The following is a 57,671-nucleotide window of genomic DNA, read 5'->3' as shown; positions in this document are numbered from 1 at the left end:
GCCGAGGGGCTCGACGGGCGCTGGTCGCCCGACGCCGGTGCGGAGGCGGAGGCCGCCGGCGCGGCTGGCCTCCGGGTGCCCGTCGGCGCGGGGATCGTCGGCGCGGTGGCGGCGACCGGCCAGCCGCGCCGGGGACGGGCCGACCCGGTGGCGGAGGCCGCCGGGGAGCCGCGCTGCGAGACGTACGTCGCGGTGCCCTTCGCCGCCCCCGGCGGCCCGGCCGACCCGGGCATCCGGTCCGGCGTGGACCCGGGCACGCCCGGCGGCCCGGCGGCGGCGCTCGGCGTGCTGGTCCTCTACGACCGGCTCGGCGGGGACGAGTTCGACGACGCGGACCTGGAGACCCTGCGGACCTTCGCCGGGCACGCGGCGGTGGCGGTCGACAACGTGCGGGTGCACGAGGAGGCCCAGCGGTTGTCGCTGACCGACCCGCTCACCGGGTTGTGGAACTACCGCTACCTGCGCGAGTCGATCCGCCGCGAGGTGGAGCGGGCCAGCCGGTTCGGCCGGATGCTGAGCGTCCTCGCCCTGGACCTGGACCGGTTCAAGGAGGTCAACGACACCTGGGGGCACGCCGCCGGGGACGCCGTGCTCGTCGAGTTCGCCCGCCGGGTGCGGGGCGAGATCCGCGAGGTGGACCTGGCCTTCCGCCAGGGCGGGGAGGAGTTCGTGGTGCTGCTGCCGGAGACCGACGCGCGGGGCGCGGCGATCGTCGCCGAACGGCTCGGCGCGGCGACCCGGGACACCCCCGTCCCGGTGGACTCGGGCGGCGGGGCGCGGATCCGGGTGACCGTCTCCGTCGGCATCGCCGTCTACCCGGACCACGCCTCCACCGGCGAGCAGGTTCTCGACGCGGCCGACGACGCCCTGTACGCGGCGAAGGCGGCGGGCCGGGACACCTGGCGGCTGGCCGAGGCGCGGCCCTGGCCGCCGGTGGAGGAGCTGGCCGTGCCGGCCGGTTCGGTCAGCCCGGCCGACGGCCTGCCCCGGGCCGGCGGCGCGTCTTCCGGTCCTCACCCGTCGCAACACGGCCTTGGCCGATAGTCTCGCGACATGTCGGAGCACTCAGCGAACCCCTCAGCGGCCACCGCAACCGGTCGTTCCCGCGCGGTCAAGGCCGTCATCCCGGCCGCCGGCCTGGCCACCCGGTTCCTGCCGGCCACCAAGGCGGTGCCCAAGGAGCTGCTGCCGGTCGTCGACCGGCCGGTCCTGCAGTACATCGTCGAGGAGGCCACCCAGGCGGGCATCGGCGACGTGCTGCTGATCACCGGGCGCGGCAAGACATCGATGGTGGACCACTTCGACCGCCGGCCCGACCTGGAGGCCCGGCTGGAGTCCAAGGGCGACGCCGAGCGGCTGGCCGCGGTGCGCCGCCCCAGCGAGCTGGCCGAGATCTACACCTGCCGGCAGCCGGAGCAGCTCGGCCTCGGTCACGCCGTCGGCTACGCCGAGTCGCACGTCGGCGACCAGCCCTTCGCGGTGCTGCTCGGCGACGAGTTCGTCAAGCCGTCCGAGCCGCTGCTGCCGGCGATGCTGGAGCTGCAGGCCCGCACCGGCGGCATCGTGCTGGCCTTCTTCGAGGTCGACCCGGCCGAGACCAAGCGGTACGGCATCGCCTCCGTCGAGCCCGCCGAGCCGGAGCTGACCGACATCGGCGAGGTCGTGAAGGTCACCGGCATGGTCGAGAAGCCCAAGCCGGAGGACGCCCCCAGCAACCTCGCCGTCCTCGGCCGGTACGTGCTGCCGGGGCGGATCTTCGACGCGATCCGGCGCACCGAGCCGGGCAGCGGCGGCGAGATCCAGCTCACCGACGCGATGGAGCTGCTGCGCACCGAGGGCGTCCCGGTGCACGCGATCGTCTACCGGGGCACCCGCTACGACACGGGGATGCCGCTGGGCTACCTCCAGACGGTGGTGCAGCTCGCCTGCGAGCGCGAGGACCTCGGCGCGGAGTTCCGCAAGTGGCTCGCCGAGTTCGTCAACAACGGCGACGAGACCGTCACCGAGGCGATCCTCAACGGCATGCGCGAGGCGTCGGGCGGTCCTAATACATGACCGCGACGGCCGACGCCGAGGCGGCCGCGAACGAGTTGACGCCGCTCGCCGACTACCTGGGCAGCGTGCTGCGCAGGTTACGCGCGCTGCCTCCGCTCGACCTCGACCTCACCCAGGCGTACGGCAACGTCCTCGCCGAGGACGTCGTCGCGCCGCACTCCTACCCGGCCTTCGACCAGGCGGCCGTCGACGGGTACGCGGCGCGCTGGGACGACCTCTCCGGCGCGGGCCGGGCGGCGGGCGGATACGCCGGCCGCTCCGGCCCGTCCGGGTCCCGCACCGTACGGCTCAACGTGGTCGGCGACCTCGGCGCGGCGAGCTGGCGGCCGGTGCGGCTCACCCCGGGGGCCTGCTTCTCGGTGGCCGCCGGCGCCCCGCTGCCGATCGCCGCCGACGTGGTGGTGCCGGTGGAGTGGACCGACCAGGGCATGGCCGCCGTGGAGATCTTCCGCACCCCCAAGCGGGGGTACGGGGTGCGCCGCGCCGGTGAGGAACTGCCGGCCGGCACGCTGCTCGCCCGCGCCGGCACGTACGTCTCCCCGGCCCTGGTAGCCGTCTTCGCCGCCACCGGCATCGGGCACGTGGTGGTGCGGCCCAGCCCCCGGGTGGTCATCGTGGCCACCGGCGACGAGCTGGTCGACGTGGGCCGGGGCAGCCAGCCCGGCCAGGTGGTGGACGCGAACTCGCACGCCCTGACCGCCGCCGCCGCCGAGGTGGGCGCGCTGGCGTACCGGGTGGGGATCTGCGACGACGACCCGGAGGGGCTGCGCGGGCTGCTGGAGGACCAGACCCTGCGGGCCGACCTGATCATCACCACCGGCGGCACGGGCACCGGGCCGGGCGACATGGTGCGCCGCATCCTGTCCCGCCGGGAGGGCGGCCGGGCCGGGCCGGTCACCTTCACCGAGGTGGCCCTCTATCCCGGCACCGCTCTCGGGTTCGGTACGGTCGGCGCCGAGGAGGTGCCGGTGGTCTGTCTTCCTGGTGAACCCGGCGCGGCGCTGATCGGCTTCGAGGTGCTGGCCCGGCCCGCCATCAACCTGTTGGCCGGGGCCGAGCCCGTGTTCCGGCCGAGCGTGCGCGCGCACCTGCTGGAGACCATCACCTCGCCCGGCGGGCTGCGCGAGTTCCGCCCCGCGCACGTCGCCGAGCGGCGCGGCGGCGGCTACACCGTCCAGCCGCTGCCGGGCGGGAAGTTCACCCTGTCCGGCCTGGCCGAGGCCAACGGGCTGATGGTGCTCGGCGAGCGGGTCACCACGGCCGCCGCCGGCTCCACCGTGGACGTCCTCCTGCTGGACCGGCGCCGGTGAGCGCGAGGAGTGAGCTTGCGAGCCCCGCAGTCGCGAGCGGAAGGCTGGCCCGGTGAGTGGACTGTGGTCGGGGCGGTCGCCGGGGTGGCCGGTGGTGCTCGCGGACGGTCCGGTGCTGCTGCGACCCTACCGACGTTCGGACGCGGCGGCCTGGTCGGAGGTGCGCCGCACCAACCGGGCCTGGCTGGCCCCGTGGGAGTCTGCGCTGCCCGGCAACTGGGACGACCTGAACTCCCCGGCGGCGTTCCGCTGGGTCCACAAGGACCAGCGCCGCTCGGCGCGTACCGGCGAGGGGATGCCGTTCGCCGTCTGCCTGCGTGAGCACGGCGGGGAGCGGCTGGTCGGGCACCTCAACGTCGGCAGCATCGTCCGGCGGGCGTTCTGCTCGGCGTACGTCGGATACTGGGTGGACTCCCGGGTGGCCGGGCGGGGCGTCATCCCCACCGCGCTGGCGCTCGCCGTGGACCACGCGTTCGGCCCAGGCGGGCTGCACCGGATCGAGGTCAACATCCGGCCGGAGAACAAGCCGTCCCGCCGGGTGGTGGAGAAGCTCGGCTTCCGCGAGGAGTCGTACCACGTGCGTTACATGCATATCGACGGTGCGTGGCGCGACCACATCGGATACGCCATGACCAGCGAGGAAGTCGCGGCCGAGGGCGGCCTGCTGGCCCGCTGGCACCGGCTGCGCGCCACCGCGGGGTGAACCGTCCCACCCCCGCCTGATCGGCGCGGCGCACAATCAACGCGGTCGGCGGCCCGTAACCTCAAGTAACTGCAAGCTGCGGCAAGCGCTGCACGACCGCATGTTCGACCGCCCGGAACGGGGTCCGTCGAAGATCCTGCGGCCGTACGGCGGTTGCCCCGAACTTGGTGACGGGAGGGGTGAGGGTGCCGACCTCGGTGCTCCTCGCCGTCCTCGCCGCCGCCGGTCTGCTCGCCCTCGCGCCGGCGCTCGTTCGCCGGTACGACGCCACCGAGCGGCTGGTGGCGGAGCGGGCGCAGTCGACGGCGCGGGTGCTCCAGCGCCGCCGGCGGCGACGCACTGTCCCCGGGCGTCGGCCGGTCAACCCCTCCCGCTCCCTCGTTGTCACCCTCAGTGAGGATGCGAACACGGGCGGTCTCTCCGCCCCCGTCTCCGCTCCGCCCGCCCCGACGCGGCGGCGGGGCCGGCTGCGCGCCGTGCCCCCGGCCGCGAAGTCCCGTCGACGGGCCGCGCCCCGCCGCCGGCCGCACACCCCGGCGATCTACCGCAGGCGGCGGGTGCTCGCCGCCCTGCTGCTGCTCAACGTCGTCGAGCTGATCGGGGTCGCCGTCGTCGGCCCCGGCTTCTGGATCGGCTCCTCCGTCACGGCCACCCTCCTGGTGACGTACGTGGTGCACCTGCGCAAGCGGGCCCTCGCCGAGCGCCGCCGCCGACGCGCCCACGCCCGGGAAGCCGCCTGGCTGGCCGCCCGGCAGGCCGAGGTGCGCCGGGAGCAGGCCCGCCGGGCAGCGGCCCGCCGGGAGGCCCAGCGCCGCCTGGCGGCCCAGCGCGAGGCGGTACGCCGCACGGCGATGGGCCTGGACCGTCCCGCCGACCTGCCGCCGGCAGCCAGCGGCGGCGGCTCGGTGTCGTACCGGCGGGCGGGCGGGCTGCGGGGCCGCCCGTACCAGTCGGGCCGCACCTCCCACTCGGCCTGACCGCCTTGATCGGCTCCATGTCGGCGCGGCCTTGATCGATTCGCGCTTGATCGGCTTCATGTCGGCGACATGGCGGTATCCCGGCCCCTCGGACCTCGCCATGTCGCCGACATGGCGAGCGTCGACCGGGCCCGTGAGCAGGCATCGGCCGGGTCGGCGGGGTGGATTCGCATGGCGGGCGGGTGTGCTGTTAGTCTTGTCGCCGGCCCGCCTGGTGCAAGCCAGGTGGGACCAAAGCCGGTTCGCCGGCGGAGGGGCTGTGGCGCAGACCGGTAGCGCACCTCGTTCGCATCGAGGGGGTCAGGGGTTCAAATCCCCTCAGCTCCACCCAGTTGAAAGGCCGTCTCCGTAGTTCGGAGACGGCCTTTTTCGATCTTGTGCATCACGGCCGCCTCCGGCGGCGCCCAGGGTGCGTATTGCGGTCGAGCAACCTTCCCCGGCGGCGGTCGGGGTTTGACCGGTTTCGATCTGTGGGCTGGACGCCGCAGCTCCGGACCGGAAGCATGAACGCCGTCCGTGAGCAAAAGGGCATCGCTGCGTGAGGAGAGGCTCCGGTATGCGCGTTTCTGTCAGGATCTTCGGTGTCGGGGTGGCTTCGGCCGCGCTGCTGGTCGCCAGCCCGATGCCCGCCATGGCCGAGGACGGCCCCGTCTACACGCGGGTGTGGACGTACCCGTCCGGCGGCAGCGGCGAGGGCGGCGAGACGCGGGCGGACCTGAACTTCACCTCGGCACGTTCGGTGACGTACAACAACTGGACCATCAACGACATCTGCCCCGGTGACAACTACCGCGTCATCGCGCGGGCGCGCGCCCAGCTCCGGGACGGCTCGTGGGCCAACGGCACCTGGCACGAGGACGACGGCACGTGCGACAGCGACGCCTGGGGCCCGTACGACGGCAAGGAGCTGAACACCTCCCGCGACATCATGAAGGCCGGGCTGCAGGTCTGCGTCGACCTCGGCCCTTCGCTGAAGTGCGAGGCGGAGTACCGGGACAACGGCCACACCTCGTAGGTGGCGGACCGGATCGGCCCGCTGGCCGTAGCCGAGGCCCCCGGCTTCCCGACGACCCTCCCGTGAAGCCGGGTGGTCGACGGGAACCGGGGCCCGGGTGCCGGCGCTCGCTCAGCGGGTCAGCAACGCGCGGATCTCCCGGGCGACCAGGCCGGGAGCCTCCTCGGCCATGAAGTGGCCGCACGTGACCGGGACGTGGTGGAGGTCCGGGGCCCACGCCTTCCACAGCCCGGCGGCGTCGAAGCCGAGCATGGAACCCCAGTCCTGCTGCAGCACGGTGACCGGCATGGTCAGGGTGCGACCGGCGTCGCGGTCGGCCTGGTCGTGTTCGATGTCGATGCCGGCCGAGGCCCGGTAGTCGGCGACGATCGAACCGATGGCGGCGCGGGCGGCGTCGAGGTAGGCGCGGCGGACGTCGGCGGGGATGGCCTGCGGGTCGTTGGTCCACAGATCGAGGAAGTGGCCGAAGAAGTCGTCGGAGGCCCCGGCGATCATCTTCTCGGGTAGGCCGGGCGGCTGGGCCATCAGGTAGAGGTGGAAGCCGACCTGGGCGCTGACTCCGTGCATGACGTTCCACATGTCCAGCGTCGGCAGCACGTCCAGCGACGCCAGGTGCGTGACGTGCTCCGGGTGGTCGAGCCCGGTGCGGATCGCGACCAGCGCACCCCGGTCGTGCCCGGCCAGGGCGAACCGGTCGTGGCCCAGCGCCTTCGCGACGGCCACCACGTCGGCGCCCATGGTCCGCTTGGAGTAGGTGTCCGGCCCGTCCTCGGCCGGCTTGTCGCTGGCGCCGTACCCGCGCAGGTCGGGACAGATCACGGTGTGCTCCACGGCCAGCTCGGCGGCGACGTGCCGCCACATCAGGTGGGTCTGCGGGAAGCCGTGCAGCAGGACGATCGGGCTGCCCGAGCCGGCCACGGCGGTGTTGAGTTCCACGCCGTCGGCGACGGGGACGCGTACGTAGTCGAACTTCATGATTCGCACCTTTCGCTCGCGGGTCGACAACCACTGTCCGAGGTTCGGATGAGCAGGGGATGAGCGCCGGGATAGCGTGGCTCCGTGCGCCGTGGGCCTGTCACGTTCGGCGTTCTCGGCCCGGTGGTCGCCGAGGACGCACAGGGTCGCCCCGTCGCGTTGAAGGGCCCGATGCACCGCGCGGTGCTGGCCCGGCTGCTGGTGGCCCGCCGCCGGGTCGTACCCGTCAGTGATCTTGTCGATGATCTGTGGGTGTCGCCTCCGGATGGCGCGGTGTCCGCCGTGCGGACCTTCGTCGCGGCGCTGCGCAGGGCGGTCGAGCCGGACCGTCCGCCGCGGGCACCGGCCACACTGCTGGTCACCCAGGGCCTCGGGTACGCACTGCGCTGCGAGCCCGACCAGGTGGACGCCTGGCGGTTCGAGCGGGCCGTCACCGACGCCGGCACCATGGACGCGGCCACAGCGCTGGTCCGGCTGGACGAGGCGCTCGCCTGGTGGCGCGGTCCCGCGTACGCCGACTTCCCGGACGCCGCCTGGGCGCGGGCCGACCGCTCCCGACTCGCCGAACTGCGCCTGCAGGCCGTCGAGGGGCGGGCCCAGGCCCGGCTCGACCTGGGTCGGGCCGCCGAGGCCGTCCCCGACCTCGACGAGCATGTCATCGCGCATCCTTGGCGGGAGCAGGGGTGGCGGCTGTTGGCGCTGGCCCTGTATCGGTCGGGTCGGCAGGGCGATGCCCTGGCCGTCCTGCGTCGGGCCCGTGAGCTGCTCGCCGGCCACCTGGGCGTGGAGCCCGGACCGGCCCTGCGCGAGCTGGAGACCGACATCCTGCGGCAGGAGCCGCGCCTGGCCGGGCCCGCCCGACCCGATCCGGCCGGCGAGGTGTTGATGCGGGCCGTCGCCGCCTACGACCGGGTGCTCGCCGGTGGTGCCCGGGTGCGGCTGGAGTCGGCGGTCGGCCTGCTGCGCAACCTCGCGGTGACCGGAGCGGGTGGCCTGGTGGCGGCCCGGGAGCAGCGCGCGGCGACGATCGCCGCCGCCGAGCAGCTCGGCGACCCGGCGGTGACCGCGCGGGTGATCGGCGCGTACGACGTGCCGGCCATCTGGCCGCGCGCCGACGACCCCGGGCATTCCGCCGGCATCGTCGCCGCCGCTGAACGGGCCCTCGCGGTCCTCCCACCGGGCGGCCCCGACCCCGTCCGGGCCCGGCTGTTGGCCACCATCGCGATCGAGTCGCGCGGCACCCGTGACCTGCGGCCACGCGAGTACGCCCAGGAGGCCGAAGCAATCGCCCGCGAGTTGGACGACCCCGCGCTGCTCGCGTTCGCGTTGAACGGCGTGTTCATGCAGAGCTGCCACCACACCGGTGGCTCCGTGCATCGCGATCGGATCGGCGCCGAGCTGGTGCGCCTGGCGCACCGGCACGGCCTGGCCTCCGCGGAGGTACTCGGCCACCTGATTCGGCTGCAGTCCAGTTGCGCGACGGCCGCGTTCGACCGGGCCGACCGGCACGCGGAGGCCGCCGACGACCTGGCCGGTCGGCACGAGCGTCCCCTGGTCGGCGTGTTCACCCAGTGGTATCGGGCACTGCGTGCCGACGTCGCCGAGCGGGCGCCGGTCGCGCGGGCCGAGGCGCTGTACCGTGGTGCGGCGGCCCGGCTGGACGAGGCGGGCATGCCCGGCATGCGCGACGGCCTGCTGCCGCTGGCGCTGCTCGGCCTGCGCCTGCGCCGTGGCCTGCCGCTCGCCTCCGCGGACGACCAGTGGGGGCCCTACGAGCCGTGGGTGCGTCCCCTGCTCGAACCGGGTCGGACCGCGCTCGCCGACGTGCCGGACCCACCCGCGGACCTGCTCGCCGAGGCGCTGTGGTGCCTGTTCGGGCGGGCCGCGACCGCCGCAGCCGACCGGGCCGCCATGGTACGGGCCAGGCGGGCGCTCGCCCCGGCGGCGGTCGAGTGGGCCGGCGCGTCGAGCGGGGCACTGACGGTCGGCCCCGTCGCGGATCAGCTGGCGGCGCTGGACGCCGCGCTGCGACCCGGCTGACTCGTCAGAGGTAGGCGATCTCGCTGAAGGTGAGCGGGATGAAGCTGGTGGGACCGCCGTAGGTCCAGGTGATGTAGGCGTCCGCGCCGGTGCGGTATTCGCCGGACATCCGGGGGTATTCGGTGTCGGCGCTCGCGGTGGTGGTGCTGTAGCTCGTGTGGGTGTTGTACGTGACCTGGCTGCTGTAGCGGAACAGGGCGACCTCGACCTGGATCGCGTACACGGGCTGGGTGCACCGCACGGTCGCGATGCCCTCCTCGCCGCCGCCGTACGGGCCGCCGTAGTAGACGAAGGGCTTGGACGGGGTCAGCGTGCAGGTGATGTCCAACGCGCCCACCTTGGCCGTCGCGACGAGCGGACCGCGAGCGGTCGTGGCCTGCGCGGAATAGGTCGCGGTGCCGGCGGAAAGCGGGGAGCCCTGGTTCTTCGCCGCGCTGCCCGCGGCCTGGCTCGGCCCGGCCACCGCGAGCAGTGCGGCCGAGAGGGCGACGGTGGACAGTGCGGCGAAGGCCCGGAGGGTCCAGCCTGGACGTACTTTCGTCATTACGCGTCCTTCTGTGCGTCGTGATCGAGCGGGTCGGGGAGGTGCTGGAGCCAGTCGGGTTCGACGAATACGGTAGATCGGTCGCTCTTTTCCGCGGCGACTCTCCGCGGCGGCCGGAGTTGGGCACGCACATGCCCAGGAATGCTTCGGGGAAAAGGGCATAGTGGATGGTCGGCTGTCGTGCCGCTCGTCGAATCCGCCTGGTCAGAGTCTCGCAGTGGCCCCGACCGCCGCGCAAGAATGCGACCGCCGATCCGAGTGTCGCCATTCTGTCCGAGTTCATCGATTGGTTGTTTCGGATTGCACTTGCGGCGCGTGGGAAGAATGTCTTCGGTATTGCGGGAAGCGCAACTCCCATTGATTGACGCCGCGTCAGCCGAGGCCGAGCCGGTGCAGGGCGAGCGCCACGAACCCGCGTACCGACCGGTCCCAGCCGGGCACCTCGGCGTCGAAGTCCGCGCCGCGGGCCTCGACGAGGACGTCGAGGGCCCGGTCGGGCAGCCGGTCGCCGAGCCGACGGGCCAGTGCGACCGCGGCGGTGACCCGGACGACCGCGGTGTTCGCCGAGAGCAGCCTGCTCAGGCGGGCGTCGGTCCGCGCCGAGTCGACCGGACAGTGGCCGAGGGTGAGGTTGGCGCTGGCCCGGGCGGCGGCGTGGGCCCCGTCGGCGGGGACCGCGACGAGCCCGGCCAGGGCCGCCTCGTCGGGCGCGAACCAGGCGAGCAGCTCGGCGGCGTGCCCGGCGAGCTGCGGGTCCGGCTCGGCGAGCCAGCGGACGTACCGGTCGGTGTGCCTTGCCCCGGCGTGGAAGGCATCGGCCGCCCAGCGGACCGCCGCGTCGCCGGCCAGGCCCGCGACCTCGTCGTGTTCGCACAGGTCCCCGGCCGCCAGGTGGCGGGCCACCAGCGTCGCCTGGTCGTCGGTGATGCCGTCGGCGGCGGCGAAGGCCCGGCGCGGGTCGAACGGCAGCGCGTCGTCGCGCCGGTCGCCGAGCACCACCGCGCGGAGCAGGCCGACCACCTCCGCCCGGTCGCCGGTGGTGGGGTCGTCGGCGAGCGCCGCCAGGAACGGCACCACATGGCGGCTCGCCTCCCACCGCGTGCCCTGGTGGTGGACGGTGCCGGACAGCTCGGACCGTGCACGGCTCCGGGTCGGCGCGTCCGCCGACCGCAGTGCCCGCAACTGGCCCGGTACGTCGGTGGCCGGCCCGTACGCGTGGTGCAGCGACCCCCACGGGACCTGGTCGAGCCCGGCCAGGGGATCGGCGGACCCGGCCACGCCGGTCAGCGCCGTTCGAGCGTGAGCAGCGGCTCGGACAGCGGCGGCGACGGCGCGTCGGGGTCGGCGGCCACGGCCTCCTCGATGCTGCGCAGGCCGGCCTCCACCTCGTCGGGGTCGAGCTGGGAGAAGAACGAGAGCGCGCGCAGGCGCAGCCGGTCGAGCACGTCGGCCCGGGTGCCCTCGGACGGTTGGGTGACCGTGCCGAAGCCGGTGACCCGCCAGCCGGCCGCCGTGAACGTCGCGACGACCTCGTGCAGCGGCTGGAACTGCGCGAGGTCCGCGGCGAGGCCGCGCGGAAAGTGGTCGAGCCACCAGGGCTCGGGGTGGTGGTCGCTGAAGTTGCCGCGCAACAGCAGCCGCCCGCCCGGCCTGAGCGCCCGGGCCAGCTCCCGGGCCGCGCGGGGCTTGTCCTGGACGTGGTGCCAGGACAGGAACATGAGCGCGTAGTCGGCGCTGCCGTCCGGCACGGGCAGGTCCTCGGCGGAGCCCGCCAGGTAGCGCACGTCGGGGTGCGGGGGCTGCGCCTGGGCCACCTCGCGCATGCGTACTGCGGGTTCGATGCCGGTGACCGGCCCGAACGCGTGCGCCAGCGCGGGGGTGAACCGGCCGGTCCCCGACCCGACGTCCAGCCCCACCAGGGGGCGCCGCTGCGGCAGCGCGGCGGCGAACGCGCTCAGCCATGCCCTCGACTGCTGCTCGGTGAGCGCCCGGGCGCGTGCGTAGTGCTGGTGCTGCTCCCGGTCGTAGTCGACCCGCCTCATGCGCCGCTCCCTCGCCAGTGCCGGCAGGCCGTCACCGGCGAGCCCGACCCGCCAGTCAGACCTGTGTCCGATGTATCGTGACGATACATCGAGGCGATACTGAGCGGCGCGCGACAGGGCCACGCGCGGCGGGCCGGAACCGCCGGGGCCACCAGGCTCGGTGGCCCCGGCCCGCCGGGTCAGCTACCGCAGATGCCGTACGCGTTGAGGCTCCACGAGCCGGCGAAGCCGTCGGCGTCCTCGTCCGCCCGCACCCGCACGGTGGTGCCCGGGACGATGTTGATCCCCGTGAGCAGCACCTGACCGTTGCCGGCGTTGATGTCCGCGCCCGCGCTGTAGAGCGCCTTGCCGGCCGGGCACACCTTCAGGTGGCTGCTGGACGAGTCGCTCGCGCCCGATCCCGTCAGCACGATCCGCTCCAGCCCGGCGGGCGCGTTGGCGCAGACCGCGATCGCGGTGGCGCTCCAGCCGGCCGGCGAGGTGTCCTGCACCGCGACCGCCCGGACGGTCACCGACGTCAGGTCGGACGACGGCACCACCTGGTCGAGCATGACGTCGCCCAGCCCGCTGTTGATCCGCCCACCCATCCCGATGACCTTCTTCGTCCCGCAGCTCGCCGTGACGTACTCCGTTCCGACCGCCCCGGTCGCCGCCACGACCTGGTAACCGGCCGGCGGGGTGACGCACTGGGCGAGGCCCTGGAGCGCCCAGTTGCCGGCGAAGTTCGCCGGGCCCGCCTCCCGCATCGTCGCGTAGAACCCGGTGCCGTTCGCCAGCGGCTCCAGCCGGTCCAGCCCGACGTGCCCCTCCGCCGACGATCCGGCGGTGAGGAACCCGCCGCCCCCGGTGACCACCTTGCCCGTCGGGCATGCCGCGAACGCCGACTTGTCCACGCTGCTCGCGGCCACCGACTCGGTGACCGTCTCCAGCCCGGCCGGGTCCGCCGAGGCCGGCGCCGCCCAGCCCATGGTGGCCAGCACCGCTGCCGTCGACGCGACGGCCGTCAGCGCGCCCCGTCCCTTGGTAACTCGCATGTCATTCTCCCTGTTCGCCGCGCGGCCGGCGCGCGTGCCGGCCGGCTCCCGCCGGACCGTGGTGGCGGCGGATGGGAAGAGCCTGGGCGGGGCCGCTTGTCGTCCGCTATCCGACCGCTTGTCGCCGGCCGCGCCGCCCCCGCCGTCCATAGACTGTGGTCGTCCGATCACGACTGACGAGGAAAGCCATGCGGTGGTCCCTCCTCGGCCCCGTCCAGGTGACCGCCGGGGGGCGGGTCCTTCCCATCGACCGCCCCCAGCAACGTGCCGTGCTCGCGCTGCTGCTCCTCAACGCCGACCGCCTGGTCCCCGCCGGGCAGCTCGTGGCGGCGCTCTGGGCCGACGACCCGCCGGCCAGCGCCCGGACCCAGGTGCAGGTCTGCGTCTCCCGGATCCGGTCGGCCCTGCGGGACGCGGGCGCGGGCGACCTCCTGGTCACCCAGGGCGGGGGCTACCGACTCACCGTACGGGGGACGGAGCTGGACCTGACCGAGTTCGCGGAGGCGGTCGAGCGGGCCCGGGCCGAGGAGGCGGCCGGGCGGCCGGCGGAGGCGGCGCGGCTGCTGCGCGCGGGCCTGGCGCTGTGGCGCGGGCCGGCGCTGGCCGGCGCGGCCGGGGCCTTCGTCGACACCGCCGCCGCCGGCCTGGACGAGCAGCGGCTGCTCGCCTGCGAGCGGCTGGCCACCGTGGAACTCGGCCTCGGCCGGTTCGCCGCGACCGCGCGCGCCCTGCGCCCCCTGGTGGCCGAGCATCCGCTGCGGGAACCGCTGGTGGCCGGGTATCTGCTCGCCCTGGCCGGCTGCGGCCAGCGGGCCGCCGCGCTGCGGGTCTACGCCGAGACCCGGCGTCGCCTCGTCGACGAGCTGGGCGTGGAGCCCGGCCCCGAGCTGAGCGGGGCCCACCTGCGGGTCCTGCGGGGACAGTGGCTGCCCGGGCCCGTACCCCCGGAACCGCCGCCGCCCGCCGGGCTCGCAGCCCCGGAACCGCCGCCCGCCGGGCCCGCGCCCCCGGAGCCCACGCCGCCCGCCGGGCCGCCCCCGACGCAACTGCCCGGCCAGCCCGCCTGGTTCACCGGGCGGGCGGCGGCGCTGCGGCAGCTGGACGCCCTGTTGCCGGCCGACGCGGCCGACGCCGACCCGGGCGGCGGTGCGGGCCGGGCGGTGGTGATCTCCGCGATCGCCGGCACCGCCGGGGTCGGCAAGACCACCCTGGCGGTGCACTGGGCGCGCCGGATCGCGCACCGCTTCCCCGACGGGCAGCTCTACGTCAACCTGCGCGGGTTCGACCTCGACGGCCGGGCGGTGCCGCCGGGCGAGGCGCTGCGCGGCTTCCTGGAGGCGCTGCACGTGCCGCCTCAGCGGGTGCCCACCGACCTGCCCGGGCAGGCCGCCCTGTTCCGGACCCTGCTCGCCGACCGGCGGGTCCTGGTGCTGCTCGACAACGCCCGCGACGACGAGCAGGTGCGCCCCCTGCTGCCGGGCTCGCCGGGCAGCCTCGTCGTGGTGACCAGCCGCAACCGGCTCACCGGCCTGATGGTCACCGACGGGGCCCACCCGGTGGCGCTGGACCTGCTCCCGCCGGCCGAGGCGCGGGAACTGCTGGGCCGCCGGCTCGGCCGGGGCCGCGCCGACCGCGAGCCGGCGGCGCGGGACGAGATCGTCCGTCGCTGCGCCGGCCTGCCGCTGGCGCTGGCCATCGTGGCGGCGCGGGCCGTCGGGCAGCCCGCCGCGCCGCTGGCGGCCCTCGCCGCCGAGCTGCGGGACACCGACCCGGACCGGCTGACCGCGCTGGCCACCGGCGACCCCGCGACCGACGTACGGGCGGTCTTCTCCTGGTCGTACCGGGCGTTGGACGCCGACTCCGCCCGGCTGTTCCGGCTGCTCGGGCTGCACCCGGGTCCCGACGCCGCGCGGCCGGCGGTGGCGAGCCTGACCGGCCTGCCGCCGTCCCGGGTGGGCCCGCTGCTGGCCGGGCTGACCCGGGTGCACCTGCTCACCGAGCGCACCCCCGGCCGGTACGCGATGCACGACCTGCTCCGCGCGTACGCGTCGGAGCTGTGCCACGGGCTCGACCCGGAGGCGGAGCGGGAGGCCGCCCGGCGTCGCCTGTTCGACCACTACCTGCACGCCTCGCACGCGGCGGACCACCTGCTCGACCCGTACCGGCTGGCCCGGCCCGCCGCGTTGCCGCCGCCGCAGCAGGGGGTGACGGTGGGCGACCGGCCGGACCACGCCTGGGCGACCGGCTGGTTCGCCGCCGAGCACCACGTCCTGCTGGCCTGCGTGGAGCAGACGGCGGCCACCGGGCTGGACCGGCACGCGTGGACGCTGGCGGCGGCCCTCACCACGTACCTCGACCGCAGCGGGCACTGGCCCGAGCTGGCCGCCGCGCAGCGGACCGCCCTGGCGGCGGCGCTGCGCCGGGGTGACCTGGCCGGGCAGGCGCTGGCGCACCGGGGCCTGGCCATCGCCTGCACCTGGTCGGGCGACCACGAGGCGGCGCACCGGCACTACCGCCGCGACCTGGAGCTCTACCGGGAGTTGGGCGACGACACCGGCCGGGCGCACACGCACCTCGGGGTGAGCTGGGTGCTGGCGCGGCAGGGCCGGCTGCGGGCCGCCCTGGCCGAGACCCGACTGGCCCTCGACCTGTACCGGGCCGCCGACTACCGGGTCGGGCAGGCCAAGGCGCTCAACAACCTGGGTTGGATGCACGCCAGGCTGGGCGAGCCGGGGCCGGCGCTGCGCTGCTGCCGGGCGGCCCTGCGCCTGCACGAGGAGAACGGCGACCGGCACGGCGCGGCGTTGACCTGGGACAGCCTCGGCTACGTCCAGCACGGCCTCGGCGACCACGACCGGGCCGCGGACTGCTACCGGCGGGCGCTGGCGCTGCACCGGGAACTCGGCGACCGGTACGACGAGGCGGAGGTGCTGGACAACCTGGGTGACAGCCTGCGGGCCGCCGGTGACCTGGACGCCGCGCGCCGGGCGTGGCGGGAGGCGTTGGCGATCTTCGACGAGCTGCGCCATCCGGACGCCGACCGGCCCCGGGCCAAGCTCGCCGCCCCGGCCGCCGCAGCGCCGGCGGGTGCCCCGGCGGCGTCGGTGGCCAGCGCGGCGGGTGCCCCGGCGGCGTCAGTGGCTGGCGGCGAGCTTTAGCACCAGGTCGGCGGCCCGCCCCACCCCGCCGGCCCGGCGGCACTGCTCGCCCCAGTGCCGGCTGCGTTCCCGGAAGCTCTCCTCGGTGAGCAGCCGGCGCAGCTTCGCGGCCACCTCGCCCGCGTCGACGTGCGGCGGGCGGTCGAGCGCCAGCCCGACGCCGGCGTCGACCGCGCGGGCCGCGATGTCGTAGCAGTCCAGCCAGAACGGGGTCATCAGCATCGGCTGCCCGAAGTGGACGCCCTCGTGGAAGCCGTTGGCCCCGCCGTGGCAGACGAACGCCCGGACGTTCGGGTGGGCCAGCACGTCGAGCTGGGACGGGATCCACTCCTCGATCCGCACGTGCGGCGGCAGCGGGCCGGGCAGCAGGTGCCGCTGCGCGGCGGGCAGCTTCCACAGCACCTGGTGCTCGGGCCCGATCGCGGCCAGCGCCTCGGCGAACGCCCGCACCTGCGGGCCGGTGAGCCGGGCCAGGGTGCCCAGGCAGGCGTAGACGACCGAGGTCTGCCGGTCGAGCCAGCCGATCAGCTCCGCGCCGGGCGCGAGCCCGCCCGCCGCCGGTCCGCCCGGCGCGGTCTGGCGGGGCGCGGGTTCGCGCGGCGGCACCATCGGGCCGAGCAGGTGCAGGTGCTCCGGCGCGGGGAAGGGATATTCCAGCCCGAACACCGTGTAGCCGAAGACGGCCGTCGCGGCGGCACTGTATTTCTCGGGGTCGCCGAAGGCGTTGTCGATCCGCTGGGCGCGGCGGTGCCGGGCCTGCCCGGCGAGCGCGCGCAGCAGCGACAGCCGCAGGCGGGCGCGGAAGGTCAGGTTGGTCCACCGCTGCCGGGGGCCCAGCCGGCGGGGCAGCCCCGAGGTGGGCGTCGGATAGTCCCACGGCAGCCGGCTCAGGTAGACGTTGCTGGGCGGGAACGCCAGGCTCAGCACGTACGGCACGCCCCGCGCCAGCGCCGCGTCGAGCGCGCCCAGGTTCAGCATGTCGATCACCATCAGCGAGGGCCGGATCTCGTCGATCTGTTCGAGGGTCCGCGCCCGCACCCGGTCGGCCACCTCGGGGATCCGGATCTGCCGGGCGAGGGCGACCAGGCCGGCGGTGGTCATCGGCCCCCGGGTCATCGCGGCGTACAACTCGTCGTCGACGCGGAGCACGGTGTCGCCGGTGGAGCGGAAGCGCAGCGGGCTGCCGGTGGCGTGGGCCGCCACCCGGTCCCGCGCCTCCTCCTCGGCGGCGAACCACAGGCCCGGCTCGCCGCGCCGGGACAGCTCCCCGGCGATGGCGAGCAGGGGGTTGAGCTGCCCCGGGTGCGCGGGGCTGGCGAAGAGGACGGAGCGCATGGGTGTCCCTCCTACGGCCGGAGCCGTACCGGCAACTGGTCGTACCCGCGCAGCACCCGGGTCGGGCGGCGGCGCGGCACCCCGGCCAGCGCCGCGTCGGGGTAGCGCTCGAAGAACGCGGCCAGCCCGAGCTGACCCTCCAGTCGGGCGAGCGCCGCGCCGAGGCAGTAGTGCACGCCGCTGGAGAACGAGAGGTGGTCGCGGGCGTTGGCGCGGGTGACGTCGAAGCGGTCCGGGTCGGCGAAGACGGCGGGGTCCCGGTTCGCGCCGCCCATCATCGGCACCACGACCTCCCCGGCGCGCACCCGTACGCCGACCACCTCCGTGTCGGTGAGGCAGTAGCGGGCGGTCGTCTGGGCGGGCGAGTCGTACCGCAGGATCTCCTCCACCGCGTTGGCCCACCCGTCGGGCCGCCCGCGTAGCGAAGCGAGCTGGTCGGGGTGGCGGATGAGCAGGTGGATGCCGGTGCCGAGCAGGTTGACCGTGGTCTCGAACCCGGCCACCAGCAGCAGGCCGGCGAGGGCCAGCAGCTCCTCCTCGGTGAGCCGCTCGCCGTCGCTGTCGAGGTGCACGAGGCGGCTGAGCAGGTCGTCGCCCGGGTCGGCCCGCAGCCGGGCGAAGTGCCCGCGCAGCCACCCGTTGAGCTGCCCGATGGCGGCCTCGGCGGCACGGTACTGCCGCAGCGTCAGCCCGAGGTCGAGCGTCGGGGTGGCGGCCTCGCCCCAGGCCAGGAACCGCTGCCGCAGGTGCTGCGGCACGCCGAGGATCTCCGCGATCACGGTGAGCGGCAGCAGGCTCGCGTAGCGCCCGATCACCTCCACGGTGCCGGCGGCGTCCGGGGACAGGTCGTCCAGCAGGGCCGAGGCGTGCCGTTCGATCCGTGGCCGCAGCCCCTCGATGGCCCGGGGGGTGAAGACCTTGGCGACCAGGCGGCGGTAGCGGGTGTGCGCCGGCGGGTCGACGACCAGCATCGAGGGCGGGTCGGCCGGGCCGATGGGCCGCCCGCTGCGGCCGAGGCGGCGCAGCACCGCGAGCGGGCCGGGTGCCGGCAGTGAGCCGGGGTCGCTGCTGAACGCCTCGCCGCGCAGCACCGCGACGACCGCGTCGTGCCGGGTGGTGCTCCACATGAGCCGGCCCCGGACCAGCGCGCCGGCCTCCCGGACCTCCCGGTAGAACGGGTACGGGTCGTCGCGGATCGCCGGGTCGAAGAAGAGCCGGGCCTGCGCGTCGCCCCGGCGGGCGGCGAGGCCGATGCCGAGCCGGGCCAGGCCGTGCCGGTCGACCCAGCGCACGAGGGTCCCCGGTCTGGTCAGCTCCACCCGAACCTCCCGCCATCGGCCATGTCGGACGCCCGTGCAATTCCCATCATGGCCACGGCGCGCGTCAATTCCTATCAGCGCGGGGGATTTGCCGAGGTGATCTCGAAAAGAACTTATACCCTAGCCGGAGACGTCGGCGCAACGACCTCTTTCTTTGCATGAGAATTCGATGTGAAGGTGCCGAACTCGCTGACGTAAACGTCGTAACTCCGGTACTGTCCAGCGCCATGGCAGCGACGAAAGTCGATCAATATTGTCATGTGACGGCGCGTCGGTCGTGCGGTGCGGTCGTGAGGGGTGAGCAGTGAAGAATGTCGACCGGGCACCGTTGACCACAGTTCAGGCCGACATCTGGGTAGCTGGTCGACTATGTCCGGAGCTGCCCCAGTTCAACGTCGGGGGATACCTGCGGTTCACCGGGCCCGTTGACCTCGAACTGATGCGTACCTGCATGAATCGGGCCGTCCTGCGGAACGACGCGTTGCGGCTGCGTTTCGAGGAAGAGGACGGTGAGCCCTATCAGTGGGTCGAGGACGAACCGCCGGTAATTGCCACCATCGACTTCTCGGAAGACGTCGACCCCCGCGCGGCCTGCCATTCCTGGATGGCCCGGTCGTTCGACCGCCCGTTTCCGTTGCGCCGGAGTCGAATGTACGAACTGGCGCTGCTCGTCGAGAGCGAATCGGTCACCTACGCGTACCTCAATGCCCATCACCTCGTCACCGACGGCTGGGGTGGGCGGCTGCTGCTGCAGCAGGCGAGCGAGGACTACGCCCGCCTCCTGCGCGCCGGGGCGGGCGCCGAGGAACCGCCGCCGTCGTCGTCGTCGTACCTGGCCGTGGCCCGCGCCCGCGCCGAGCGCCCGCGACCGGCCCCCGGGGAACGGGACCGCGAGCACTACCGCGCCGCGCTGGCGGGCGTCGCGCCGGCCCTGTTCCCGCGCCGCGCGACCGGCGGCCCGGCTGGCGACAGCCCGATCGACAGCGCCCCGGCCGGCGACAGCGCCCCGGCCGGCGACAGCGCCCCGGCCGGCGGCCGGCCCGCCACCAGCGGGCGGCACAGCTTCTCCATCGACCGGGCCCTGGTCGACCGGATCACCGCCCGGGGCGAGTCCCCGTTCACCGTCGTCGCCTCCGTCCTCGCCACCTACCTCGCCCGGATCCACCGCACCGACCGGGTCGTCCTCGGCGTACCCCTGCTCAACCGCCGGACCCACGTCGAACGCCGCACCGTCGGCCACTTCGCCAACGAACTGCCCCTGCCGGTCCGGATCGACGGCGCGCGACCGCTGGCGGACCTGGCCGCCGAGGTGCAGACGACCCTGCGCGCGCTCTGGGCCCACCAGGGACTGTCCCGGGGCGAGCTGCTGCGCGGCGTGGCCCTGCCCGACGGCGGGCGGCAGCTCTACGACGTGACCCTGTCCTGGATGCGCTGGCCCCGCCCGGAGCCGGTCCCCGGCGTCGCGCAGCGGACGATGGTGCGCAGCCGGCTGCACGACGGGCACGTCCTCGCCGTGCTCGTCAACGACTTCGACGACGGCCCGCTGACGGTGGACCTCGACTACGCCCCCGACGTGTTCGACGCGGACTTCCCGATCGAGGCCCTGGGCCGGCACGTCGTCACGCTGCTCCACAACGCCCTCGACCGACCCGACCGGCCGCTCGCGCAGACCCCGATGCTGCCCAAGGTCGAACGGGACCGGCTCACCCGGGGGCTCAACGACACCCGGGCCGACCTGCCCGACGACCTGACGGTGCACGGCCTGTTCGCCCGGCGGGCCGCCCGCACCCCGGACCGGACCGCGCTGGTCGTCGACGGCACCGACGAGACGGTCAGCTACGCCGACCTCGACGCCCGCGCCAACCAGGTGGCCCACGCCCTGCACGACGCCGGCGTCGGCCGGGGCGACCGGGTCGCGGTCCTCGCCGACCGGGGGCCGGGGCTGCTCACCGCGATCCTGGGCACGCTGAAGGCGGGCGGGGCGTACGTCGCGATCGAACCCGACCATCCCCAGGCGCGGCTGCGGCACCTGCTCACCGACAGCGGGGCCCGGGTGCTCGTGGTGACCGGCGACACGCCACCGCCGCCGGTCGGCGCCGGAGTCGCCGTCTGCCACCTCAAGGCCATGACCGACCGGCCCACGACGCCCGTGACGCCGGTCGCCGACGGCGCCGACCTCGCGTACGTGTGCTACACGTCGGGCTCCACCGGCCGGCCCAAGGGGGTGCTGATCGAGCACCGCTCGGTGGTCAACCGGCTCGCCTGGATGCAGCGGCGCTACCCGCTGACCGGCGACGACGCGCTTGTGCAGAAGACGCCCGTGTCGTTCGACGTCTCCGTGTGGGAGCTGTTCTGGTGGGCGCTCGCCGGGGCCCGGCTGGTGCTGCCCGAGCCGGAGGTGCGGCGGGACCCGGCCGCGCTGAGACGTACGGTCGCCCGGCAGGGCGTCAGCGTCGTCCACTTCGTACCGTCGATGTTGGGGCCCTTCCTCGACCTGCTCGCCGACGACCCCGCGGCCCGCGCGGACGCCGCCGGCCTGCGGCTGGTCTTCGCCAGCGGCGAGGAACTGCCGCCCCGGCACGTCGACCGGTTCCACCGGCTGCTGCCCGCCGGGCCGCCGGCACCCCGGCTGGTCAACCTGTACGGGCCGACCGAGGCGACGGTCGACGTCTCCCACTTCGAGTGCCGGCCCGACCCGGCCGGGCGGACCGCCCGCGTGCCGATCGGCCGCCCGATCGACAACATCCAGCTCTACGTGCTCGGCCCCGGCGACGAGCCGCAGCCCGTCGGCGCGCCCGGCGAGCTGTGCATCGCCGGGATCGGCGTAGCCCGGGGCTACCTGGGTCAGCCCGAGCTGACCGCGCAGCGGTTCGGCGTCGACCCGGTGACCGGCGGTCGGCTGTACCGCACCGGCGACCTCGCCCGCTGGCTGGCCGACGGCACCGTCGAATACCTGGGCCGCCTCGACGACCAGGTGAAGATCCGGGGCAACCGGGTCGAACCCGGCGAGGCCCGGCACGCCCTCGCCGCCGTGCCCGGCGTGCGGGAGGCGGTCGTGGTGGCCCGCACCGACCCGGCCCGGGGCACCCACCTCGTCGGCTACTACCGGGCCGACGCCGACCTCGACCCGGCGTGGCTGCGCGCCCAGCTCCTGCACGGGCTGCCCGACTATCTGGTCCCCGCCCTCTTCCGTCGGCTCGACCGGATCCCGCTCACCGCCCACGGCAAGCTCGACCAGGCCGCCCTGCCCGACCCGGCCGCCGGGTCCGCCACCGACTCCGCCCCCGACCCCGCCGTCGGGCCCATCGCCGGCGGCCCGCCCGCCGGTGCCGCCCGCGCCGACGCCGGGACCGGGCCGGGCCCCCGCGACGAGGTGGAACGCACCCTCGCCGCGATCTGGGCACGGGTGCTGGGGGTGCCGTCCGTCGGCATCCACCAGGACTGGTTCGCCGTCGGCGGCGACTCCATCCTCGCCCTGCGGGTCGGCGCCGAGGCGGCCCGGCACGGCCTGCACGTCACCGTCGCCGACCTGGTGGCCCGGCCCACCGTGGCGGCGCTGGCCGCCCACACCCGCGCCGCCGCGCCGCCCGCCGGTGGGCAGGACGCCCCGCCGGAGCCGTTCGGGCTGGTGTCGCACCTGGACCGGGCCGCGCTGGGCGACGCGCAGGACGCCTTCCCGGCGACCCGGCTCCAGCTCGGCCTGCTGTTCCACGGCAGCGAACGCGAGGACGCCACCGCCTACCACGATGTGTTCCGCTACTCGCTGCGGCTGCCGTGGGACGAGGTCGCGTTCCGCGCCGCCCACGCCCGCCTCCTCGACCGCCACCCGGCCCTGCGCTCCTCGTTCGACCTGGGCGGCTGCTCCGAGCCGCTCCAGGTCGTCCACGCCCGGGTGACCGGCGGCCTCGACGTCGCCGACCTGCGCGACCTCGACGCCGCCACGGCCGCCGCCGAGGTGCTGGCCCACATGCGGCAGCGGCGACGCCACCGGTACGCGTTCGACCGCGCCCCGCTGCACCTGATGCGGGTGCACCTGCTGCCGTCCGGGGCCGTCGACCTGGTGTTCAGCTTCCACCACGTGCTCCTCGACGGCTGGAGCGTGGCCACCGTCGTCGGTGACCTGCTGCGGACCTACCTGCGCCTGGTGGGCGTCGACATCGACCCGCCCCGGGCGGCCGCGCTGCCCTCCCCGGCGGCGTACGTCGTCGAGGAACGCCGCGCGGTCGACTCCGTCGCCACCCGCGACTTCTGGCGGGCCCGGCTCGACGGCGCGGAACTCACCCAGATCGAGGGCTGCCGCCAGTACGAGCCGCCCGGCGACGAGGAGACGATCATCCGGCACGTCCCGCTGCCCGACGACCTCCAGGACCGGGTACGCGGCTTCGCCGCCGCCCACGGGCTGCCGGTGAAGTCGGTCCTGCTCGCGGCGCACTGTCTGCTGCTGCGGCTGTACTCCGGTGCGGCGGACGTCACCACCGGCCTGGTCACCCACGGCCGGCCGGACCGGCCCGGGGCGGAACTCGTCGCGGGGCTCTTCCTCAACACGGTGCCGCTGCGGGTCACCCCCGGCGCGCGTACCTGGCTGGAACTGGTCCGGCAGGTCCACGGGCAGGAGCGGGAGTGCCACCCGCACCGGCGCTACCCGCTGCACGCCATCGTCGGCGACCGGGGTGGCGAGCCGGTCTTCGAGACGGCCTTCAACTACGTCCACATGCACGTGCTGACCCCGCTGCTCCAGCTGCCCGAGGTCGAGCTGCTCGGCTTCGACACCTGGGAGGAGACCAACTTCACCCTGCTGGTGAACGTGTTCGTCAGCCCCGCCGACCGGCGCGTGTCGCTGCGCGTCGACGCCGACGGGCGCACCCTCACCCCGGCGCAGACCGACCTGCTGATCGACGCGTACCTGCGCATCCTCGCCCGGATCGTGGCCGACCCGCAGGGTGAGCCGGACTTCGGCTTCCTCGCCGCCGCGCCGCGGCCCGCCGGCCCGCCCCTGGAAACCCCCGGCGACGTGGGACGCCGCCTCGCCGCGCACGCCCGGCGCACCCCGGACGCCGTCGCGATCACCTTCGACGCCGAGGCTGCCTCCGACGGACCGCCGCAGCGGTGGACCTACGCGCGGCTCGACGAGATGGTCGACCGGATCGCCGTCGGGCTGCTGCGCGCCGGGGTACGGCCTGGCCAGCTCGTCGGGATCGCCCTGGACCGGTCGCCGGAGATGATCGCCGCGATCTACGGCATCGCGCGGGCCGGGGCCGCCTGCGTCCCGCTGGACGTGACGTACCCGGCGGAGCGCATCGCCGCGATGGTCGAGCAGGCCCGGCCGGCGCGGATCGTGACGCACCGGCGGCACCGGGGCCTGGTCGGCGAGCCGTCGACCGTCCTCGACGTGGCCGACCTCCTCGCGGGGCCCGCAGTCACCGACGAGGCCGTGGTGCTGCCCCGGGTCACCGCCGACGACCTGCTCTACGTCCTGTTCACCTCCGGCTCGACCGGGGTGCCCAAGGGCGTGGCGATGACCCACGGCGCGCTCGACAACTACCAGGCGTGGCAGATCCGGGCGGCCAGCGCGGCGGCCGGCGGCACCACGCTGCAGTACGCCCCGCTCAGCTTCGACGTGTCGTTCCAGGAGATCCTCACCACGATCAGCGCGGGCGGCACCCTGCGGATCATCGACGAGGACCTCCGGCGGGACGTGCCGGCCCTGCTGCGGCTGCTCGACCGCGAGTCCGTCGCCCGGATCTTCCTGCCGTACGTCGCGTTGCAGCAGCTCGCCGAGGCCGCGGAGCTGCTCGGCATCCACCCCCGCGCGCTGCGGGTGGTGATCTCCTCCGGCGAGCAGCTGCGGGTGACCGCCGAGATCCGGCGCTTCCTGGCCGCCCTGCCGGCCGGCGCGGTCCTGGAGAACCAGTACGGGCCGACCGAGACGCACCTGGTCACCGCGTACCCGATGACCGGCGACCCGGCGCGGTGGCCCAACCTGCCGCCGATCGGGCCCGCCATCGACGGGGTCGAGATGCACCTGCTGGACGAGCGGATGCGGCCCGTGCCGACGGGGGTGACCGGCGAGCTGTACTACGGCGGGATCCAGGTCACCCGGGGCTACCACGGCCGGCCGGGCCTCACCGCCGAGCGCTGCGTGCCCAACCCGTTCGGCCCGCCCGGCAGCCGGCTCTACCGCACCGGCGACCTGGCCCGCTACCTGCCCAACGGGGACCTGATCTGGGTGGCCCGCACCGACACCCAGACCAAGATCCGTGGCTTCCGGGTGGAACCCCTGGAGGTGGAGATGGCGGTCATGGAGCTGGCCGCGGAGTACCCGGGGATCCGGGAGGCCGCCGTCGTCGCCCGCCGCCGGGAGGGCGTCGACTCCTACCTCGCCGTGTTCCTCGTCGGCGACCCGGACGCGGTCGACCTGGCCGACGTACGCGGCCGGCTGCGCGCCACCCTCCCCGAGCACCTGGTGCCGGCGCGCTGGCAGTGGCTGCCGGCGATGCCGCTGACCCCCAGCGGCAAGCGCAACGACCGCGCCCTGCGGGAGCTGCCGCTGGAGCTGGCCGAGGCGCCCCGCGTCGCCCCCCGCGACCGGTACGAGCGCGTCGTCGCCGACATCGCCGCCGATCTGCTGCACCTGCCGGCCGTCGGCGCGCACGACAACCTGTTCGAGCTGGGCGGCACCTCGCTGACCGCGATGCGGCTGGTGGTGATGCTGGAGAAGCGGTTCGGGGTGGCCGTGCCCGTCTCGGCGTTCGTCGCCACGCCGACCGTGGCGGGCGTCGCGGCGCTGCTGCGCTCCGGCGGGGCGGACCTCACGTTCGACCCGCTGGTGCCGATCCGCGCCCGGGGCGACCGGCCGCCGCTGTTCCTGGTGCACCCGCTCGGCGGCAACGTGCTCTGCTACGTCCCGCTGGCCCGCCACCTCAGCCCCGACCAGCCCCTGTACGCGTTGCAGGCCGCCGGGGTGGACGCGGGCACCGAGCCGCTGCGTACCGTGCCCGAGCTGGCCCGCGCCTACCTCGACGCGATCCGCCGGGTCCAGCCCGACGGCCCGTACGCCATCGGCGGCTGGTCGTTCGGCGGGGTGGTGGCCTTCGAGATGGCGCGGCAGCTCCGCGAGAGCGGGGCCGGGGTCGACAAGCTGATCCTGCTCGACCCGATCGCCCGCCGGCCCGGCGACCCGGTGCCGGTCGCCGACGACGTCCTGCTCGACTGGTTCTTCTGGGAGCTGATGCGGCTCGGCCACGACGGGGTGCCGACGCGCGGCGTGCCGGCCGAGCTGACCACACCCGAGGCGAAGCTCGACTTCATCGCGGGCCGGGCCGGCGAGAGCGGGGTGCTGCGCCCGGGCAGCCCGCGCGGCTCGGTGCGCCGCCTCTTCGCGGTCTTCCGGGCCAACTGGGAGGCGATCATCTCCTACCGGCCCGAGGTCGTCGACCAGGACCTCACCCTGCTGCGGGCCGCCGACCCGCTGCCCGCCGTGCTGAAGCCGATGCACGACCTCGCCGGCACCCTGCACCTCGACCCGCGCAACGGCTGGGGCGAGCTGACCACCGGCCGGGTCGACGTGATCGACGTACCCGGCGACCACCTGGTGCTCATGGACGAGCCGTACGTGGCCGAGGTGGGGCGGCGGATCACCGGGCTGCTGGCGGGGGACACCCCGGCCCGCCGGCCGGTCGGGGACGCGCGATGATCGCCCCCGCCGGCTCCGGCGGCCCGGCCCGCGCCGCCGGCTCGGTGCAGGCCATCGGTTCGGGCCGCGCCGCCGGTTCGGGCCGCCGTCGGCCGAAGGCCATCATCGTCGGCGCGGGCATCGGCGGCCTCGCGGCGGCCGGCGCGCTGCGCCGCGTCGGGGTCGACGTGGAGATCCACGAGCAGGCGTCGGAGCTCCGGGCGGCCGGCTCGGCGCTCTCCCTCACCGCCAACGCGCGCGTCGCGCTGCGCTGCCTCGGCATCGACCTCGACGTCGAGCGGCGCGGCCAGGTCTACCCCGAGCTGCACTTCCGCACCGCCACCGGGCGGCCGATCAGGACCGTCCGGTTCGCGCACCTCGGCGACCGGGTCGGTGCGCAGAACGTCGCCATCCACCGCGGCGAACTGCACCGGGCCCTGCTCGCCGAGGCCGGGGACCCGCCGATCCGGCTCGGGTCCGCCGCCCGCCGGTTCCACCGCCACCACGGTGGCATCCGGGTCGAGTTCGCCGACGGCACCAGCGCCGACGGCGACCTGCTGATCGGCGCGGACGGCTTCGGATCGGCGGTACGCCGGCAGCTCGTCGGCCCCGAGCGGCCCCGGGAACCCGGGTACGTGTGCTGGCTGGCGACCGTCGCGTACCGGCACCACCTGGTCCGCGAGGGGTACGCCGCCCACTACTGGGGGCGGGGCCAGCGGTTCGGGTTGGTGCACCTCGGCGGCGACCACGTCTACTGGTGGGGCACCCGCAACATGCCGCCGGAGGCGGCCCGCGACTGGCGCGGCGGCCGGGACGAGATCCTCCACGCGTACGCGGGCTGGGCCGACGAGGTGGTCGCCACCGTGGCCGCCACCGCCGACGCGGCGGTCATCAGCGTCCCCGCCCGGGACCGCCCCGCCCTGCGGCGCTGGGGCGACGGCGCGGTCACCCTGCTCGGCGACGCGGCGCACCCGATGCTGCCGAGCCTCGGGCAGGGCGCGGCGATGGCGGTCGAGGACGCGGTGGTGCTGGCCCGGTGCCTGGCCGGGGCCACCGACCTGCCGGGCGCGTTGCGCCGCTACGAGGCGGCCCGCCGCGACCGCACCCGGCGGATGATCCGCCAGGCGCACTCGCTGAGCCGGATCGAGCAGCTCGCCAGCCCCGCCGGGGACCTGGCCCGCCGCGCGTACCTGCGGTGGCTGCCCACGCGTCTGGTCGACCGCCGCAACCTGGCGGACCTGACCTTCCCCGACGCCCTGCCGGCGGCCGGGCGGTGAGCCCCGCGCGTGGGGCCCACCGGGCGCTCAGCCCGCTGGAGCGCTGGTACTGGATCGCCGACCAGGTCTCCCCGCTCAACGTCATCGCCCGGGTCCGGGTGAGCGGGCAGCTGCCGCCGGAGCTGCTGCGGGCGGCGCTGGACGAACTCCAGGCCCGCCATCCGCTGCTGCGGGTGGCCATCGCGACCCGGCCGGACGGCCGGCGACCCCGGTTCGTGCCGACGGACCGGCCGATCCCGCTGCGGCGGGCCGCGCCCGGCCCCGACGGTGCCGCCGACGCCGGGCTGCCCGCCGCCCCCGGCGTGCCCGCCGATCCCGCCGCCCACGCCGCCTCCGCCGACCCCGACGCAGGCTGGCTGCGCGAGGTCAACGAGCGGGAGCTGGCCGACCGGGTCGACTGGCGGGCCGGCCCGCTCTGCCGGGCCGTCGTGCTGACGACGGGTGTTGCGCCCGGGGACGTGCACGACCTGATCCTGACCCTGCCGCACTGCGTGGCCGACGGCACGACCGCCCTGTCGCTGCTGCGCCAGTGGATCGAGCACGCCGATCGGCTGGCCGCCCAGGGCCCGCCCGGCCCGGACGGCCGAACCCCGGTCAGCGCCGAGCCGGCCCTGCCACCGGCCGAGCGGATGTTCCCCCGCCGGTACCGGGGCGTCACCGGCGCGCTGCGCCTCGGCGGGCAACTGCTGCGGGACCTGTACGCGATGCGCCGGCACCGGCCGACCCGGGTGACGCCGAGCCGGTTCGTGCCGTTCACCGAGCGCCGGAGCCGGCTGCTGCACCGCACGCTCACCGCCGAGCAGGTCGCCGCGCTGGCCCGGGCGTGCCGCCGGGAACGGACCACAGTGCACGGTGCGCTCGCCGCCGCCATGGTCCTCGCGGTCGCCGCCGAGACACCCCCGCCCGCCCCGGGGCACGTGGCGATCGGCTCCCCGGTGGACTTCCGGGCCGCGTTGACGCCCCCCGTGCCCGAGCGGGCCGTCGGCGCGTACGTCGCCACCGTCCCCTCGTTCGTGCCCTACCGGCCGGGCGTGTCGCTGTGGCAGGTCGCCCGGTCGATCAGCGGCGACCTCGCGGGCCGTCGCCGCCGGGGCAGCCACTTCGCCATGGTCGACCTCGTCCGCCTCTCCTGCCCGCCGTCGGTCGCGGCCAGCGGCCGGTTCGTGGAGCTGACCGAGCGGACCGGGCCGGTGAACCTCTGCCTGTCCAACCTCGGCCGGTACGACTTCCCGGACCGGATCGGGGCCTGGCGGCTCGGCGGGGCGCAGTTCGTCGCCGGGCTCTCCGTCTGCGGCTACTTCGTCGCCACGGCGAACACCAGCCACGGGGAGCTGGCCTGGAACTTCGTCCACGTGCCGGAGGCGGTCCCGGACGCCAGGGCGGCCCGCCTCGTCGCCGCCTGCGTCGACGCGGTGCTGGCTGAGATCGGCGAGTCGGCGGCCGGGACCGAGGAGACGGTGGCCGGGGCCGCGGCGGTGCCGGCCGGAACCGACAGAGGGGCGGGAACATGATCGGGGCCGGACGGCGGATCGACGCGCGGGGCCGGGCGGTGGTGGTCACGGGCGCCTCGTCGGGGCTCGGCCGGGAGGCCGCGCTCCACCTGGAGCGGGTCGGTTTCCGGGTCTTCGCCGGGGTGCGTGACCGGGCCGCCGCCGACGACCTGGCCGCCGCCACGGCCGGGCGGCTCACCCCGCTCCGCCTCGACGTCACCCGGGCCGACCAGATCCGGGGGGCGACCGACGAGGTGGCCCGGCAGGTCGGCGCCGGTGGCCTCTGGGGGCTGGTCAACAACGCCGGCATCAGCCTGCCCGGCCCCCTGGAGTGCGTACCGCCGGAGCAGCTGCGGCGGCAGCTCGACACCAACGTGGTCGGCCAGGTCGCCGTGATCCAGGGCTTCCTCCCGCTGCTGCGCACCGGCCGGGGCCGGATCGTGAACGTCACCTCCGGCCTGGGCCGGGTCGCCCTGCCCTACCTGGGCGCGTACGCGGCGGCCCAGTTCGCCAAAGAGGCGGTCAGCGACAGCCTGCGGCGCGAGCTGCGGCCGTTCGGGATCGCGGTGTCGGTGGTCCAGCCGGGGGCGATCCAGACGCCGATCTGGGACAAGGTCGTCGACGCCGGGACGGAGACGATGGCGCGGGCGGCGGGGCGGGCCGGCGACCTGTACGCGGAGCCGTTCGGTCGCTTCCTCGCCCGGCTGGCCGCGCAGGCCCGGCGCAGCGGGACCACCCCGGCGGACTTCGCGCGGGCGGTCGCCCGGGCGCTGACCGCCGCGCGGCCGAGGACCCGGTACCCGGTCGGCGCAGACGTGCGGTTGGGCAGCCTGGCCGCGCGCCTGCTGCCCGACGCCCTGCTCGACCGCAACTTCGCCCCGCTCGTGCGGTCCCGCCCCGCGCCGGGCGGTGCGGTCCCGCCCCTCGCCCCGACCAGCAGTGAGGACTGACCAGCATGGACGCCGACCAGCAGGCCCGGACCCAGGCCCAGGCCCTGTTCGCCCGCAACCTGGAGTTGATCTCCGAGGGGCGGATCACGGAGTGGGTGGAGCTGTTCGACCCCGAGGGGGTGCTGGAGTTCCCCTACCCCCTGCCGGGCATCCCCGCGCGGTTCACCGGCCACCGCGAGCTGTACGAGCACATGAAGGACTTCCCGAAGCAGTTCGACGTGCGCTTCTCCGGCCTGACCTTCCACGAGACCACCGACCCGGAGCTGGTGATCGCCGAGTTCGTCGGTGCCGGCCGGGGCGTCGTCACCGGCCGGCCGTTCCACCAGGTCTACATCTCGGTGGTGCGGTTCCGGGACGGGCGGATCGTCCACTTCCGGGACTTCTGGAACCCCCTGGCGACCATCCGGGCCGGGCTGACGATCGGGCACGCCTGGCGTGGCCTGGTCGACCTGCTGCGGCCCGCCGCACGCCGCCGCCCGAAAGGGCCGGGCCCCGGTCGGGGGTGACCGTGGTCCCGCCACCCACTGGGTGGGGACGGACGGGGGGCCGGCCCGCGGCGGCGGGCCGGCCCCTACGTACGCGAGGTGGTGCGCCTACGGCTTCCAGGAGCCGGCGGTCTCCAGCTTGTGCCGGTATTCCAGCGCGCCGTTCTTGTTGGTCACGTCGAAGGTGACGCTGCCGGTGCGCTTGCTGCCCTCCCGCAGGTTGACCCCGGAGTCGAGCAGGTCGCCGCAGCCGGCCAGCGCGCCGGCGATCCCGTTCGCGGTGGTGCCGTCCTCGGCCACCCACTGGAAGTAGAACGGGTTGATCGACATGTTGCCCTTCTTCACCGTCGCGGTGACGTCCGCGATCAGGTAGAGCCCCTTGTCGGGGTCGGGCGAGTACGACTTGCAGCCCTTCGTCGAGGTGCGGAACCGCAGCACCGTGATCTCCAGGGTGCCGTCCTCGTCGTTGATGACCAGGGTGTCGCCGGCCTTCATGTTGAAGGTCTCCCCGTCGGCCGGGGCGGACGACGACGAGGAGGTCGGGCCGGCGCTCGGCAGGCCGCTCGGTGCGGTGGTGACCCGGGGCAGGTCCGGGAACTGCCGCTCGGCTTCCTTCGCCGCCTCGTTGGCCCCGGTGACCAGCGCCACGATGCCGCCGACGCAGCAGAGCAGCGCGAGCACCACCACGACGACCACGATGATGACGATCGGCTTCTTGCTGCTCTTCTTGGCCCCCATCGGCGGGCCGAGCGGGTAACCCTGGCCGGGCGCGTAGCCCGGGCCGGGCGGGTACGACCCGCCCGGGGGCGGCGGGTAGGCCGGACCGGGCGGCGGCGGGTAGGCCGCCTCCACGCCCGGCTGGTACGTCGGGTCGGGGGCGGGCGGCGGCGTGAACCCACCCGGCTGGTACGGCGAACCCGACGTGGGCTGGTACGGGGAGCCCGAGGTCGGCTGGTACGGCGCGCCGGACACCGGCGGCGGCGGATAGGGCGCACCCGAGACCGGCGGCGGCGGGTACCCCGCGCCCGAGACCGGGGGCTGCGGGGTGGTCGGCGGCAGGGGCGGCGGTGCGGTCGGATCGGCCGGCCACGAGGGCATGGGTGCCGTCGCCGGATCCTGGTTCGGCTGGTAGGGGTCTTGCGGCGGCCCGTAAGGGTCCTGGGGGTGGCTCACCGTACTCCTCGGCACCTCATCGCGATCTCGAACGCCCTGACGGTATCGCCCCTGGCCAAGTCGCGGATCACCCCGACCGTCTCAGCGGGGTAACAGGATGGCGGCGGTACGGACCACGTCGGCGTCGACCGCGAACCGCCCGGTGACCGTCGCGGGCGGGTCGGGCACCGGGGCCGCGTCCAGCCTGGCGGGGGAGATCCGGGCCGTGAACAGGCCGGAGTCCGGGTCCAGCTCGACGCGGGCGTCGTGGAAGTCCAGCCACGTGCCGACGACCGGGTGCCACACCTTGTAGACGGTCTCCTTGGCGCTGAACAGCACGACGGGCCAGGGTGCGGTGTCGGGGAGCCGGGCGCAGTCGTCCCACTCCTCGGGCAGGCCGACCAGCCGGCGTACCCCCGGGTTGAGCTCCCGGTGCCGTTCGGCGTCCATGCCGACCGACCGGATCTCGTCGGCGCGGGCCGCGGCGGCGGCGCAGTAGCCCGGCGTGTGGGTGATGGTGCCGACCACCCCGGGTGGCCAGACCGGGGAACGGTCGGGCGCGGCGGGTACGGCGACGGCCGGCACGCCGAGCCGGGCGAGCGCCCGCCGGGCGCAGACCCGCCCGGCGGTGAAGTCGCGCCGGCGGCGCTCGACCGCCCGCTCGCCCAGGCAGGCCCGCTCGGCGGGCAGCAGCTGGCCGTCCCAGTCGTCCCCACCGGCGACGGCCACCGCGACCTCGGGCGGCAGCAGGTCACGCATCCCGGCCCCCGCCGCCCCCGTCGCGGCCCCGACCGCCCCGCACGCCGCTCATCGCCGTCGAACGTACCGCACCCGTCCCCGCGCCGGCGGACCGTGGGATCGGCGGTCGGCACGCGCCGATCCCACGGTCCACGGCAGGGCCGGGCCGGCGGGGGTCAGGGCCGGCGGGGACGGCGGGTCAGCGCGAAGCCGACGACGCCGGCCACCGCCGCGAGCACCCCGCCGACCGTGGTCCAGACCCACCGCGACGACAGGTCCGGCAGCCACCCGGCGAGGAGGCTCCCGTCGTCCTCCTCGTCGGCCGGGGCCGCCGCCGGGTCACCGGTCAGCACGGTCCCGGCCTTCGTGTTGGGCACCAGCGGGGCCTTCAGCTCCCCGTCGTCGGCGGGGGCGTCGCCGTCGCCGACCTCGGCGACCAGCAGGTCCACGTCGACCGGCAGGCCGAGGTCCGGCTCCGGCAGCTCCACGACGGAGAGCCGCACGTAGTACGTGCCGGGCAGCGGGTCGGCCGACCACGGCTCGGCCCACGACCGGACCCGGCGCAGGGTGCAGCCCAGCGCCACGCTGGTCGCCGACGCCCCGGCGGTCGGGGTCTGCGCCCCCGCCGTGCACGCCTGCCGGCGGCGCAGGCCGTCGAAGACCTCGACCGTCCAGGTGGAGTCGCCGGTGCGGCCCTTCGGGAAGGTGACCGTCGCCGCGATCTCGTGGACCTGCCCGGCGCTGGCCGAGAACGACCAGTAGAGGTAGTCGCCGCCTGACGCGCCGACCCGGACCGGCTGGCCGGCGGTGATCGGCGTGGCGGTGAGGAACGAGGTGCCGGCCTTGGTGACCGTCGCGGCACCGGGCGAGGGGGTGGGCGCGGCCAGCGCGGGGGCGGCCGGGAGCGTCAGCGCGGCGGCGGCGACCAGCGCCGCCGAGGACCGGATCAACGGGGTACGCATCGTCAGTTCTCCCTCCAGGTGGCGACCCACCAGCGGGTGAGCAGCCCGGCTACGAGCCCGGTGACCAGGCCGGCCAGGGTCAGCAGCAGCAACAGCACCCAGCCCCGGCCCAGGTCCGGCCCGCCGGGGTCCGGCGACGAGGCGACCACGTCGATGGTCAGCTCGATCGGCATCCCGGGGCTGGCCCGGGTGCCGGTGCGCGGCGCGAACGCGTTGCTGACCACCAGGCAGACGGTGGTCGGGGCGGCCGCCGTGTCGCCGGCCGCCGGGCTCGGGGTCTCCCCGTCCCCGTCCCCGTCGTCGGCGTCCGCGTCGTCGTCGGCGGCGGCCGACCAGCGCAGGCCGGCGGAGACCACGTCGGTGCGGCCGCTGCCGGCGTCCACGCCCCGGACCAGCTCCCGGCCGTCGGGGGCGGTCGCCCGCAGCAGCACCGCGTGGTCGGGGTTGACCGGGCGGTCCAGCGCGATGCTCACCGAGGCCCGCAGCTCCTGACCCGGGCGCACCGGCACCCGGTACCAGCGGTGCTCGGAGAACTGTTCCCGGTCGGTGTAGACGCCGGGGGCGAGCAGCGGCGCGTCCGGGCAACGGGCGGAGCCGCCCACCACGGTCGGTGCGGCGGTGTAGGTGTCCCGGGCCCGGTCCACCAACTGCTTGATCCGGCCGGTCAGCTCCTCGGCGCTCTGCGCGGCCGTGTACGTCCCACCGGTGGCGCCGGCGATGCAGAGCAGCTGCCTGCGCACCTTCTCGTCGGGGGCGAGTCCGAGGGTGTCCACCACCAGCTTGGTGCCCTGGGCGGCCAGCTCGCGGGCCACCTCGCACGGGTCCGGCGGGGCGCAGGTGTCCTCGCCGTCGGTGATCAGCACGATCCGGCGGGCGGTGGCGCCCGTGCCGAGGTCGGCGGCGGCCGAGCGCAGCGCCAGCCCGACCGGGGTGAACCCGGTGGGCCGGAGGGTGGCCACGGCCGCCTTGGCCTGGGCCCGGTCCACCCGGCCGACCGGCACGATCTGCTGGGTGTCCTGGCACCCCACCTTCTTGTCCTTGCCCTTGTAGGTGGCCCCGAGCACCCGGATGCCGAGCTGGGTCTCCTCGGGCAGCGCGTCCACGACCTCGTTGAACGCCTGCTGTGCCACCGAGATCCGGCTGCGACCGTCGATGTCCCGGGCCCGCATCGAGCCGCTGACGTCGAGCACCAGCTCGACCCGGGGCGGCTCGGCGGCGGGGTTCTCCTCGTCCGCCCGCGCGGGTGCGGGACCACCCAGCGCGACCGCCGGACCGACCAGGACGGTTGCCGCCAGCAGTCCGCGGAAGACGGTTGTCCATCGTCTCTTGTTGATCACCGGGGCGAGTGTAGTGAGATCCACTTTGGAGGCTCAGGCGGCCCTCAGGCGCCCGGCGGCGGGGTGGGCCGGACCCTCGGCGCGGCCGGGAAGCTCCGTAAGGTCCCCGCTGGATGACTGACGGTTAGCTGCCGCATGTAAACCATTAGGCTGGTGTTGCTCCGTCGGAAATCTGACCCGAGTCCACCCGTTGTGCCGGTGGTGCCGGGTGGTTAAGCTCCTATTGCGCGCCCCAATCGCCCGCTTCCCCCGTGGCAGGCGATCGGGGCGCGCGTCTTTGCGCCCAGGAGCCGTTTCCCGCCCCGGTGGCCCGGCAACCGGGCCCGCCCCGGGGCCCGGTTGTCCGATATCCGACGGCCGGCGCGTCAGATCCAGCGGCCGTCCAACCACATCCGGGCCGACCACTCCGCGTACGGCAGCACCTTGCCCACGAAGATCGGATAGAAGTACGCGAAGCAGAGCGCCACCAGCAGCACGTACGCGCCCACGATGACGCCACCCACCAGCCGGCGTTCCGCCACCTCGTCCTCGCCGTCGGCGGAGGCCCCCTTGGCGGCCGGCGCCCGCGCCCCGTCGGTGGCCGGCGTGACGATCGCGCCCAGCACGTAGACGACCGCGAGGACCAGGAACGGCAGGGCCGGCGCGGTGTAGAAGGAGAACATCGTCCGGCCGTCGAGGGCGAACCAGAACCAGGGCAGCAGCCCGGCGGCCACGCAGAGCAGGATCGCCCCGGCCCGCCAGTCCCGCCGCGCGAGGCCGATCCAGGCCGCCCCGAACAGGGCGGGCAGGAACGACCACCACAGCAGCGGCGTGCCCAGCAACAGGATCTCCGAGGCGCAGCTCGGCGCGCCGCAGGCGCCCTCGCCCGACCAGTGGAACGCCACCGGCCGGCCCAGCAGCAGCCACTGCCAGGGCCAGGACTGGTACTTGTGCGGGTCGTCGAGCTGCTTGTGGAAGCCGTACGCCGCCTTGTGGTATTCCCACAGGTTGTTCAGCGCCCCGATGATCGGGGTGTCGCTCAGGCCCGGCACGTTCGGGTACCTGGCGGCGAGGCGGTAGTAGCCGTCGTCGGTCAGCAGCCAGCCCGACCAGGTCGCCACGTAGGCGACGACCATGAGGACGCCGGCCAGCACCAGCCAGGGCAGTTCGTCGAGCAGCGCGTCGCGCCACGGCCGGCGCACCCCCGCGGAGCGGCGGACGCCGACCTCCCACAGCAGGGCCAGCAGCGCGAAGGCCGGCAGGAAGTAGAGGGCGCTCCACTTGACCGCGCAGGCGAGGCCGAGCAGCACCCCGGCGGCCAGCCGCCACCACGGCCAGTTCCGCCAGCCGCCGGCGGGCCGGCCGGCGCGGCCGGGCGCGGTGGGGTCGAGGCCGGCGTCCAGCGCCCGGCTCCACCGGCGACGCCGGGCGTCCCGGTCGAGGACCAGCGCGCCGAACGCGGCCAGCACGAACAGCAGCAGGAAGATGTCGAGCAGGGCGGTGCGGGACAGCACCAGGTGGAAGCCGTCGAGGGCGAGCAGCAGGCCGGCGGCGCAGCCGAGCGTGGTGGAGCGGAACAGCCGGCGGCCGATGCGCACCAGCAGCAGCACCGAGACGATGCCGGCCAGCGCCGCGCCGAACCGCCAGCCGAACTCCGGTGCGGTCGTCATCAGGTGCCCGGGCACGGAGATGTTGTGCTCGGCGTCGGAGTAGCCGAACGCCCACTCGCCGAGGCCGATCAGCCACTTGCCCAGCGGCGGGTGCACCACGTACGACGGGCCGTTGTCCTTGTAGTTCCACTCGACGCCCTTGTCGACGAGCCCCCAGCCGTCGCGGGCGTAGTAGATCTCGTCGAAGATCTTGCCCTTGGGGTAGCTGAGGCCGACCAGGCGCAGGATCGCGGCGATCGCCACCACCACGGCGGTGGCGATCCACGAGTTGACGTCCAGCCGGGCGTCGACGGTGGCGAGCCGCCGCCGAACGATCGCGGAAACGCCCCCGCCGCCGGCGTCGGGGGTGGGGGGAGGCCCGGACTCCTCGGTCGCGTCGCCGGCGGACCCGGCCTGCTCCGGTCCCGCCTGGCCCGCGCTCGCGCTCTGCGCTGTCGACGCACTCGTCACGCAGCGATCGTAGGCTGCGGAGGTGCCCGGTGGCGTCCGTCGTCCCCGATATCGGTACAACTGTCGATGAAGGAGCGCTTCTCTTGGGTGAAATGTCCGAATTCGGACGCCTGATCCTCCTCGGCGCGCCGCTCGGCAACCCGGCCGACGCGTCCGGCCGGCTCCGCGAGGTGCTCGCCGCCGCCGACGTGGTCGCCGCCGAGGACACCCGGCGGCTCACCCGGCTGGCCCGCGACCTCGACGTCACCGTCGGCGGCCGGATCGTCTCCTACTTCGAGGGCAACGAGGAGCGGCGCACTCCCGAACTCGTCGAGATCCTCCGCGAGGGATACGTCGTCGCCCTGGTCACCGACGGCGGCATGCCCAGCGTCTCCGACCCCGGCTACCGGCTGGTCCGGGGGGCTCTCGACGCCGGGGTCCCGGTGACCGCCGCACCCGGGCCCAGCGCCGTCACCACCGCCCTGGCCCTGTCCGGCCTGCCCAGCGACCGGTTCTGCTTCGAGGGCTTCCTGCCCCGCACCCCCGGCGCGCGGCGGTCCCGGGTGCGCGCCCTGGCCGCCGAGGAACGCACCCTGGTCCTCTTCGAGGCCCCGCACCGCATCGCGGGCGCGCTCGCCGACCTGGCCGCCGGGTTCGGCGCCGACCGCCCGGCCGCGCTCTGCCGCGAGCTGACCAAGACGTACGAGGAGGTGGTCCGCCGCCCCCTCGGCGAGCTGGCCGCCTGGGCCGCCGAGCACGAGCCGCGCGGCGAGATCACCCTCGTGGTGGCCGGCGCGCCGCCGGCCGCCGCGCAGCGCCCCGACGACGAGACCCTGCGCGCGGCCGTCGCCGAGCGGGAGGCCGCCGGCCTGTCCCGGCGCGACGCGATCACCGAGGTCGCCACCGAGTACGGCCTGCGCCGCCGCGACGTCTACACCACCGTCCACGCCTGAGGTGACCGGTCGGCGGGGGCCGGGGCGGGCGCGCCTACCAGGCTGCGGCGAGGAAGCCGGCGCTGATCACGAGCGGGCCGGCCACCGCGACCGTCACCGCCCAGCGGCGGGCCCGCCGGTCGGCCAGCCGGGCCGCACCGGTGTACCGGGCGATCCCCGCGCCGCAGGCCAGCACCAGCAGCAGCCCGAGCAGCCAGCGCAGGTGCCGACCGGCGCCGGTGTCGGCGTACGCGGTGTCGCCCGACGGGCCGGTCATCCGGGCGGTCAGGGTGGAGCCGGTGGCGGTGCGTTCGGCGGGCACCCCGCTGACGCGTACCCCGAAGGCGATGAACCGCTCGCCCTCGGCGGTGAAGACCCCCCGGCAGCGCTGCGTCAACCCGGCGCCCGTGCACTCGCCGATCACGACGGTGCCGGTGGTGGCGTGCCCGAGGGCGAGCCAGAACGGGCCGACGCTCACCCAGGCGAAGAAGGCGGCGAGCAGGCTGAGCGCCAGCAGGGCGGAGAGGCCCTGCCAGGGGTCCGGCGGGTGGGCGGGCCGGTCGGCGGCGCGCCGCCGGCGGGTGCCGCCCCGGGGGTCCGCGTCGGCGGCGCGCCGCCACCACCAGCGGCGGCGGCCGTGTTCCTCGCGCAGGGGGGTGCCGTCCCAGTGCACCTGTTCGATCGGGGCCCAGAACAGCCCGTCGTCGTCGCCCTGCGCGTCCTCGTCGGGGGCCGGGGCCCGGCGGAGCCGGCCGCCGGGCTGCCGGACCGGAACCCGGCGCGGCACCGCGTCGACCGGGGCACCGGTGGTCGGCTCCACCTCCACCGGCTGGTCGGGGCCGACCGCCTGCCCGGGCAGCGTGGTCGGGCCGGGCTGGGTGGTCGGGCCGGGCAGCGCGGATGGGCCGGGCTGTGCAGTGGGGCCGGGCTGGGTGGGCGGGCCCGCCTGGGCGGGCGGGCCGGGCTGCGTGGTCGGGCCCGCCTGGGCGGGCCGGGCCGCCTGCGCGGGCGGCGCGGGCGCCGATCCGCCGGGCGGCTCCTCGTGCCCCTGGGCGGCTCGTCTGCCAGTCACGGTTTCATTGGACACCGGCAGGTGAGGGCAGCAGTGCAGGTCAGGCCGCGTGTCGGCGACAAATCGGGCGAGAAGCCCGGGGTGCTCGTGGCGAGCCGGCCTATTGGTTCGCGGTGGCCCCGCGCCGGTCACTAGGCTTGCTGGTCATGAGTCACGTTCTCGCGGCGGTAGCCTGGCCGTACGCCAACGGCCCGCGCCACATCGGCCACGTCTCCGGTTTCGGCGTTCCCTCCGACGTCTTCGCCCGGTACATGCGGATGGCCGGCCACGACGTGCTCATGGTCTCGGGCACCGACGAGCACGGCACCCCGATCCAGGTGCAGGCCGACGCCGAGGGGGTCACCCCCCGCGAGCTGGCCGACCGCTACAACCGGGTGATCGCCGAGGACCTGCGGGCGCTGGGGCTGTCGTACGACCTGTTCACCCGCACCACCACCCGCAACCACTACGCGGTGGTGCAGGAGCTGTTCGCCGGGCTGCACCGCAACGGCTACATCGTGCCCCGGGTCACCACCGGCGCGATCTCGCCGTCGACGGGCCGGACCCTGCCCGACCGGTACATCGAGGGCACCTGCCCGATCTGCGGGTACGACAGCGCCCGCGGCGACCAGTGCGACAATTGCGGCAACCAGCTCGACCCGGTCGACCTGATCAACCCCAAGTCCAAGATCAACGGCGAGACGCCGGAGTTCGTCGAGACCGAGCACTTCTTCCTCGACCTGCCCGCCCTCGCCGACGCCCTGCGGCAATGGCTGGACGGCCGCGAGGGCTGGCGGCCCAACGTGCTGCGGTTCTCGCGGAACCTCCTCGACGACCTCCAGCCCCGGGCCATCACCCGGGACCTGGAGTGGGGCGTGCCGATCCCCCTCGACGACTGGCGCGACCGCCCGGACAAGCGGATCTACGTCTGGTTCGACGCGGTCATCGGCTACCTGTCGGCGTCCATCGAGTGGGCCCGCCGCACCGGCGACCCGGAGGCGTGGCGCAGGTGGTGGTCCGCCGACGCCGAGGGCAGGGACGCCCGCAGCTACTACTTCATGGGCAAGGACAACATCGTCTTCCACTCGGTGATCTGGCCGGCGCTGCTCGGCGGCTACTCCGGCGCGGGCGACCACGACGGCGAGCCCGGCGCGCTGGGCCGGCTCAACCTGCCCACCGAGGTCGTCTCCAGCGAATACCTCACGATGGAGGGCCGCAAGTTCTCCTCGTCCCGCAAGGTCGTCATCTACGTGCGGGACTTCCTCGAACGCTACGACGCGGACGCGCTGCGCTACTTCATCGCGGTCGCCGGGCCGGAGAGCAACGACACCGACTTCACCTGGGCCGAGTTCCTCCGCCGCAACAACGACGAGCTGGTCGCCGGCTGGGGCAACCTGGTCAACCGGTCGGTGTCGATGGCGGCGAAGAACTTCGGCGCGATCCCGCCGGTCGACCCCGCCGGGCTCACGGAGGCCGACGAGGCGCTGCTGGCCACCGCCCGCGCCGGCTTCGACACCGTCGGCGACCTGATCGGTCGGCACCGGCAGAAGCAGGCCATCGGCGAGGCGATGCGGGTCGTCGCCGAGGCCAACAAGTACCTGTCGGAGCAGGCCCCCTGGAAGCTCAAGGCCGAGGCCGACAAGCCCCGGATGGGCACCATCCTGCACGTCGCCCTCCAGGTGGTCAGCGACGCCAACACCCTGCTCACGCCGTTCCTGCCGCACTCCGCGCAGCAGATCCACGAGCTGCTCGGCGGCACGGGTGTGCACGCCCCGATGCCGGTGCTGGAGGAGGTCGACGACCTCGACGGCGGGCCCGCGTACCCGGTGCTGACCGGCGACTACACGGTCGGGGCGCGCTGGGAGTCGGTGCCGCTGGAGGTGGGCCGGCCGCTCGCGGCACCGAAGCCGGTGTTCCGCAAGCTCGACCCGTCGATCGTCGAGGAGGAGCTGGCCAGGCTCGCCGGCTGACCCGCCCCGCCGGCCCACGATCTGACCCGCCCCGCCGGCCCACCACGAAGGGCCCGCAATGACGGCGACATGGCGGCATCCCGGCACCCGGGACACCGCCATGTCGCCGACATCGGCGTGCGAAAGGGCTCAGCGCCGTGCCATCGCCGGGGCCACCACGAACTCCAGGATCGCCCGGTTCACCTCGTCGGCGTTCGTCCACGGGATGCCGTGCGGGGCGCCCTTCAGCGTCACCAGCCGGCCGTCGGGCAGCATCGGCTGCAACCGCTGGCCGGTCACCCCGTACGGCAGGACCCGGTCCTGGTCGCCCTGCACGATCAGCACCGGCACGTCGATCCGGGGCACGTCGGGCCGGAAGTCGGTCAGCCAGGCGTCCACGCTCTGGTACGTGCCGATCGCCGAGGCCCGCGCGCCGATGTCCCAGTGCGCCCGGTACGCCTCCTCGCTGACCAGCCTGCCCTTGTTGTCGGCGTAGTTGAAGAAGTTGTCGCAGAAGCTGGTGAGGAAGGCGAACCGGTCGGCGAGGATCGCCTGCTGGAAGCCGTCGAACAGGCTCCGGTCCAGCCCCTCCGGGTTGTCCGGGGTCTTCAGCAGGAACGGCGCGAGCGGGGCGAGCAGCACCGCCCGGTCCACCCGGTTCGACCCGTACGTGCCCAGGTAGCGGGTGACCTCACCGGTGCCCATCGAGTGCCCGATCAGGATCACGTTGCGCAGGTCCAGCTCGGTCATCAGCACGTCCAGGTCGGCCGCGAACGTGTCGTAGTCGTAGCCGGCGGCCGGCTGGCTGGAGTTGCCGAAGCCCCGCCGGTCGTACGTGATGGTCCGGTAGCCGGCGGCGAGCAGCGCGTTGGTCTGCTTCTCCCACGTCGCCCCGTTGAACGGGAAGCCGTGGATCAGCACGACCGGCTGGCCGGCGCCGTGGTCCTCGTAGTACAGGTCGATGGGCGCGGTGTTCTCCGCGCCGACGGTCATGAAGGGCATCTCGTCTCCCGGTGCGGGGTCGGGTCGTCGGACGCCCCGCGCATTCCCGACCCGCCCCCCGATATGCGGTCCCGCCGGGACCGCGCCGCCGGGGCCGCTCCGGTCAGAGCGGATAGGACACGTCGACCATCCGGTCGTCGGTCACCTCGGCCGCCGGGGCCCACACCTCGTAGACGCCCCGTTCCTGGCACTGCGCCCCGGTCGTGGCCACCGCGTCCGGATCGGGCCGGACCATCCGCAACCGCAGCCAGCCGGCCTCCTCCCGCAGGACGAGCCAGGGCACGCCCCGCCAGGCGGCGTGCCGCAACCGGCGGGCCACCGCCTCCACCGGGTACCGCGCGGCCCGGGTCATCGCCAGCACCCGGAACCCGCCGGGCAGGTCGGCGACCGCCTCGTACGCGGCGCCGGCGTACCCGCCGACGAGCTGCGTCGACCGGGCCGCCTCCCCGGTCGGTAGCCACTCCTGGTCGGGGGAGAGGTCCGGCACCCCGGCCAGCAGGTGCCGCCACTGCGGGCCGACCATCCGCAGCCAGCCCCGCTGCTCGGCCTGGTAGCTGTAGAGCACCACCTCCTCGCCCGACGCCGGGTAGGCCAGCAGGGTGGCGTTGGCCGGCATCGGCAGGTCGGCGAAGTCCCGCGTGACGAACTCCGGGACCAGTTGCGCCTCGCTCGGCACGAACCCGGTGCCCAGCACCGGCGGGCCGAGCCGGTCCCGGGGCGGCAGCGCCGTCAACCCCCGGTGCTCCGCGCCGACCGGCCGCACGTAGTCGGCCGGGTCCGCCGCCCGCCAGCGCAGCGCGTACGCCACCTCCAGGTCGTCGCGGCCGCCCGGCGAGTCGGTGCGCAGCACCGCCAGGGCCCCCGGGGTGCGCAGATGCGCCACGTCGTGCTCGCGGTGGCAGAAGCCGTGCGGCAGCCAACCCCGGGCGTACCCGGCGAGCTGCCGCGCGGAGAGCACCTTGACCATCCGGGTGCCCCGCCGGACCACCGCGGACGCCCGCACCGCCACCAGCGTCGGATCGCCGGCCGAGGCCGGCTGCTGGCTGAGCCGCTGCACCTGCGACCAGCCCCGCTCGCGGTGCAGCGGCACCATCAGCGGCGCGTCCGGCTCCTCGGTCGGCTCGGCCGCGCCGTGCACCGCGTCGACCTCGCTGGCGTGGGCGAACCGCCGCCAGGGCAGCGGCGCCCCCGCCCGGGGCGACCACTCGAAGCCGGGTGCCTCCTCGGCGCTGAACAACTCGTACGCCGCGCCCCGGGCGATCGCCTCCGCCGGGTAGGCGACCCCGCCGCACGTGACGCGCAGCCCCGCCCGCGCTTCGGCGGCTCCGCGGGCCTGGGGGGAGACGCTCACCCCGGCGACGCTAGGCCCGCCGCGTTCCGGGCGGGTGAACGGCCGGTGACGGCCCGATGACCGGTGCCTGGTCGGCGCACTTCCCACCCCACCGCCGGGACACCGGGAAGAGGCCGGGTGGCGGACCGGGCCGACCGGCGGTGTGTGATGCTGGCGGCGATGACCGAGTCGACCGAACCCCGCCGGCAGCGGGCCGCCCGCCGGGCCGGCGAGTTCCCGCCCGCGCCCGAGCCGCTGCCCGGCCCCGTGCCGGACAGCCACACCCACCTGGACATCACCGTCACCGAGGCCGGCGTCCCGGCCGGCGGGGCGGGCGGCAACGCCACCGCCGACGACCCGGTCGCCGCGGCCGTCGCGGTGGCCGCCGAGGCCGGCGTGGACCGGCTCGTCCAGGTCGGCGTCGACGTCGCGTCCTCGGCGTGGAGCGCCGACGCCGCCGACCGCTACCCGGCGGTGCTCGCCACCGTCGCGCTGCACCCCAACGAGGCGCCCCGCCTCGCCGACCTCGACGAGGCGCTGCGCGCCATCGAGGCCCTCGCCGCCCGCGACCGGGTGCGCGGCATCGGCGAGACCGGAATGGACTTCTTCCGCACCGGCGACGAGGGCCGCGCCGCGCAGGAGGAGAGCTTCCGCGCCCACATCGGCATCGCCAAGCGGCACGGCAAGGCCCTCGTCATCCACGACCGGGACGCCCACGCCGACGTGCTGCGCGTCCTCGACGACGAGGGCGCCCCGGACACCGTCGTCCTGCACTGCTTCTCCGGCGACGCCGACTTCGCCCGCGAGTGCGTCCGCCGGGGCTACCTGCTCAGCTTCGCCGGCACCGTCACCTTCGCCAGCGCCACCGCGCTGCGCGAGGCCGCCGCGCTCACCCCGCTCGACCAGCTCCTCGTGGAGACCGACGCCCCCTACCTCACCCCCACCCCACACCGGGGGCGGCCCAACGCGTCGTACCTGATCCCGCTCACCGTCCGCGCGCTGGCCGCGACCACCGGCGCGGACCTCGACGCGCTCTGCGCCGCCCTGTCGGCCAACGGCGAACGCGCCTTCGGCCCGTGGTGACCCCCAACCTGCTCGGCCCGGCGGAGATCCGGGACCTCGCCGCCCGACTCGGCGTCAGCCCCACCAAGAAGCTCGGCCAGAACTTCGTGCACGACCCCAACACCGTGCGCCGCATCGTCGCCGCCGCCGCGCTCACCGCCGACGACGTCGCCCTGGAGGTGGGCCCCGGCCTCGGCTCGCTCACCCTCGCACTGCTCCCCGTCGCCGCGCACACCCACGCCGTCGAGATCGACCCGACGCTGGCCGCCGCGCTGCCGCAGACCGCCGCCCACCACGCCGGCCCGTACGCCGACCGGCTCACCGTGCACCGCGCCGACGCGCTGCGCGTCACCGCCGCCGAACTGGCCGACCCCGCGCCGACCGCCCTCGTGGCGAACCTGCCGTACAACGTGGCCGTGCCCGTGGTGCTGCACCTGCTCGCCGCGCTGCCCAGCCTCCGCCACGGCCTGGTGATGGTGCAGAAGGAGGTCGCCGACCGGCTCGTCGCCGGCCCCGGCTCCAAGGTGTACGGCATCCCGTCGGTCAAGCTCGCCTGGCACGCGCACGCCCGCGCCGCCGGCCGGGTCCCGCCCAACGTGTTCTGGCCGGTGCCCAACGTCGACTCCGGACTGGTCGCCTTCACCCGCCGCGAGCCGCCCCGCCCCGAGGTGCCCCGGGAACGGGTCTTCGCCGTCGTCGACGCCGCGTTCGCCCAGCGCCGCAAGACCCTGCGGGCCGCCCTCGCCGGGTGGGCCGGCGGCCCCGACCGGGCCGCCGCCGCCCTCACCGCCGCCGGGGTGGACCCCGGCGCACGCGGGGAGTCACTCACCGTCGAGCAGTTCGCCGCCGTCGCCGCGTCGGCTCCGACCGGCACGCCGGCCGCGCAGTAGGCTGGCGCGGTGCCCGGACCCCGCAACGCGTACGACCTGGTTGACGGCCGGTCCGCGCCGGCCACCGACCCCGCCGAGGAGCTGATCGTGACCGAGCCGTTCGACATCCGCCTGCGCCTGCGGGGCATCGTCCCGTGACCGAGGCCTGGCGACCGGACGACGATGACGACCAGCAGCGACGCGGGGCCGCCGGCCCCGTCCGGGTGCGGGTCCCCGCCAAGGTCAACCTGCACCTCGGGGTGGGCCCGCTGCGCCGCGACGGCTACCACGAGCTGAACACGGTCTACCACGCCATCTCCATCCACGACGAGCTGACCGCCCGCCGCGGCGACACGCTCACCCTGACCATGGAGGGGGAGGGCACCGGCGAGCTGGCCCTCGACGACACCAACCTGGTGATCCGGGCCGCCCACGCCCTCGCCGGCTACGCGGGCGTCATGCCGCACGCCCGGCTGCACCTGCGCAAGCAGATCCCGCTCGCCGGGGGCCTGGCCGGCGGCAGCGCCGACGCGGCGGCGGCCCTCGTCGCCTGCGACGCGCTCTGGGGCACCGGCCTGTCCCGCGACGAGCTGGCCGGGATCGCCGCCGACCTCGGCTCCGACGTGCCGTTCCTGATCCACGGCGGCACCGCGCTGGGCACCGGCCGGGGCGAGGCCGTCAGCCCCGTGCTGGCCCGCCCCACCTCCTGGCACTGGGTGGTCGCCATCGCCGACGGCGGCCTCTCCACCCCCGCCGCGTACGCCGAACTCGACCGGCTCCGCGCCGCCGGTGCCGCCGGACCGCCGCTGGGCAGCACCGACGGGCTCCTCGCCGCGCTGCGCCAACGCGACCCCCGGGTGCTCGCCGCCACCCTCGGCAACGACCTCCAGGCCGCCGCGCTGGCCATGCGCCCGTCGCTGGCCGCCACCCTCAAGGCCGGCGAGGCCGCCGGGGCGCTCGCCGGCATCGTCTCCGGCTCCGGGCCCACCTGCGTCTTCCTTGCCGCCGACGCCGCCGACGCCGAGCGGATCGCCGCCGAGCTGGAGGCGGCCGGGGTGTGCCGCGAGGCGCGCACCGCACACGGCCCGGTGGCCGGCGCCCGGATCGGCTGACCCACCCGCACCCGCACCCGCCCTCCGGGGCGGGTCGGGGCGTCCGCGTACCCTTGAAGGCCAGGCGTCCCCAGGTGCCCGCCGGCACCGGGACGCCTTGATCATGGAAGGTGAGGTAGTGGCCAACATCGTCAACCTGGACCGGGTGTCCAAGGGGTACGGCGCCGCCGGGCCGCTGCTCACCGACGTCTCGCTCGGCCTCGACGACGCCGACCGGATCGGCGTCGTCGGCCTCAACGGCGCCGGCAAGTCCACCCTGCTGCGGATGCTCACCAAGCAGGAGGACCCCGACGACGGGCGCGTCACCCACCGCCGCGACCTGCGCGTGCTGTGGCTGCCGCAGGCCCTCGCCCTCACCCCCGAGGCCACCGTCCGGGACGTGGTGCTCGGCACCGCCTGGCTCGGCCAGAGCATGGGCGCCGAGCACGAGTGGGCCGGCGACGCCGGCGTCCGCGCCATCCTCGACGGCCTCGGCATGCCCCACCTCGGCCTCGACCAGCCCGTCGGGCCCATGTCCGGCGGCGAGCGCCGCCGCGTCGCCCTGGCCGCCCTGCTGGTCCGCGAGTCCGACCTGCTCATCCTCGACGAGCCCACCAACCACCTCGACGTCGGCGGCGTCGACTGGCTCGCGAAGCACCTCGTCGGCCGGCGCGGCGCGCTCGTCGTGGTCACCCACGACCGGTGGTTCCTCGACGCCGTCTGCACCACCACCTGGGAGGTCGCCGACCAGACCGTCCGGGCCTACGAGGGCGGCTTCGCCGCCTGGACCCTCGCCCGAGCCGAACGGGAACGCGTCGCCGCCGCCACCGAGGCCCGCCGGCAGAACCTCCTCCGCAAGGAGATCGCCTGGCTGCGGCGCGGCCCGCCCGCCCGCACCTCCAAGCCGAAGTTCCGCATCGACGCCGCCAACGCGCTCATCGACGACGTGCCACCGCCGCGCGACACCATGTCGCTGCAACGGCTCGCCACCGCCCGGCTCGGCAAGCAGGTGTACGACCTGGAGCACGTCCGGCTGCACGCCGGCCCCAAGGAGATCCTGCACGACACCACCTGGCAGGTCGGCCCCGGCGACCGGATCGCCATCCTCGGCCGCAACGGCGCCGGCAAGACCACCCTGCTGCGGCTGCTCGCGGGCATCACCCGCCCCGACGGCGGACGCTTCCACACCGGCTCCACGGTCAAGCCGGCCTTCCTCTCCCAGGAGCTGGCCGAACTCCCCGGCCACCTGCGCGTCCTCGAAGCCGTCGAGGAGGTCGCCCGCCGGGTACAGCTCGGCGACCGGGAGGTCTCCGCCGCCCAGCTCGCCGAGGTCTTCGGCTTCGACGACCGCCGGCTCTGGACGCCCGTCGGCGACCTCTCCGGCGGGGAACGCCGCCGCCTGCAGATGCTCCGGCTGCTCGCCGCCGAGCCCAACGTGCTGCTGTTCGACGAGCCCACCAACGACCTGGACACCGACACCCTCGCCGCGCTGGAGGACCTCCTCGACTCCTGGCCCGGCACGATCATCGTGGCCAGCCACGACCGGTACCTCATCGAACGGGTCACCGACGTCGCGTACGGGATGTTCGGCGACGGCCGCCTCGTGCACCTGCCCGGCGGCGTCGACGAGTACCTGGCCCGCGCCGCCGACCGGCAGCCCGCCGCCCCGGCCGCCCCCACCGGGCCCACCGCCGACGGCACGCCCGCCGCCGCCACGGGCGGCATGTCCGCCGCCGAGGCCCGGCAGGCCAAGAAGGAACTCACCCGCCTCGAACGGCAGATCGCCAAGCTGGAGCAGCGGGAGGTCACCCTCCTCGACCAGCTCGCCGCCAACGCCACCGACTACGCCCGGGTCGCCGAGCTGGACGCCCAGCTCAAGGACGTCCGGGCCGAGCGGGAGCAGGTCGAGGAGAGCTGGCTGGCCCTCGCCGAGCAGGTGCCCGGCAGCTGACCAGGGCAACCGGGCGGGGGGTGTGCGGCGTCACAGCCCGCCGTGCGGGACAATCGCAGGCGACCCCTCACCCGCACGGTCTTGGAGACTCAGACATGGCCCACACCCCCGTCAACCACCCCGCGCGGCCGATCTACCGGGCGATCGGCGGGCTCGTTGGTCTGTACTTCCTGGTCTTCGGCGTGCTCGGCCTCGTCGCCAGCGCCGGCAACGACTTCCTCGCCCAGGACGACACCACGGTGCTCGGGCAGGGCACCAACCTCGGCTTCTCGCTGCTGAGCATCGTGCTCGGCATCGCGATCCTCGCCGGCACCGTGATCGGCCGCAACCTCGACGTCGCGATCAACCAGTGGCTGGCGTACGCCCTCATGGTCCTCGGCCTCGCCGAGCTGGCCTTCCTCCAGACCGACGCCAACATCTTCAACTTCACCATCACCACCGACATCGTGGTGCTGACCCTCTCCATGGTCCTGCTGATGGCCGGCATGTACGGCAAGGTCGGCACGGACGAGGAGAACGAGGCCTGGCAGAAGGCCCGGCTCGTCCTGTAGCCCGCACACCGCAGCGGGGGGTCGGCACGCGCCGCCCCCCGCTGCGGCGGTTCGGCCCACGTCCGACGGCCGGCGGGGTGACAATCCTTCCGACTGGTGTCAATCGGACGGAGGGGTCATGGCGCACTTTCCGGTCAACCACCCGGCCCGGCCGCTCTACCGCGTCCTCGCCGGGCTCGTCGGGCTCTACATCCTGCTCTTCGGCGTCTGGGGCACCGCCGAGACCTGGGGCGAAGGTCTCTTCGACCGGGGCAGCCACTGGGCCCTCGGGCTCCGCACCAACCTGGCGTTCTCGCTCGTCTCGGTGGCCTTCGGCATCGTGCTGCTGATCGGGGCGTCCCGGCGCACCAACCTCGGCCACTACATGAACCTCACCGCCGGCGCGGTCTTCCTCGTCACCGGCACCCTGATGATGGCCGTCCTGCAGACCCCCGCGAACTTCCTCAACTTCTCGATGTCCACCGTCATCGTGTCGCTGCTGTTCGGGCTGGTGCTGCTCGCCACCGGCCTCTACGACAAGGTCGGCCCGGCCGACCACGCCGAGGCCGAGGACCGGCGTCGCCGCGACCCCGTCCCCGGCAGCCGCTGACCGCCGACCCGCCGCCGACCGACCGCGCCGTCAGCGGCCCCGGGGCGTGATCAGCGTCGGCTTCGCCTCCAGGTGCGACAACCCGTTCCAGGCCAGGTTGACCAGGTGCGCCGCCACCGTCTCCTTACGCGGCTTGCGCACCTCCAGCCACCAGCGCCCCGTCAACGCCACCATCCCCACCAGCGCCTGCGAGTAGAGCTCGGCCAGCTTCGGGTCGTACCCCCGGGTCTTGAACTCGGCCCCGAGGATGTGCTCGACCTGGTGCGCGACGTCGTTCATCACGCTGCTGAAGTTGCCCGTCGCCGACATCAGCGGCGACTCCCGGACCAGCACCCGGAACCCGCTGGTCTCCTCCTCGATGTAACCCAGCAGGGTCAGCGCCGCCTGCTCCAGCAACTCCCGGGGGTGACCGGCGGTCAACGCCGCGGTGATCCGGTCCAGCAGGGCCCGGACCTCCCGGTCCACCACCACCGCGTAGAGCCCCTCCTTGCCGCCGAAGTGCTCGTAGACCACCGGCTTGGAGACCTTCGCCCGGGCCGCCACCTCCTCGATCGAGGTCGCGTCGAAGCCCCGCTCGGCGAACAACTGCCGACCGATCGAGATCAACTGCTCGCGCCGCTGGGCCGCCGACATCCGCACCCGCGACGGCGGCTTACCCGCCGCCGGCACCGCGCGCCGCCGCCCGCCGCCTGCCCCGCCTCCGCCGACCGGACCATCTGCCATGCCGTCACCTCGCCGGCGCGCCGTGACGCCCTGTCGTGGGATGCTGCCGCCGTCGTTGGTCGCGCCGCCGTCGTCGGTCATCCGGCCATCCTGCCAGGTGGCGGCCGGCCCGACCGACCCGTTTACCGCAGCCGACCCCGCCGCGGCGGCTCCGGGTGGGCCAGCTTGGCCGCGATGCGCTCCGGCTTCGGCCAGCGCACCGCCCACGCGGCCCCGGTCCGCTCCAACAGCCAGATCACCCGGGCCGAGATGTCGACCTGCCCGCGCAGCACGCCGTGCCGGGCGCTCGTCGGCTCGGCATGGTGCAGGTTGTGCCAGCTCTCGCCGAACGACAGGATCGCCAGCGGCCAGAAGTTGGTCGCCCGGTCGCCCTGGCGCATCGCGAACGGCCGATCGCCGTAGACGTGGCAGACCGAGTTGATCGACCAGGTCACGTGGTGCAGCAGCGAGATCCGCACCAGCCCACCCCAGAACAGCGCCGTCAGGGCGCCCCGCCACGACCAGGTGAGCAGGCCGCCCATCAGCGCCGGGCCGAGCACCGTCACCACCACCAGCACCGGGAAGAGCCGGTCCACCCTCCGCGTCGCGCGGTCGGCGAGCAGGTCCGGGGCGAACCGCTCCCGGTTGGACAGTTCCCGGCCGAACAGCCAGCCGACGTGCGCGTGGAACAGCCCCTTCACCAGCCCCCGGACACTCTGGCCGAACCGCCACGGCGAGTGCGGGTCGCCGTCGAGGTCGGAGAACGCGTGGTGCCGGCGGTGGTCGGCGACCCACTGGATGATCTCGCCCTGCACCGCGAGGGAACCCGCGACCGCCAGCGCCACCCGCAGCCACGGCCGCGCCCTGAAGGAGCCGTGGGTGAAGTAGCGGTGGTAGCCGACCGTGATGCCCAGCCCCGAGACGACGTACCAGAACGCGGCCACCGCCACGTCGGTCCAGCCCAGCCAGCCGCCCCAGGCGACCGGCACCGCGGCGACCAGGGCCAGGAACGGGACGACCACGAACGCCCACAGGGCGACCAGGATGCCCCGCGACTGCGGGCCCTGGGTCAGCGGCTTCGGACCGGTGGGGTGGGACTCGGTCAGAGCGGTCGACATGGCACCTCGCAGCGGGATTGCAGAGATCACGAAGTTACGCCTACGTCACCGTAACTTAGGGCGTCGGGAAAAGCACCGGACAGTTCCCGGCGTGGATGCGTTGCGTGTCGTACGTCCGCACTAATCTGCTGTTCGTGGACGCCTTCCAGCTCTTGGACGACTCCCGGGCGGCAGAGGTTCGCCGACTGCGCACCGTCGAGCAGCTCAGCGTGCGCGAGATCCGGGCCCGCACCGGCCTCGGCCGCAACCGGGTCCAGGAACTGCTGCGCGGGGTGCCCGCCCCGGAGCGGACCCGCCGGCCCAACGCCAAGGACGCCCTCCGGGCCGAGGCGACGCAACTGCGAGCCCGGGGGCAGTCGGTGAACGACATCGCGCGGCAGCTCGGGGTGGCGAAGTCGACGGCGTACGAGTGGGTGAAGCACCTGCCGCTCGACCCGGACGACGCGACCGCGCAGCGCCGCCGGGCCCACTCGCAACGGATGACCGAAGCCCGGTGGGCGGAGCACCGGCGGGCCCGCGAGTGCGCCCGGGCGGAGACGATGGTCGCCGCCGCGCGGGTGGTCGGTTCCCTCGACCGGCGTGACTGTCTGCTCCTCGGTGCGGCCATCTACTGGTGCGAGGGTGCCAAGTCCAAGCCGTGGCGGGCGCAGGACCGCCTTCAGTTCATCAACAGTGACCCGGGCCTGCTGGCGTTGTTCCTCCGCTTTCTCGACGAGTGCGGGGTCGCTCGGGAGGTGCCCGACTACCGGGTCAGCATCCACGAGTCGGCCGATGCGGACGCGGCGGTCCGATGGTGGGCGGACCGGCTGGGCCTGCCGGTGGGTCGGTTCAGCCGGTCGGTGCTGAAGCGCCACAATCCGACCACCGTCCGCCGCAACACGGGCGACGACTACCGAGGCTGCCTAGTGATCACCGTGCCGCGCAGTCGCGAGCTCTACTGGCGGATCGAGGGTATGATCGCCGAGCTGTTCCGGACGGCAGGCGGTACACCCGACTAGATCGACGTACCGCTAGGCTGGGCGGGCGATGGGGTGTGGGGTAACGGCAACCCGCAGGCCTTTGGAGCCTTGAGCTCCTGGTTCGAATCCAGGCACCCCAGCTCGCGTTCTCCGTGCTGGAGGAATGCCGGCTTTCGTCAGGCGGATGCGGATCGCCGCCCTTGCGTGGTTAGCATGGCCGCGAGACTGTCGCCGTCCCGACGGGAGCCACGTCGTGTCCCAGCCCCACCTCCGCACCGTCGTCGTGCTCGCCGCCGGGGAGGGCAAGCGGATGAAGTCGGCGCTGCCCAAGGTGCTGCATCCCCTGCTCGGCCGGACCCTGCTCGGCCACGTGCTCACCGCCACCGGGCCCCTGCGCGCGGACCGGACCGTCGTCGTGGTCGGCCACGGGGCGGACCGGGTCCGGGCGCACCTGGCCGAGGTCGCCCCGGAGGCCGTACCGGTGCTCCAGGCCGAGCAGCGCGGCACCGGCCACGCGGTCCGGATCGCGCTCGACGCCGTCGCCGACGCCGCGGGGACCGTGGTCGTGATCAACGGAGACGTGCCGCTGCTGCGCCCCGAGACGGTCGCCGCGCTGGTCGACGCGCACGAGGCGGCCGGTGCGGCGGCGACCGTGCTCGCCGCCGAGGTGCCCGACCCCACCGGGCTCGGGCGGATCGTCCGGGACGAGGCGGGCCGGCTGCGGCAGATCGTCGAGGAGCGCGACGCCACCGCCGAGCAGCGGGCGCTGCGGGAGATCAACGCCGGCAGCTACGCGTTCGACGCGGTGCGGTTGCGGGACGCGCTGGGCAAGCTCTCCACCGACAACGACCAGGGCGAGGAGTACCTGACGGACGTCTTCGCCCTGCTGGTCTCCATCGGCGAGCCGGTCGGGGTGCACGTGGCCACCGACCACGTGGAGACGCTGGGCTGCAACGACCGGGTCGAGCTGGCGGCGCTGCGCCGGCTGCTGCGCGACCGCGTCAACGAGGCGTGGATGCGCACCGGGGTGAGCATCCTGGACCCGGCGACGACCTGGATCGACGTGACGGTCGCGGTGGACCGGGACGCGGTGATCGACCAGAACACGCAGCTGCGCGGCCGGACCGTGGTGGGCGCGGAGGCGGTGGTGGGCCCGGACGTGACGCTGATCGACACGGTGGTCGGGCCGGGGGCGACGGTGCTGCGCAGCCACGCCGTCGACGCCGAGGTCGGCGCGGGGGCCAGCGTCGGGCCGTACGCGTACCTGCGGCCGGCGGCGCGGTTGGCCGAGAAGGCCAAGGTCGGCACGTTCGTCGAGGTGAAGAACTCCGAGGTCGGGGCGGGCGCGAAGGTGCCGCACCTGTCGTACGTGGGTGACGCGACGATCGGGGCCCGGGCCAACATCGGCGCGGCGACGATCTTCGTGAACTACGACGGGGTGAACAAGCACCGCACGACGGTGGGGGAGGCGGCCTTCATCGGCTGCGACACCAGCCTGATCGCCCCGGTGGAGGTGGGGCCGGGCGCGTACGTCGCGGCGGGCAGCGCGATCAGCCAGGACGTGCCGCCGGGGGCGCTCGGGGTGACCCGCGCGCCGCAGCGCAGCATCGAGGGATGGGTGGCCCGGAGGCGGGCCGGCACGGCGTCGGCGGAGGCTGCGGAGCGGGCTTTGCGGGCTGCGGCGGAGGATGCGCCTGGGGCATAGTGGGCGCAAGGGAAGGTGAGGCAATCCACGAGGGCGCCGAGGCGGTTCGGGGGCCGTCAGGCGGGGGAGATACTGCAAACCGAATAGTCCCCGGCCCCACACCGCAGCCGGGCAAACCGACCAACGGGAGCAGACGGGCCCATGGGCAGCATCGTCGCCGAAAACCGCAAGAGCCTGATGCTCTTCTCCGGACGTGGTTTCCCGGACTTGGCCAGGGAGATCGGTGAGGTCCTCGGCGTCGCGCCGACGCCCGCCGACGCGTACGAGTTCGCCAACGGCGAGATCTTCGTGCGCTTCAAGGACTCGGTGCGTGGTTCGGACGCCTTCGTGGTGCAGTCCGTGACGCACGGGGTCAACACCTGGGTCATGGAGACCCTGATCATGGTCGATGCGCTGAAGCGTGGCTCGGCCAAGCGGATCACCGTGGTCCTGCCGTTCTACCCGTACTCGCGGCAGGACAAGAAGCACCGCGGCCGGGAGCCGATCTCGGCGCGGCTGGTGGCGGACCTGCTGAAGACGGCGGGGGCGAACCGCATCCTCACGGTGGACCTGCACACCGCGCAGATCCAGGGCTTCTTCGACGGCCCGGTCGACCACCTGTTCGCGATGGACGTGCTGGCCGAGTACGTGGAGCGCAAGTTCGCCGGGCGGCCGATGACGGTGGTGGCGCCGGACTCGGGCCGGGTGCGGGTGGCGGAGCGGTGGACCGACCGGCTGGGCGGTTGCCCGCTGGCGTTCATCCACAAGACGCGGGATCCGTTGAAGCCGAACCAGGTGGTGGCGAACCGGGTGGTCGGTGAGGTCGAGGGTCGGGTGTGCCTGATCGTCGACGACATGATCGACACCGGTGGGACGATCACCAAGGCCGCCGACATCCTGCGGGAGTCGGGCGCGGCGGAGATCGTGGTGGCGTCGACCCACGCGTTGCTGTCGGATCCGGCGACCGAGCGGCTGAAGAACAGCCCGATCACCGAGGTCGTGGTGACGAACACGCTGCCGTTGCCGCCGGAGAAGCAGCTCGACAAGATCACGGTGCTGTCGATCGCGCCGCTGCTGGCCCGGGCGATCCGGGAGGTCTTCGACGACGGCTCGGTGACGACCCTCTTCGGTGGCCTGAGCTGAGGTGATCGTCGTGCGCCGGCCGTCGTCGCGGCGGCCGGCGCACGGCGGTGTTGGGCGTTTTCGCTCCTGACAGCGTGCGGGGCGGGGACTGCCGTCGGGCGCGTATTCAGCTCGGGTAGACTGTTGCGGTTGCCACGGCGAGGGTGCCCGGCGGGCCGCTGAAAAGCACCGCACGGAGGCACCGTGATCGACGCGGTGCTCCGGGCAGTCGTTCATGACGCATGAGCCCCAGCGAGCCCCTCGCCCCAGCACCGCAAGACGACAAGCCGCCGCAGCGAAAAGCATCAGGAGTTTCCCCGTGTCCGAGGTAAAGATCAGCGCCGAGCCCCGTACCGAGTTCGGCAAGGGTGGTGCCCGTCGTACCCGCCGGGCCGGCATGGTGCCCGCCGTGCTGTACGGCCACGCCGAGAAGCCGAAGCACATCGCGCTGCCCGCGCGTGAGTTCGCCGCCGCGATCCGTAAGGGCGGCGCCAACCAGCTGTTCGCGATCGAGGTCAGCGACGGCACCCAGGTGCTGGCGCTGCCGAAGGCGATCCAGCGTGACCCGATCAAGGACACCTTCGAGCACGTCGACCTGCTGCTGGTCCGTCGCGGCGAGAAGGTCACCGTCGAGGTCCCGGTCCAGCTGACCGGCGAGGCCGCGAAGGACACCCTGATCGTGCACGACCACGACACCCTCTCGGTGACCGCCGACGCCACCAAGGTGCCGGACCACCTGGAGGCGTCGATCGAGGGCCTGGAGGCCGGCACGCAGGTCACCGCCGCCGACGTGGAGCTGCCGTCGGGCGTCGAGCTGGCCGCCGACCCGGAGCTGCCGGTCGCCGCCGTGACGGCCGCCCCGACCGCCGAGCAGCTGGAGGCCACGCTGCCCGAGGTCGAGGCCCCCGCCGAGGAGGCCGAGGCCGAGGCTGGCGAGGAGGCCGCCGAGGGTGCCGAGGCCCCGGCCGCCGAGGGCGAGGAGGCCCCGGCCGAGGCGAAGACCGAGGCCTGACCGGTCAGTCTTTCCGTGCGACAGGCGCCCCCGACCCCGGGGGCGCCTGTCGTCGTGTCGGGACCGGGTCTGGGCCGGCCGCCGGGTGCGGCGGGCGAGCGGGAGGGGTGTGGCGTGACGGACGAGTCGGGGCCGTGGCTGGTGGTCGGCCTGGGCAACCCGGGCCGGGAGTACGCGGGTAACCGGCACAACGTGGGCTTCATGGTGGCCGAGCTGCTGGCCGCCCGAGTGGGCGGGAAGTTCGGTCGGCACCGGCGGGCGGTGGCCGAGGTGGCCGAGGGCCGGCTCGGGTTGGGCGGGCCGAAGCTGGTGCTGATGAAGCCGCTGACGTACATGAACCTCTCCGGGGGGCCGGTGGCCGGGTTGGCGCAGTTCCACAAGGTGCCGCCGGGGCGGGTGATCGCGGTCCACGACGAGCTGGACATCGGCTACGGCCAGGTGCGGGTGAAGTGCGGCGGTGGCGAGGGCGGGCACAACGGGCTGCGTTCGATGTCGAAGTCGCTGGGGACGAAGGAGTACGTGCGGGTGCGGTTCGGCATCGGCCGGCCGCCGGGGCGGCAGGACCCGGCCGACTACGTGCTGTCGGACTTCTCGGCGGCGGAGCGCAAGGAGCTGGAGTTCCTGGTGGACCGGGCGGCGGACGTGGTCGAGTCGGTGGTCACCCGGGGTGTGGAGCCGACCCAGAACCTCTATCACGGGGCCTGAGCCGGGCGGGGCGGCGCGGCTGGCGGTCGTACGGCCGGTAGTCTGCGCCTTTCCGGCGGACCACGGCCGGCAGGTGGGCGTGGCCGGCAGGTGGCCGTGGCCGGCGAGGTGGGTCGCGGCGAGGCGACGGGAGTGAGTGGTGGGCAGTCCTCCGATGATCGACGGCGCGTTCGCCCGGTGGTTGGCGGCCCAGGCCGGGCAGGCGCTGCTGGGCGTGCGGGCCGATCTGGGGTTCGCCGACCCGGGGGCGTTGCGGTCGGCCGGGGACAAGGTCTCGCACGACCTGATCCGCACCGAGCTGGCGAAGTGGCGGCCGGGGGACGCGGTGCTCTCGGAGGAGGACGAGGGGTCGCGGCTGGCGTGGGCGGCGGAGGTGAGCGCCGGGGCGGTGTCCCGGCTGACCGCCGACCGGGTGTGGATCGTCGACCCGTTGGACGGGACCCGGGAGTTCTCCGAGGAGGGCCGTTCGGACTGGGCGGTGCACGTGGCGTTGTGGGCGCGGAACGCGTCGACGCCGCACCGCCTGGTGGCGGGGGCGGTGGGGTTGCCGGCGCAGCACCGGGTGCTGGGCACGGACCATCCGCCGGCGTACCCGCCGATGACCCTGGAGGCGGCGACCTTGGGCGGCGGAAGGACCATCCGGTTGGCGGCCAGTCGTAGCCGTCCGCCGGTTTTCCTGACCGATCTGGCGGACGATGTGGGCGCTCATCTGGTGCCGATGGGCTCGGCGGGGGCGAAGATCGCCGCTGTGGTGACGGGTGAGGTCGACGCGTACGTCCACGCGGGCGGCCAGTACGAGTGGGACTCGGCCGCTCCGGTGGCTGTGGCGACGGCCACCGGCCTGCATGCTTCCCGGATCGACGGTTCTGCGCTGAAATACAACGAGGCCGACCCGCGCCTGCCGGATCTGCTGGTCTGCCGCAAGGATCTCGCCAGCCGGTTGCTTGCAGCGCTGCAGAGGCATTCCGGGTAGCCTGAGCAGTCTTCTTCACGTGTCCGACCGGAAAGGTCTGGAATCCATGAGCGCAGCCGAGCGGATCGAGGCCGGGTCATGACCGCCCCCGCTACGTACCAGGTCTCCCACCTCGATGCCCTGGAGGCGGAGAGCATCTTCGTGATGCGTGAGGTGGTTGCGGAGATGGAGCGGCCGGTGCTGCTCTTCTCGGGTGGTAAGGATTCGATCGTGATGTTGCGGTTGGCGCAGAAGGCGTTTGCGCCGGCGAGTGTGCCGTTTCCGGTGATGCATGTGGATACGGGGCACAACTTTCCCGAGGTGTTGGAGTATCGGGATCGTCGGGTGTCGGAGTTGGGGTTGCAGTTGATCGTGGCGTCGGTGCCGGAGGC

45 protein-coding genes, 2 tRNA genes and 1 pseudogene (1 of these 48 running past the window's edge) are annotated in these 57,671 nt (G+C 74.7%); 31 read left to right on the top strand and 17 right to left on the bottom strand.

What is annotated here, in order from left to right; translation table 11 throughout:
• From LPU61_RS29755 to LPU61_RS29725, 7 genes are all read left to right on the top strand, one after another.
• On the top strand, nt 1-1,044 hold the end of the coding sequence (locus LPU61_RS29755; protein WP_229406809.1) for a diguanylate cyclase. Its footprint begins 1,125 nt before the window's first position; 1,044 of the gene's 2,169 nt are visible here — the last part of the coding sequence; its start codon lies off the left edge, out of view; the stop codon is at nt 1,042-1,044.
• 9 nt (nt 1,045-1,053) lie between these two features.
• A complete protein-coding gene (locus tag LPU61_RS29750; RefSeq protein ID WP_229406808.1) occupies nt 1,054-2,055 on the top strand; it encodes a UTP--glucose-1-phosphate uridylyltransferase in 1,002 nt (333 codons plus the stop codon).
• On the top strand, nt 2,052-3,365 hold the full coding sequence (gene glp, locus LPU61_RS29745; protein ID WP_043961769.1) for a gephyrin-like molybdotransferase Glp: 1,314 nt from the start codon (nt 2,052-2,054) through the stop codon (nt 3,363-3,365). The genes LPU61_RS29750 and glp overlap by 4 nt, the downstream gene beginning before the upstream one ends.
• A gap of 61 nt (nt 3,366-3,426) precedes the next feature.
• Nucleotides 3,427-4,068: a GNAT family N-acetyltransferase gene (locus tag LPU61_RS29740; RefSeq protein WP_082106376.1), complete on the top strand. Its 642-nt coding sequence runs from the start codon at nt 3,427-3,429 to the stop codon at nt 4,066-4,068.
• A gap of 179 nt (nt 4,069-4,247) precedes the next feature.
• A complete protein-coding gene (locus LPU61_RS29735; protein ID WP_199485971.1) occupies nt 4,248-5,045 on the top strand; it encodes a hypothetical protein in 798 nt (265 codons plus the stop codon).
• A 253-nt stretch (nt 5,046-5,298) separates the two neighbouring features.
• Nucleotides 5,299-5,372 (top strand) — tRNA-Ala (locus LPU61_RS29730).
• A 229-nt stretch (nt 5,373-5,601) separates the two neighbouring features.
• Entirely contained in the window at nt 5,602-6,060 is a 459-nt protein-coding gene (locus tag LPU61_RS29725; RefSeq protein WP_043961771.1) for a hypothetical protein, read from the top strand.
• Nucleotides 6,061-6,171: 111 nt separating this feature from the next.
• Here the strand turns inward: LPU61_RS29725 and LPU61_RS29720 are convergent, their stop codons facing one another.
• Entirely contained in the window at nt 6,172-7,035 is an 864-nt protein-coding gene (locus LPU61_RS29720) for an alpha/beta hydrolase (RefSeq protein ID WP_043961772.1), read from the bottom strand.
• 84 nt (nt 7,036-7,119) lie between these two features.
• Between LPU61_RS29720 and LPU61_RS29715 the strand changes: the two genes are divergently transcribed.
• A complete protein-coding gene (locus LPU61_RS29715) occupies nt 7,120-9,075 on the top strand; it encodes a BTAD domain-containing putative transcriptional regulator (protein ID WP_229406807.1) in 1,956 nt (651 codons plus the stop codon).
• 4 nt (nt 9,076-9,079) lie between these two features.
• On the opposite strand, the gene LPU61_RS29710 is transcribed toward LPU61_RS29715, so the two are convergent.
• The 4 genes from LPU61_RS29710 to LPU61_RS29695 form a co-directional block, all read right to left on the bottom strand.
• A complete protein-coding gene (locus LPU61_RS29710) occupies nt 9,080-9,619 on the bottom strand; it encodes a hypothetical protein (protein WP_043961774.1) in 540 nt (179 codons plus the stop codon).
• A 372-nt stretch (nt 9,620-9,991) separates the two neighbouring features.
• Nucleotides 9,992-10,897 (bottom strand): hypothetical protein, encoded by a 906-nt coding sequence (locus LPU61_RS29705; protein ID WP_043961775.1) that lies wholly within the window; start codon nt 10,895-10,897, stop codon nt 9,992-9,994.
• Nucleotides 10,898-10,902: 5 nt separating this feature from the next.
• Entirely contained in the window at nt 10,903-11,661 is a 759-nt protein-coding gene (locus LPU61_RS29700) for a class I SAM-dependent methyltransferase (RefSeq protein WP_229406806.1), read from the bottom strand.
• A gap of 179 nt (nt 11,662-11,840) precedes the next feature.
• Nucleotides 11,841-12,695 carry a hypothetical protein gene (locus LPU61_RS29695; protein ID WP_229406805.1) on the bottom strand — a complete coding sequence of 285 codons (855 nt, stop codon included), beginning with the start codon at nt 12,693-12,695 and terminating at the stop codon, nt 11,841-11,843.
• A 188-nt stretch (nt 12,696-12,883) separates the two neighbouring features.
• Between LPU61_RS29695 and LPU61_RS29690 the strand changes: the two genes are divergently transcribed.
• Nucleotides 12,884-15,853 (top strand): AfsR/SARP family transcriptional regulator, encoded by a 2,970-nt coding sequence (locus LPU61_RS29690; protein ID WP_229406804.1) that lies wholly within the window; start codon nt 12,884-12,886, stop codon nt 15,851-15,853.
• Here LPU61_RS29690 and LPU61_RS29685 read toward each other — a convergent pair.
• Entirely contained in the window at nt 15,830-17,188 is a 1,359-nt protein-coding gene (locus LPU61_RS29685) for a glycosyltransferase (protein ID WP_043961778.1), read from the bottom strand. The genes LPU61_RS29690 and LPU61_RS29685 overlap by 24 nt on opposite strands.
• Before the next feature lie 11 nt (nt 17,189-17,199).
• A complete protein-coding gene (locus LPU61_RS29680; RefSeq protein WP_229406803.1) occupies nt 17,200-18,507 on the bottom strand; it encodes a cytochrome P450 in 1,308 nt (435 codons plus the stop codon).
• 304 nt (nt 18,508-18,811) lie between these two features.
• Between LPU61_RS29680 and LPU61_RS29675 the strand changes: the two genes are divergently transcribed.
• The 5 genes from LPU61_RS29675 to LPU61_RS29655 are packed head-to-tail and all read left to right on the top strand — an operon-like array spanning nt 18,812 to nt 30,402.
• Nucleotides 18,812-26,200 carry a non-ribosomal peptide synthetase gene (locus tag LPU61_RS29675; protein WP_229406802.1) on the top strand — a complete coding sequence of 2,463 codons (7,389 nt, stop codon included), beginning with the start codon at nt 18,812-18,814 and terminating at the stop codon, nt 26,198-26,200.
• Entirely contained in the window at nt 26,197-27,456 is a 1,260-nt protein-coding gene (locus LPU61_RS29670) for an FAD-dependent monooxygenase (RefSeq protein WP_082106195.1), read from the top strand. The genes LPU61_RS29675 and LPU61_RS29670 overlap by 4 nt, the downstream gene beginning before the upstream one ends.
• The gene (locus tag LPU61_RS29665; protein ID WP_229406801.1) at nt 27,453-28,967 is read left to right on the top strand and encodes a hypothetical protein; all 1,515 of its coding nucleotides are present in this window, start codon (nt 27,453-27,455) and stop codon (nt 28,965-28,967) included. Before LPU61_RS29670 ends, LPU61_RS29665 begins: the two co-directional genes overlap by 4 nt.
• On the top strand, nt 28,964-29,896 hold the full coding sequence (locus tag LPU61_RS29660; RefSeq protein WP_043961780.1) for an SDR family oxidoreductase: 933 nt from the start codon (nt 28,964-28,966) through the stop codon (nt 29,894-29,896). The genes LPU61_RS29665 and LPU61_RS29660 overlap by 4 nt, the downstream gene beginning before the upstream one ends.
• A gap of 5 nt (nt 29,897-29,901) precedes the next feature.
• Nucleotides 29,902-30,402, top strand: a complete 501-nt coding sequence (locus LPU61_RS29655) for a nuclear transport factor 2 family protein (protein WP_063838550.1) — start codon at nt 29,902-29,904, stop codon at nt 30,400-30,402.
• A gap of 87 nt (nt 30,403-30,489) precedes the next feature.
• Here the strand turns inward: LPU61_RS29655 and LPU61_RS29650 are convergent, their stop codons facing one another.
• From LPU61_RS29650 to LPU61_RS29630, 5 genes are all read right to left on the bottom strand, one after another.
• Nucleotides 30,490-31,554 carry a DUF4352 domain-containing protein gene (locus LPU61_RS29650; protein ID WP_043961781.1) on the bottom strand — a complete coding sequence of 355 codons (1,065 nt, stop codon included), beginning with the start codon at nt 31,552-31,554 and terminating at the stop codon, nt 30,490-30,492.
• Between the two features lie 81 nt (nt 31,555-31,635).
• The gene (locus tag LPU61_RS29645; protein ID WP_043961782.1) at nt 31,636-32,292 is read right to left on the bottom strand and encodes a 4'-phosphopantetheinyl transferase; all 657 of its coding nucleotides are present in this window, start codon (nt 32,290-32,292) and stop codon (nt 31,636-31,638) included.
• Between the two features lie 155 nt (nt 32,293-32,447).
• Nucleotides 32,448-33,233, bottom strand: coding sequence for a peptidase (locus LPU61_RS29640; protein ID WP_077936042.1), 786 nt, complete (start codon nt 33,231-33,233; stop codon nt 32,448-32,450).
• 2 nt (nt 33,234-33,235) lie between these two features.
• The gene (locus LPU61_RS29635) at nt 33,236-34,570 is read right to left on the bottom strand and encodes a VWA domain-containing protein (protein WP_374199729.1); all 1,335 of its coding nucleotides are present in this window, start codon (nt 34,568-34,570) and stop codon (nt 33,236-33,238) included.
• A gap of 365 nt (nt 34,571-34,935) precedes the next feature.
• Nucleotides 34,936-36,669, bottom strand: coding sequence for a dolichyl-phosphate-mannose--protein mannosyltransferase (locus tag LPU61_RS29630; RefSeq protein WP_043961786.1), 1,734 nt, complete (start codon nt 36,667-36,669; stop codon nt 34,936-34,938).
• A gap of 92 nt (nt 36,670-36,761) precedes the next feature.
• On the opposite strand from LPU61_RS29630, the gene rsmI reads away from it, so the two are divergent.
• Nucleotides 36,762-37,601: a 16S rRNA (cytidine(1402)-2'-O)-methyltransferase gene (gene rsmI, locus LPU61_RS29625; RefSeq protein ID WP_043961787.1), complete on the top strand. Its 840-nt coding sequence runs from the start codon at nt 36,762-36,764 to the stop codon at nt 37,599-37,601.
• A 34-nt stretch (nt 37,602-37,635) separates the two neighbouring features.
• On the opposite strand, the gene LPU61_RS29620 is transcribed toward rsmI, so the two are convergent.
• On the bottom strand, nt 37,636-38,652 hold the full coding sequence (locus LPU61_RS29620; RefSeq protein ID WP_229406800.1) for a hypothetical protein: 1,017 nt from the start codon (nt 38,650-38,652) through the stop codon (nt 37,636-37,638).
• 146 nt (nt 38,653-38,798) lie between these two features.
• Here LPU61_RS29620 and metG point away from each other — a divergent pair, with 146 nt between their 5' ends.
• Nucleotides 38,799-40,601, top strand: a complete 1,803-nt coding sequence (gene metG, locus LPU61_RS29615) for a methionine--tRNA ligase (protein ID WP_043961788.1) — start codon at nt 38,799-38,801, stop codon at nt 40,599-40,601.
• 129 nt (nt 40,602-40,730) lie between these two features.
• On the opposite strand, the gene LPU61_RS29610 is transcribed toward metG, so the two are convergent.
• Both LPU61_RS29610 and LPU61_RS29605 read right to left on the bottom strand, forming a co-directional pair.
• On the bottom strand, nt 40,731-41,582 hold the full coding sequence (locus tag LPU61_RS29610; RefSeq protein WP_043961789.1) for an alpha/beta fold hydrolase: 852 nt from the start codon (nt 41,580-41,582) through the stop codon (nt 40,731-40,733).
• Nucleotides 41,583-41,685: 103 nt separating this feature from the next.
• On the bottom strand, nt 41,686-42,933 hold the full coding sequence (locus tag LPU61_RS29605; protein ID WP_043961790.1) for a hypothetical protein: 1,248 nt from the start codon (nt 42,931-42,933) through the stop codon (nt 41,686-41,688).
• A 147-nt stretch (nt 42,934-43,080) separates the two neighbouring features.
• Between LPU61_RS29605 and LPU61_RS29600 the strand changes: the two genes are divergently transcribed.
• The 7 genes from LPU61_RS29600 to LPU61_RS29575 all read left to right on the top strand — a co-directional run bounded on the left by LPU61_RS29600 (nt 43,081) and on the right by LPU61_RS29575 (nt 49,025).
• Nucleotides 43,081-43,995, top strand: a complete 915-nt coding sequence (locus LPU61_RS29600) for a TatD family hydrolase (RefSeq protein WP_077936060.1) — start codon at nt 43,081-43,083, stop codon at nt 43,993-43,995.
• Nucleotides 43,992-44,864 (top strand): 16S rRNA (adenine(1518)-N(6)/adenine(1519)-N(6))-dimethyltransferase RsmA, encoded by an 873-nt coding sequence (gene rsmA, locus LPU61_RS29595; protein WP_144420283.1) that lies wholly within the window; start codon nt 43,992-43,994, stop codon nt 44,862-44,864. The genes LPU61_RS29600 and rsmA overlap by 4 nt, the downstream gene beginning before the upstream one ends.
• A 9-nt stretch (nt 44,865-44,873) precedes the next feature.
• Nucleotides 44,874-45,002, top strand: a complete 129-nt coding sequence (locus LPU61_RS31535; RefSeq protein WP_255378720.1) for a hypothetical protein — start codon at nt 44,874-44,876, stop codon at nt 45,000-45,002.
• Complete coding sequence (locus tag LPU61_RS29590) at nt 44,999-45,955, top strand: 4-(cytidine 5'-diphospho)-2-C-methyl-D-erythritol kinase (RefSeq protein WP_043961792.1); 957 nt, start codon at nt 44,999-45,001, stop codon at nt 45,953-45,955. Before LPU61_RS31535 ends, LPU61_RS29590 begins: the two co-directional genes overlap by 4 nt.
• 118 nt (nt 45,956-46,073) lie before the next feature.
• The gene (locus LPU61_RS29585) at nt 46,074-47,885 is read left to right on the top strand and encodes an ABC-F family ATP-binding cassette domain-containing protein (RefSeq protein WP_229406799.1); all 1,812 of its coding nucleotides are present in this window, start codon (nt 46,074-46,076) and stop codon (nt 47,883-47,885) included.
• 95 nt (nt 47,886-47,980) lie between these two features.
• Nucleotides 47,981-48,436, top strand: coding sequence for a DUF4383 domain-containing protein (locus LPU61_RS29580; RefSeq protein WP_043961794.1), 456 nt, complete (start codon nt 47,981-47,983; stop codon nt 48,434-48,436).
• A 118-nt stretch (nt 48,437-48,554) separates the two neighbouring features.
• Nucleotides 48,555-49,025 carry a DUF4383 domain-containing protein gene (locus tag LPU61_RS29575; protein WP_043961795.1) on the top strand — a complete coding sequence of 157 codons (471 nt, stop codon included), beginning with the start codon at nt 48,555-48,557 and terminating at the stop codon, nt 49,023-49,025.
• Nucleotides 49,026-49,055: 30 nt separating this feature from the next.
• Here LPU61_RS29575 and LPU61_RS29570 read toward each other — a convergent pair whose 3' ends face one another.
• Together LPU61_RS29570 and LPU61_RS29565 are read right to left on the bottom strand one after the other, a co-directional pair.
• On the bottom strand, nt 49,056-49,748 hold the full coding sequence (locus LPU61_RS29570; protein ID WP_043963936.1) for a TetR/AcrR family transcriptional regulator: 693 nt from the start codon (nt 49,746-49,748) through the stop codon (nt 49,056-49,058).
• A 122-nt stretch (nt 49,749-49,870) separates the two neighbouring features.
• Nucleotides 49,871-50,845 (bottom strand): acyl-CoA desaturase, encoded by a 975-nt coding sequence (locus tag LPU61_RS29565; RefSeq protein WP_229406798.1) that lies wholly within the window; start codon nt 50,843-50,845, stop codon nt 49,871-49,873.
• Between the two features lie 104 nt (nt 50,846-50,949).
• Here LPU61_RS29565 and LPU61_RS29560 point away from each other — a divergent pair, with 104 nt between their 5' ends.
• The 8 genes and pseudogenes from LPU61_RS29560 to LPU61_RS29525 form a co-directional block, all read left to right on the top strand.
• Entirely contained in the window at nt 50,950-51,843 is an 894-nt protein-coding gene (locus LPU61_RS29560; protein ID WP_229406797.1) for a helix-turn-helix domain-containing protein, read from the top strand.
• Between the two features lie 29 nt (nt 51,844-51,872).
• A tRNA-Gln gene (locus LPU61_RS29555) sits at nt 51,873-51,944 on the top strand.
• Between the two features lie 170 nt (nt 51,945-52,114).
• Nucleotides 52,115-53,586: pseudogene (glmU, locus tag LPU61_RS29550) on the top strand (bifunctional UDP-N-acetylglucosamine diphosphorylase/glucosamine-1-phosphate N-acetyltransferase GlmU); the annotation flags it as partial.
• A gap of 64 nt (nt 53,587-53,650) precedes the next feature.
• Nucleotides 53,651-54,631: a ribose-phosphate diphosphokinase gene (locus LPU61_RS29545; protein ID WP_043961798.1), complete on the top strand. Its 981-nt coding sequence runs from the start codon at nt 53,651-53,653 to the stop codon at nt 54,629-54,631.
• 298 nt (nt 54,632-54,929) lie between these two features.
• Nucleotides 54,930-55,622, top strand: coding sequence for a 50S ribosomal protein L25/general stress protein Ctc (locus LPU61_RS29540; RefSeq protein ID WP_043961799.1), 693 nt, complete (start codon nt 54,930-54,932; stop codon nt 55,620-55,622).
• A 114-nt stretch (nt 55,623-55,736) separates the two neighbouring features.
• The gene (gene pth / locus LPU61_RS29535; RefSeq protein ID WP_043961800.1) at nt 55,737-56,327 is read left to right on the top strand and encodes an aminoacyl-tRNA hydrolase; all 591 of its coding nucleotides are present in this window, start codon (nt 55,737-55,739) and stop codon (nt 56,325-56,327) included.
• A 154-nt stretch (nt 56,328-56,481) separates the two neighbouring features.
• Entirely contained in the window at nt 56,482-57,300 is an 819-nt protein-coding gene (locus LPU61_RS29530; RefSeq protein WP_229406836.1) for an inositol monophosphatase family protein, read from the top strand.
• 78 nt (nt 57,301-57,378) lie between these two features.
• Nucleotides 57,379-57,671: phosphoadenosine phosphosulfate reductase family protein (locus tag LPU61_RS29525; RefSeq protein ID WP_229406796.1), on the top strand; the 293-nt coding region annotated here is incomplete at its 3' end.

Origin of the sequence: Micromonospora sp. NBRC 110038 (assembly GCF_020884815.1) — a bacterium.
GTDB lineage: Bacteria > Actinomycetota > Actinomycetes > Mycobacteriales > Micromonosporaceae > Micromonospora > Micromonospora haikouensis.
Note: the sequence above shows the minus strand (reverse complement) of the source record. Positions and strands in the feature narration are given on the sequence as shown.

Bases quoted from the DNA above. Each gene is read 5' to 3' on its own strand.
- LPU61_RS29750 (WP_229406808.1), top strand. From the start codon at position 1,054: ATGTCGGAGCACTCAGCGAACCCCTCAGCGGCCACCGCAACCGGTCGT.
- glp (WP_043961769.1), top strand. From the start codon at position 2,052: ATGACCGCGACGGCCGACGCCGAGGCGGCCGCGAACGAGTTGACGCCG.
- LPU61_RS29725 (WP_043961771.1), top strand. From the start codon at position 5,602: ATGCGCGTTTCTGTCAGGATCTTCGGTGTCGGGGTGGCTTCGGCCGCG.
- LPU61_RS29720 (WP_043961772.1), bottom strand. From the start codon at position 7,035: ATGAAGTTCGACTACGTACGCGTCCCCGTCGCCGACGGCGTGGAACTC.
- LPU61_RS29710 (WP_043961774.1), bottom strand. From the start codon at position 9,619: ATGACGAAAGTACGTCCAGGCTGGACCCTCCGGGCCTTCGCCGCACTG.
- LPU61_RS29700 (WP_229406806.1), bottom strand. From the start codon at position 11,661: ATGAGGCGGGTCGACTACGACCGGGAGCAGCACCAGCACTACGCACGC.
- LPU61_RS29695 (WP_229406805.1), bottom strand. From the start codon at position 12,695: ATGCGAGTTACCAAGGGACGGGGCGCGCTGACGGCCGTCGCGTCGACG.
- LPU61_RS29690 (WP_229406804.1), top strand. From the start codon at position 12,884: ATGCGGTGGTCCCTCCTCGGCCCCGTCCAGGTGACCGCCGGGGGGCGG.
- LPU61_RS29685 (WP_043961778.1), bottom strand. From the start codon at position 17,188: ATGCGCTCCGTCCTCTTCGCCAGCCCCGCGCACCCGGGGCAGCTCAAC.
- LPU61_RS29670 (WP_082106195.1), top strand. From the start codon at position 26,197: ATGATCGCCCCCGCCGGCTCCGGCGGCCCGGCCCGCGCCGCCGGCTCG.
- LPU61_RS29660 (WP_043961780.1), top strand. From the start codon at position 28,964: ATGATCGGGGCCGGACGGCGGATCGACGCGCGGGGCCGGGCGGTGGTG.
- LPU61_RS29655 (WP_063838550.1), top strand. From the start codon at position 29,902: ATGGACGCCGACCAGCAGGCCCGGACCCAGGCCCAGGCCCTGTTCGCC.
- LPU61_RS29645 (WP_043961782.1), bottom strand. From the start codon at position 32,292: ATGCGTGACCTGCTGCCGCCCGAGGTCGCGGTGGCCGTCGCCGGTGGG.
- LPU61_RS29640 (WP_077936042.1), bottom strand. From the start codon at position 33,233: ATGCGTACCCCGTTGATCCGGTCCTCGGCGGCGCTGGTCGCCGCCGCC.
- rsmI (WP_043961787.1), top strand. From the start codon at position 36,762: ATGTCCGAATTCGGACGCCTGATCCTCCTCGGCGCGCCGCTCGGCAAC.
- metG (WP_043961788.1), top strand. From the start codon at position 38,799: ATGAGTCACGTTCTCGCGGCGGTAGCCTGGCCGTACGCCAACGGCCCG.
- LPU61_RS29610 (WP_043961789.1), bottom strand. From the start codon at position 41,582: ATGCCCTTCATGACCGTCGGCGCGGAGAACACCGCGCCCATCGACCTG.
- LPU61_RS29600 (WP_077936060.1), top strand. From the start codon at position 43,081: ATGCTGGCGGCGATGACCGAGTCGACCGAACCCCGCCGGCAGCGGGCC.
- LPU61_RS29580 (WP_043961794.1), top strand. From the start codon at position 47,981: ATGGCCCACACCCCCGTCAACCACCCCGCGCGGCCGATCTACCGGGCG.
- LPU61_RS29575 (WP_043961795.1), top strand. From the start codon at position 48,555: ATGGCGCACTTTCCGGTCAACCACCCGGCCCGGCCGCTCTACCGCGTC.
- LPU61_RS29570 (WP_043963936.1), bottom strand. From the start codon at position 49,748: ATGGCAGATGGTCCGGTCGGCGGAGGCGGGGCAGGCGGCGGGCGGCGG.
- LPU61_RS29565 (WP_229406798.1), bottom strand. From the start codon at position 50,845: ATGTCGACCGCTCTGACCGAGTCCCACCCCACCGGTCCGAAGCCGCTG.
- LPU61_RS29545 (WP_043961798.1), top strand. From the start codon at position 53,651: ATGGGCAGCATCGTCGCCGAAAACCGCAAGAGCCTGATGCTCTTCTCC.
- LPU61_RS29530 (WP_229406836.1), top strand. From the start codon at position 56,482: ATGATCGACGGCGCGTTCGCCCGGTGGTTGGCGGCCCAGGCCGGGCAG.